Annotated in this window: 60 protein-coding genes and 1 pseudogene (1 of these 61 only partly in view); 34 read left to right on the top strand and 27 right to left on the bottom strand. The window is 64.6% G+C overall.

Annotated elements, in window-relative coordinates; genetic code table 11:
* The coding region (locus AWC27_RS02990; protein ID WP_139836735.1) for a PE family protein at positions 1-657 on the bottom strand (657 nt) is incomplete at its 3' end.
* Between the two features lie 204 nt (positions 658-861).
* Between AWC27_RS02990 and AWC27_RS02995 the strand changes: the two genes are divergently transcribed.
* Positions 862-1,356, top strand: a complete 495-nt coding sequence (locus AWC27_RS02995; protein ID WP_085669131.1) for a macro domain-containing protein — start codon at positions 862-864, stop codon at positions 1,354-1,356.
* Here the strand turns inward: AWC27_RS02995 and AWC27_RS03000 are convergent.
* Positions 1,353-1,658: an MTH1187 family thiamine-binding protein gene (locus AWC27_RS03000; protein ID WP_085669132.1), complete on the bottom strand. Its 306-nt coding sequence runs from the start codon at positions 1,656-1,658 to the stop codon at positions 1,353-1,355. The two genes, AWC27_RS02995 and AWC27_RS03000, sit on opposite strands and share 4 nt — an antisense overlap.
* A gap of 32 nt (positions 1,659-1,690) precedes the next feature.
* Between AWC27_RS03000 and dtd the strand changes: the two genes are divergently transcribed.
* Positions 1,691-2,122: a D-aminoacyl-tRNA deacylase gene (gene dtd, locus AWC27_RS03005; protein WP_085669133.1), complete on the top strand. Its 432-nt coding sequence runs from the start codon at positions 1,691-1,693 to the stop codon at positions 2,120-2,122.
* A gap of 21 nt (positions 2,123-2,143) precedes the next feature.
* Complete coding sequence (locus AWC27_RS03010) at positions 2,144-3,055, top strand: class I SAM-dependent methyltransferase (protein ID WP_085669227.1); 912 nt, start codon at positions 2,144-2,146, stop codon at positions 3,053-3,055.
* On the opposite strand, the gene AWC27_RS03015 is transcribed toward AWC27_RS03010, so the two are convergent.
* Positions 3,052-4,077: a zinc-binding dehydrogenase gene (locus tag AWC27_RS03015; protein WP_085669134.1), complete on the bottom strand. Its 1,026-nt coding sequence runs from the start codon at positions 4,075-4,077 to the stop codon at positions 3,052-3,054. The two genes, AWC27_RS03010 and AWC27_RS03015, sit on opposite strands and share 4 nt — an antisense overlap.
* Before the next feature lie 10 nt (positions 4,078-4,087).
* Positions 4,088-6,019 (bottom strand): flavin-containing monooxygenase, encoded by a 1,932-nt coding sequence (locus tag AWC27_RS03020; RefSeq protein WP_085669135.1) that lies wholly within the window; start codon positions 6,017-6,019, stop codon positions 4,088-4,090.
* Between the two features lie 127 nt (positions 6,020-6,146).
* Here AWC27_RS03020 and AWC27_RS03025 point away from each other — a divergent pair, with 127 nt between their 5' ends.
* Positions 6,147-6,917 carry a hypothetical protein gene (locus tag AWC27_RS03025; RefSeq protein WP_085669136.1) on the top strand — a complete coding sequence of 257 codons (771 nt, stop codon included), beginning with the start codon at positions 6,147-6,149 and terminating at the stop codon, positions 6,915-6,917.
* Positions 6,918-6,945: 28 nt separating this feature from the next.
* Here the strand turns inward: AWC27_RS03025 and AWC27_RS03030 are convergent, their stop codons facing one another.
* Positions 6,946-7,686 carry a glucose 1-dehydrogenase gene (locus tag AWC27_RS03030; protein ID WP_085669137.1) on the bottom strand — a complete coding sequence of 247 codons (741 nt, stop codon included), beginning with the start codon at positions 7,684-7,686 and terminating at the stop codon, positions 6,946-6,948.
* Positions 7,687-7,800: 114 nt separating this feature from the next.
* On the opposite strand from AWC27_RS03030, the gene AWC27_RS03035 reads away from it, so the two are divergent.
* Together AWC27_RS03035 and AWC27_RS03040 are read left to right on the top strand one after the other, a co-directional pair.
* Positions 7,801-8,256, top strand: coding sequence for a hypothetical protein (locus AWC27_RS03035; protein ID WP_085669138.1), 456 nt, complete (start codon positions 7,801-7,803; stop codon positions 8,254-8,256).
* Positions 8,257-8,397: 141 nt separating this feature from the next.
* Positions 8,398-9,528 carry a nitronate monooxygenase gene (locus AWC27_RS03040; RefSeq protein ID WP_085669139.1) on the top strand — a complete coding sequence of 377 codons (1,131 nt, stop codon included), beginning with the start codon at positions 8,398-8,400 and terminating at the stop codon, positions 9,526-9,528.
* A 21-nt stretch (positions 9,529-9,549) separates the two neighbouring features.
* Here the strand turns inward: AWC27_RS03040 and AWC27_RS03045 are convergent, their stop codons facing one another.
* From AWC27_RS03045 to AWC27_RS03055, 3 genes are all read right to left on the bottom strand, one after another.
* Positions 9,550-9,771, bottom strand: a complete 222-nt coding sequence (locus AWC27_RS03045) for an Rv1893 family protein (RefSeq protein WP_083116053.1) — start codon at positions 9,769-9,771, stop codon at positions 9,550-9,552.
* A gap of 75 nt (positions 9,772-9,846) precedes the next feature.
* Positions 9,847-10,140 carry a hypothetical protein gene (locus AWC27_RS03050; protein ID WP_085669140.1) on the bottom strand — a complete coding sequence of 98 codons (294 nt, stop codon included), beginning with the start codon at positions 10,138-10,140 and terminating at the stop codon, positions 9,847-9,849.
* Positions 10,137-10,544, bottom strand: a complete 408-nt coding sequence (locus AWC27_RS03055) for a hypothetical protein (RefSeq protein WP_085669141.1) — start codon at positions 10,542-10,544, stop codon at positions 10,137-10,139. Before AWC27_RS03055 ends, AWC27_RS03050 begins: the two co-directional genes overlap by 4 nt.
* A gap of 149 nt (positions 10,545-10,693) precedes the next feature.
* On the opposite strand from AWC27_RS03055, the gene AWC27_RS03060 reads away from it, so the two are divergent.
* From AWC27_RS03060 to AWC27_RS03075, 4 genes are all read left to right on the top strand, one after another.
* Positions 10,694-13,633 (top strand): AfsR/SARP family transcriptional regulator, encoded by a 2,940-nt coding sequence (locus tag AWC27_RS03060; protein ID WP_085669142.1) that lies wholly within the window; start codon positions 10,694-10,696, stop codon positions 13,631-13,633.
* Between the two features lie 142 nt (positions 13,634-13,775).
* Entirely contained in the window at positions 13,776-14,027 is a 252-nt protein-coding gene (locus AWC27_RS03065) for a hypothetical protein (RefSeq protein ID WP_085669143.1), read from the top strand.
* Positions 14,028-14,031: 4 nt separating this feature from the next.
* Positions 14,032-14,385: a hypothetical protein gene (locus tag AWC27_RS03070; RefSeq protein ID WP_085669144.1), complete on the top strand. Its 354-nt coding sequence runs from the start codon at positions 14,032-14,034 to the stop codon at positions 14,383-14,385.
* A gap of 146 nt (positions 14,386-14,531) precedes the next feature.
* Positions 14,532-15,233: a TetR/AcrR family transcriptional regulator gene (locus tag AWC27_RS03075; RefSeq protein ID WP_085669145.1), complete on the top strand. Its 702-nt coding sequence runs from the start codon at positions 14,532-14,534 to the stop codon at positions 15,231-15,233.
* Here the strand turns inward: AWC27_RS03075 and AWC27_RS31450 are convergent.
* Positions 15,230-15,385 (bottom strand): dihydrofolate reductase family protein, encoded by a 156-nt coding sequence (locus AWC27_RS31450; protein ID WP_211281547.1) that lies wholly within the window; start codon positions 15,383-15,385, stop codon positions 15,230-15,232. The genes AWC27_RS03075 and AWC27_RS31450 overlap by 4 nt on opposite strands.
* Before the next feature lie 79 nt (positions 15,386-15,464).
* Complete coding sequence (locus AWC27_RS31455) at positions 15,465-15,749, bottom strand: dihydrofolate reductase family protein (RefSeq protein ID WP_211281543.1); 285 nt, start codon at positions 15,747-15,749, stop codon at positions 15,465-15,467.
* A 259-nt stretch (positions 15,750-16,008) separates the two neighbouring features.
* Between AWC27_RS31455 and AWC27_RS03085 the strand changes: the two genes are divergently transcribed.
* From AWC27_RS03085 to AWC27_RS03100, 4 genes are read left to right on the top strand one after another with little or no spacing between them, the layout of a single operon-like run.
* Positions 16,009-17,295 carry a cytochrome P450 gene (locus AWC27_RS03085; protein WP_085669146.1) on the top strand — a complete coding sequence of 429 codons (1,287 nt, stop codon included), beginning with the start codon at positions 16,009-16,011 and terminating at the stop codon, positions 17,293-17,295.
* A gap of 7 nt (positions 17,296-17,302) precedes the next feature.
* Positions 17,303-18,316: an alcohol dehydrogenase gene (locus AWC27_RS03090; protein ID WP_085669147.1), complete on the top strand. Its 1,014-nt coding sequence runs from the start codon at positions 17,303-17,305 to the stop codon at positions 18,314-18,316.
* A 38-nt stretch (positions 18,317-18,354) separates the two neighbouring features.
* Positions 18,355-18,894 (top strand): YceI family protein, encoded by a 540-nt coding sequence (locus tag AWC27_RS03095; RefSeq protein WP_085669228.1) that lies wholly within the window; start codon positions 18,355-18,357, stop codon positions 18,892-18,894.
* 59 nt (positions 18,895-18,953) lie between these two features.
* On the top strand, positions 18,954-19,646 hold the full coding sequence (locus AWC27_RS03100) for a DUF4389 domain-containing protein (RefSeq protein ID WP_085669148.1): 693 nt from the start codon (positions 18,954-18,956) through the stop codon (positions 19,644-19,646).
* Positions 19,647-19,649: 3 nt separating this feature from the next.
* Here AWC27_RS03100 and AWC27_RS03105 read toward each other — a convergent pair whose 3' ends face one another.
* Entirely contained in the window at positions 19,650-20,765 is a 1,116-nt protein-coding gene (locus tag AWC27_RS03105; protein ID WP_085669229.1) for a DUF7159 family protein, read from the bottom strand.
* A 533-nt stretch (positions 20,766-21,298) separates the two neighbouring features.
* Here AWC27_RS03105 and ag85B point away from each other — a divergent pair.
* The gene (gene ag85B, locus AWC27_RS03110; protein WP_085669149.1) at positions 21,299-22,276 is read left to right on the top strand and encodes a diacylglycerol acyltransferase/mycolyltransferase Ag85B; all 978 of its coding nucleotides are present in this window, start codon (positions 21,299-21,301) and stop codon (positions 22,274-22,276) included.
* An 89-nt stretch (positions 22,277-22,365) separates the two neighbouring features.
* Here ag85B and AWC27_RS03115 read toward each other — a convergent pair whose 3' ends face one another.
* On the bottom strand, positions 22,366-22,956 hold the full coding sequence (locus AWC27_RS03115; RefSeq protein ID WP_211281544.1) for a hypothetical protein: 591 nt from the start codon (positions 22,954-22,956) through the stop codon (positions 22,366-22,368).
* 154 nt (positions 22,957-23,110) lie between these two features.
* Here AWC27_RS03115 and AWC27_RS03120 point away from each other — a divergent pair, with 154 nt between their 5' ends.
* Entirely contained in the window at positions 23,111-23,956 is an 846-nt protein-coding gene (locus AWC27_RS03120; RefSeq protein ID WP_085669150.1) for an alpha/beta fold hydrolase, read from the top strand.
* On the opposite strand, the gene AWC27_RS31460 is transcribed toward AWC27_RS03120, so the two are convergent.
* Complete coding sequence (locus AWC27_RS31460; RefSeq protein WP_085669151.1) at positions 23,937-24,437, bottom strand: hypothetical protein; 501 nt, start codon at positions 24,435-24,437, stop codon at positions 23,937-23,939. The genes AWC27_RS03120 and AWC27_RS31460 overlap by 20 nt on opposite strands.
* A gap of 318 nt (positions 24,438-24,755) precedes the next feature.
* On the opposite strand from AWC27_RS31460, the gene AWC27_RS03130 reads away from it, so the two are divergent.
* The 11 genes from AWC27_RS03130 to AWC27_RS03180 all read left to right on the top strand — a co-directional run bounded on the left by AWC27_RS03130 (position 24,756) and on the right by AWC27_RS03180 (position 35,046).
* Positions 24,756-25,184 carry a transglycosylase family protein gene (locus tag AWC27_RS03130; RefSeq protein WP_085669231.1) on the top strand — a complete coding sequence of 143 codons (429 nt, stop codon included), beginning with the start codon at positions 24,756-24,758 and terminating at the stop codon, positions 25,182-25,184.
* Positions 25,185-25,235: 51 nt separating this feature from the next.
* Positions 25,236-25,691 carry an SRPBCC family protein gene (locus AWC27_RS03135; protein WP_085669152.1) on the top strand — a complete coding sequence of 152 codons (456 nt, stop codon included), beginning with the start codon at positions 25,236-25,238 and terminating at the stop codon, positions 25,689-25,691.
* Between the two features lie 20 nt (positions 25,692-25,711).
* Positions 25,712-26,539 carry an SDR family oxidoreductase gene (locus tag AWC27_RS03140; protein WP_085669153.1) on the top strand — a complete coding sequence of 276 codons (828 nt, stop codon included), beginning with the start codon at positions 25,712-25,714 and terminating at the stop codon, positions 26,537-26,539.
* Between the two features lie 42 nt (positions 26,540-26,581).
* Positions 26,582-27,004, top strand: coding sequence for a lipoprotein LpqH (locus AWC27_RS03145; protein ID WP_085669154.1), 423 nt, complete (start codon positions 26,582-26,584; stop codon positions 27,002-27,004).
* A 40-nt stretch (positions 27,005-27,044) separates the two neighbouring features.
* Positions 27,045-28,361, top strand: coding sequence for a cytochrome P450 (locus AWC27_RS03150; RefSeq protein ID WP_085669232.1), 1,317 nt, complete (start codon positions 27,045-27,047; stop codon positions 28,359-28,361).
* A gap of 34 nt (positions 28,362-28,395) precedes the next feature.
* The gene (locus tag AWC27_RS03155; protein WP_085669155.1) at positions 28,396-29,427 is read left to right on the top strand and encodes an extracellular solute-binding protein; all 1,032 of its coding nucleotides are present in this window, start codon (positions 28,396-28,398) and stop codon (positions 29,425-29,427) included.
* 128 nt (positions 29,428-29,555) lie between these two features.
* Positions 29,556-30,635: a LuxE/PaaK family acyltransferase gene (locus AWC27_RS03160; protein ID WP_085669156.1), complete on the top strand. Its 1,080-nt coding sequence runs from the start codon at positions 29,556-29,558 to the stop codon at positions 30,633-30,635.
* Positions 30,628-32,061 carry an acyl-CoA reductase gene (locus AWC27_RS03165; RefSeq protein ID WP_169726699.1) on the top strand — a complete coding sequence of 478 codons (1,434 nt, stop codon included), beginning with the start codon at positions 30,628-30,630 and terminating at the stop codon, positions 32,059-32,061. The genes AWC27_RS03160 and AWC27_RS03165 overlap by 8 nt, the downstream gene beginning before the upstream one ends.
* A 12-nt stretch (positions 32,062-32,073) precedes the next feature.
* Positions 32,074-33,285, top strand: coding sequence for a LeuA family protein (locus AWC27_RS03170; protein WP_085669158.1), 1,212 nt, complete (start codon positions 32,074-32,076; stop codon positions 33,283-33,285).
* A 1-nt stretch (position 33,286) separates the two neighbouring features.
* Positions 33,287-34,534 (top strand): 3-isopropylmalate dehydratase large subunit, encoded by a 1,248-nt coding sequence (locus AWC27_RS03175; RefSeq protein ID WP_085669159.1) that lies wholly within the window; start codon positions 33,287-33,289, stop codon positions 34,532-34,534.
* Positions 34,531-35,046 carry a LeuD/DmdB family oxidoreductase small subunit gene (locus tag AWC27_RS03180; protein WP_211281545.1) on the top strand — a complete coding sequence of 172 codons (516 nt, stop codon included), beginning with the start codon at positions 34,531-34,533 and terminating at the stop codon, positions 35,044-35,046. Before AWC27_RS03175 ends, AWC27_RS03180 begins: the two co-directional genes overlap by 4 nt.
* On the opposite strand, the gene AWC27_RS03185 is transcribed toward AWC27_RS03180, so the two are convergent.
* From AWC27_RS03185 to AWC27_RS03195, 3 genes are all read right to left on the bottom strand, one after another.
* Complete coding sequence (locus tag AWC27_RS03185; RefSeq protein WP_085669160.1) at positions 35,043-36,029, bottom strand: aminotransferase class I/II-fold pyridoxal phosphate-dependent enzyme; 987 nt, start codon at positions 36,027-36,029, stop codon at positions 35,043-35,045. The genes AWC27_RS03180 and AWC27_RS03185 overlap by 4 nt on opposite strands.
* Positions 36,030-36,223: 194 nt before the next feature.
* Positions 36,224-38,140: a potassium transporter Kup gene (locus AWC27_RS03190; protein WP_425437467.1), complete on the bottom strand. Its 1,917-nt coding sequence runs from the start codon at positions 38,138-38,140 to the stop codon at positions 36,224-36,226.
* Between the two features lie 33 nt (positions 38,141-38,173).
* On the bottom strand, positions 38,174-39,097 hold the full coding sequence (locus AWC27_RS03195; RefSeq protein ID WP_085669234.1) for a dienelactone hydrolase family protein: 924 nt from the start codon (positions 39,095-39,097) through the stop codon (positions 38,174-38,176).
* Between the two features lie 65 nt (positions 39,098-39,162).
* Here AWC27_RS03195 and AWC27_RS03200 point away from each other — a divergent pair, with 65 nt between their 5' ends.
* Positions 39,163-39,621: a nuclear transport factor 2 family protein gene (locus AWC27_RS03200; protein ID WP_372516824.1), complete on the top strand. Its 459-nt coding sequence runs from the start codon at positions 39,163-39,165 to the stop codon at positions 39,619-39,621.
* Positions 39,622-39,832: 211 nt separating this feature from the next.
* Here AWC27_RS03200 and AWC27_RS03205 read toward each other — a convergent pair.
* Positions 39,833-40,383, bottom strand: a pseudogene (locus AWC27_RS03205) (IS21 family transposase); the annotation flags it as partial.
* A gap of 144 nt (positions 40,384-40,527) precedes the next feature.
* Between AWC27_RS03205 and AWC27_RS03210 the strand changes: the two are divergent.
* From AWC27_RS03210 to AWC27_RS03230, 4 genes are all read left to right on the top strand, one after another.
* Entirely contained in the window at positions 40,528-40,851 is a 324-nt protein-coding gene (locus AWC27_RS03210) for a WXG100 family type VII secretion target (RefSeq protein ID WP_264078718.1), read from the top strand.
* Between the two features lie 3 nt (positions 40,852-40,854).
* Positions 40,855-42,519, top strand: coding sequence for an alpha/beta hydrolase (locus tag AWC27_RS03215; RefSeq protein WP_085669162.1), 1,665 nt, complete (start codon positions 40,855-40,857; stop codon positions 42,517-42,519).
* A gap of 157 nt (positions 42,520-42,676) precedes the next feature.
* A complete protein-coding gene (locus tag AWC27_RS03220; protein WP_245846811.1) occupies positions 42,677-43,165 on the top strand; it encodes a hypothetical protein in 489 nt (162 codons plus the stop codon).
* A 530-nt stretch (positions 43,166-43,695) separates the two neighbouring features.
* Positions 43,696-45,075 carry a phenylacetate--CoA ligase family protein gene (locus AWC27_RS03230; protein WP_085669164.1) on the top strand — a complete coding sequence of 460 codons (1,380 nt, stop codon included), beginning with the start codon at positions 43,696-43,698 and terminating at the stop codon, positions 45,073-45,075.
* Here the strand turns inward: AWC27_RS03230 and AWC27_RS03235 are convergent.
* The 7 genes from AWC27_RS03235 to bfr all read right to left on the bottom strand — a co-directional run bounded on the left by AWC27_RS03235 (position 45,070) and on the right by bfr (position 52,018).
* A complete protein-coding gene (locus tag AWC27_RS03235; RefSeq protein ID WP_085669165.1) occupies positions 45,070-45,504 on the bottom strand; it encodes an SRPBCC family protein in 435 nt (144 codons plus the stop codon). The two genes, AWC27_RS03230 and AWC27_RS03235, sit on opposite strands and share 6 nt — an antisense overlap.
* The gene (locus tag AWC27_RS03240; RefSeq protein WP_085669166.1) at positions 45,504-46,337 is read right to left on the bottom strand and encodes a lysophospholipid acyltransferase family protein; all 834 of its coding nucleotides are present in this window, start codon (positions 46,335-46,337) and stop codon (positions 45,504-45,506) included. Before AWC27_RS03240 ends, AWC27_RS03235 begins: the two co-directional genes overlap by 1 nt.
* A 21-nt stretch (positions 46,338-46,358) precedes the next feature.
* Positions 46,359-47,480 (bottom strand): amidohydrolase family protein, encoded by a 1,122-nt coding sequence (locus AWC27_RS03245; RefSeq protein ID WP_085669167.1) that lies wholly within the window; start codon positions 47,478-47,480, stop codon positions 46,359-46,361.
* A gap of 3 nt (positions 47,481-47,483) precedes the next feature.
* Positions 47,484-48,836 carry a type I glutamate--ammonia ligase gene (locus AWC27_RS03250; RefSeq protein WP_085669168.1) on the bottom strand — a complete coding sequence of 451 codons (1,353 nt, stop codon included), beginning with the start codon at positions 48,834-48,836 and terminating at the stop codon, positions 47,484-47,486.
* Positions 48,837-48,850: 14 nt separating this feature from the next.
* A complete protein-coding gene (locus AWC27_RS03255) occupies positions 48,851-49,345 on the bottom strand; it encodes a carboxymuconolactone decarboxylase family protein (RefSeq protein WP_085669169.1) in 495 nt (164 codons plus the stop codon).
* Positions 49,346-49,375: 30 nt separating this feature from the next.
* Positions 49,376-51,454: an MDR family MFS transporter gene (locus AWC27_RS03260; RefSeq protein WP_085669170.1), complete on the bottom strand. Its 2,079-nt coding sequence runs from the start codon at positions 51,452-51,454 to the stop codon at positions 49,376-49,378.
* 84 nt (positions 51,455-51,538) lie between these two features.
* On the bottom strand, positions 51,539-52,018 hold the full coding sequence (gene bfr / locus AWC27_RS03265; RefSeq protein ID WP_083111420.1) for a bacterioferritin: 480 nt from the start codon (positions 52,016-52,018) through the stop codon (positions 51,539-51,541).
* Between the two features lie 288 nt (positions 52,019-52,306).
* Here bfr and AWC27_RS03270 point away from each other — a divergent pair, with 288 nt between their 5' ends.
* A complete protein-coding gene (locus tag AWC27_RS03270; protein ID WP_085669171.1) occupies positions 52,307-52,486 on the top strand; it encodes a (2Fe-2S)-binding protein in 180 nt (59 codons plus the stop codon).
* An 8-nt stretch (positions 52,487-52,494) separates the two neighbouring features.
* Here AWC27_RS03270 and AWC27_RS03275 read toward each other — a convergent pair whose 3' ends face one another.
* The 3 genes from AWC27_RS03275 to AWC27_RS03285 are packed head-to-tail and all read right to left on the bottom strand — an operon-like array spanning position 52,495 to position 54,442.
* A complete protein-coding gene (locus AWC27_RS03275; RefSeq protein WP_085669172.1) occupies positions 52,495-53,250 on the bottom strand; it encodes an enoyl-CoA hydratase/isomerase family protein in 756 nt (251 codons plus the stop codon).
* A gap of 21 nt (positions 53,251-53,271) precedes the next feature.
* Positions 53,272-53,715, bottom strand: coding sequence for a PPOX class F420-dependent oxidoreductase (locus tag AWC27_RS03280; RefSeq protein ID WP_085669173.1), 444 nt, complete (start codon positions 53,713-53,715; stop codon positions 53,272-53,274).
* A 10-nt stretch (positions 53,716-53,725) separates the two neighbouring features.
* Positions 53,726-54,442 carry an EthD domain-containing protein gene (locus AWC27_RS03285; RefSeq protein WP_085669174.1) on the bottom strand — a complete coding sequence of 239 codons (717 nt, stop codon included), beginning with the start codon at positions 54,440-54,442 and terminating at the stop codon, positions 53,726-53,728.
* A 48-nt stretch (positions 54,443-54,490) separates the two neighbouring features.
* On the opposite strand from AWC27_RS03285, the gene AWC27_RS03290 reads away from it, so the two are divergent.
* A protein-coding gene (locus tag AWC27_RS03290; protein ID WP_085669175.1) for an alpha-amylase family glycosyl hydrolase crosses the window boundary here: on the top strand, positions 54,491-55,680 show its 5' portion. Its footprint extends 58 nt past the window's final position; only the first 1,190 of its 1,248 coding nucleotides appear in the window; the start codon lies at positions 54,491-54,493; the stop codon falls past the right edge of the window.

The raw sequence follows: 55,680 nt of genomic DNA on the forward strand, positions 1-55,680 counted from the left end.
GCACGCATCTTTAACGCCGCGTCTACAGCCACCGCGATCTCGGGCAGCGCCGGCGCCGCCGGTGCCACCATTGCCAGCAGCTGAGGAGCTGCTCCCCGGGGTGCCGGCCCCGCCCGCTGTGCCGGTACCCCCGGCGCCTCCCGCACCGCCATTGCCCCACAGCCCGGCGTCACCGCCGCGGCCGCCGGCCATCCCGGCGGCGCCGGACCCGCCCGCGCCGCCGTTGCCCCACAGGATTCCGCCGGGTCCGCCAGGTGCCCCCGTCCCGGGTGCACCGTTCGTGCCGTCACCAATGAGCGGACGCCCCAACAACAGATTCGTGGGCGCGTTGATCACAGCCAGCACGTCATCGACGAGGGTCTGCAATGGGTTGACGCTGGCCGCCTCCGCGGCTGCGTACGCGCTTCCTGCCCCGTTCAAGGCCTGGGCGAACTGAGCGTGAAATGCCGCCGCCTGAGTGCTCAGGGCTTGGTACTGCTGGGCATGCCCGGAAAACAGTGCCGCGATCGCCGCCGACACCTCATCCTCGGCAGCAGCCAGCATCGCGGTGGTCGATCTGGCCGCGGCCGCATTGGCCGTGCTTAAGGACGACCCGATGCCGGCGACGTTCGCCGCCCCCGTCGTCAACATGTCCGTTGCCGCGATCACATACGACATGGTGGTCCTCCCAGCAGGCCGCCCGATGGCCCGTCGCTGAATATGAAGAAGGCAATAAGTATCACAATTCCGGCGCCAGTATTTCGGCTTTTGGTTAAAATTGCGCCGTGCACAATAAATGGCAATTAGCAAATTAGTTGAGCGCAATAAATAAATCTTTATCCGTCGCGCTCGGACCACGAAGCGTTGCGAGACAATGGGGCGATGACTGAGTTTGTGGTACTGCAGGCCGACGTGACCAAGCTCGAGGTGGACGCGATCAGCAACGCAGCCAATACCCAACTTCGCCATGGTGGCGGCGTCGCGGCGGCCATCTCCCGCGCCGGCGGCCCGCAAGTGCAGCGCGAATCGCAGGACAAGGCGCCCATCGGGCTCGGTGAGGCGGTGGAAACGACAGCCGGCGAAATGCCGGCGCGTTATGTAATCCACGCGGCGACAATGGAGCTGGGCGGCCCGCCTTCAGCGGAAATCATCACGCGGGCCACGAATTCCACATTGCGGAAAGCCGATGAACTCGGTTGCCGGTCGCTGGCTTTGGTGGCATTCGGCACCGGCGTCGGAGGGTTTCCGCTCGAGGACGCGGCGCGGCTCATGGCCGACGCGGTTCGGCAATACCCGTCGGCCTGTCTTGAACGCGTGGTGTTCGCCGTCCACGGCGACGATGCCGAGCGGGCGTTCACTGCCGCGCTGCAGGCCTAACCCGGCGACAAATAGCGTTCGACCGAAGCGACTTTCTGCGTCATCGCGTCGGTGGCACCACTTCGCCAGTCTGCCTTGATCACGGTGCTGACGCGGGGTGCGCGGGCGGCCACGGCTGCCACGGCGCGCTGCACGACGGCCATGACTTCTTCCCAGGTCTCGCCTTCGATCACGGTGAACATGGAATCGGTTTTATTGGGCAGACCGGAATCGCGGACCACCCGTACCGCTTCGGCAACGATCTCGCCGACACCCTCGCCCACACCCAGCGGGGTAACCGAAAACGCGACCAGCACAGACATTCGTCTACTGTCGCATGGCAGCATCGAGGCCCATGCGGGTTCTGGTGCAACGGGTCTCATCTGCAGCGGTATCGGTTGACGGTCGAGTGGTGGGCGCCATCCGGCCCGACGGACAGGGCCTGCTCGCATTCGTGGGCGTCACCCACAGCGATGGTCCGGACCAGGCGCAGCGACTAGCCGAAAAGCTCTGGAATCTGCGTATTCTCGCGCAGGAGAAGTCGGCGTCCGACGTCAATGCGCCGATATTGGTCGTCAGCCAGTTCACGCTGTACGCCGACACGGCCAAAGGCCGGCGACCGTCATGGAATGCCGCGGCCCCGGGTGCGGTCGCTGAGCCGTTGGTGGCGACGTTCGCGGATGCGCTGCGGCGTCTGGGCGCACACGTGGAGGCCGGCGTGTTCGGCGCGCATATGGAGGTCGAACTGGTCAACGACGGACCGGTGACGGTCATGCTGGAGCTCTGAGCGGCGGGTACGTTGACCATGATGACGACACCTGAATTCGGCTCGCTGCGCTCCGATGACGATCAGTGGGACATCGTCAGCAGCGTGGGCTACACGGCGCTGCTGGTGGCCGGCTGGCGCGCGTTGCACGCGCTGAGCCCGCGACCACTGGTTCGCGACGAATACGCGCAGCATTTCATCAACGCTTCGGCCGATCCCTATCTCACCGGTCAGCTGGCCAATCCGGGCACCTCGGCGGACGAGACCACGTTCCCGCGGCTCTACGGCGTGCAAACCCGCTTTTTCGATGACTTTTTCACCGTGGCAGGTGACGCCGGGGTGCGGCAGGCGGTGATCGTCGCGGCGGGTCTGGATTCCCGGGCGTACCGTCTGGAATGGTGCTCGGGGACAACGGTTTTCGAAGTCGACCTACCGAAGGTTCTTGAGTTCAAAGGCCGTGTGCTGCGCGAGCAAGGCGCCGAGCCGAAAGCCACCCGAATTGAGGTGGCAGCCGACCTGCGCACCGACTGGCAGGCGCCGTTGAAACAGTCCGGTTTTGATCCGCAGCAACCCAGCGCCTGGTCGGTGGAGGGCATATTGCCCTACCTCACCGACGACGCCCAGCACGCGCTGTTCACCCGCATCGACGAGCTATCTGCGCCCGGGAGCCGGCTTGCCATCGGAGCGCTGGGCTCGCGTCTGGACCACGAGCAGCTGACCGCGCTGGAAGCCAGCCACCCCGGCGTCGACATGTCGGGCAGCGTGAACTTTTCGGCTCTTACCTATGACAACAAAGCCGACCCTGCCGCTTGGCTGGGCGCGCACGGCTGGGCGGTCGAGCCGGTGCAGAACACGCTTGCGCTGCAAGCCGGCTATGGAATGACTCCGCCGGACATAGACGTGAAGCTCGACGGTTTCATGCGCTCGCAGTACATAACGGCAACCAAGCACTAGGGCTTCAGCAGGATCTTCACATCCTCGCCGGTCCGCGACCCCGCCGTCGCGTAACCCTTGGCCGCTTCGTCCAACGGCAGTGTCGTGGTGAAGATACCGTCGACGTCGAGCCGTCCCGCCTGCAGCAGCGGGATCAATTCCGGCCAGGTGCGCTGCACCGGCGCGGTGGTCAGACGCAGGGTGATGCTGCGAATCAGGCAGGACAGGGCGGGAAGCGGAAACGGCTGCAGGTCGTGTACCCCGACTACCGAGACGGTGCCACCGGGCCGCACCGCGCTAAGCGCGTCGGTCAGTGACGCGTCGGTCGCGACTGCATCGATGACCGAGTGGGCGCCTCGGCCGCCCGTCGCGGCCAGAATCGCCTCTGTGGCTGGTGGCTCGACGGGGGTGGCTCCCCATTCCGCCGCACGCTGCCGCCGACCCGCGACCCGGTCGACAGCGAAAACCGTTGCGGCGCCTCGCGCAAACGCGCTGCGCAGTGCGCACAGCCCGACCGCCCCCAAACCGAATATCGCCACCGTGCCGCCGAACGGAATGTCAGCCCGCTGGGCTGCGGCCCAGCCGGTGGCCAGGTTATCGGTCAGCAGCAGCGCCTGCTCGCCGGTGATGCCGTCGGGAATCTTGAGCAACTGGAAGTCGGCGGCGGGTACGGCGAGCAGGTCGGCCTGGGCGCCCCCTAAGATGCCGGAACCGAAGATCTGCAGACCGGAGTAACACATGACCGGATCGCGGGTCGCGCAGCCCGGGCAGGCGCCGCAGCCGGCCACCGACGACACCATCACCAGGTCCCCGACTTTCACGCTGCGCACCTGCGGTCCGGTCTCGACAACTGTGCCGATCGCTTCGTGGCCGAGCGCCACCGACTCGGCGAATGGATATTCGCCTTCGTAGAAATGCAGGTCGGATCCGCAGATGCCGGCCCCCGTGACGGCGATGATCGCTCCGTCGGGCCCGGTGAGCGCCGGATCCGGCCGGGTCACGACATGGATGCTGCCGGGCCCGTCGATGACTACCGTGCGCATGCTGGCGTGCTCACTTTCCTTGTCGCAGAACGAATTGGGACCAATCGGGCTCGCGCACCGCGGCCCAGTATTCGTCGAGGCGCCATGGGCTAACGGTATGGATCTCGCCGTCGGTGTTCTTGAAATAGGAATGTTTGACGGCTGGGTGGGACCACACCATCTTCTTGATTTCGGCTTGGGTCCGCCGATGCCACTCGGCGGCGGCGCCCGGCTTCGGTTCCAGCGAATGCAGATTCTGCTCGGCAAGCTGTTTCAGGCACTGGTCGATGTAGCGCATTTGCAGCTCGGACTGAAAAATCAGGCTGCCCCCGTGTGCCAGGTGCGTCCCGGGCCCGTAGATGAGGAACAGGTTCGGGAACTGTGGAACTGTGACGCCGAGGTAGGCGTAGGGGCGGTTACCCCACATGGTGTGTAGATCAATTCCGTTGCGGCCGAGTATCTTCAGCGGCCATAAGACATCGGTATGACGAAAGCCGGTAGCGTAGACGATAACGTCGGCGTCGTGCGTCATGCCGTCCTGGGTGACGATGCCATGGGGCGTGATCCGCTGAATCGGGGTGCGAATCAGCTCGACGTTCTCACGTTGCAGCGTTTGCAGCCAGCTGCCGTTGTCCTGCAGGGTGCGTTTGCCGGTGGCGGGATAGTCGGGCATCACCTTGGCCAGCAGATTGTCACTCTCGCCCACCTGGCTGGTGATCCACTGGGAGAACATCATTCGGGCTGCGGCGTTGATATCGCTGACGGCGTAGTCCTGGTCGGCGTAGTTGGGATCGCTGCGCGCCGCGTCGAGTCCCTTGTCGGAGCCCGGCCACAGCACCAGGAAGCGATACCACCGCGCGTAGAACGGGAGATGGCGCATCGCCCAGCGCATGCCGTCGCCGACTCGGTCGTGATACATCGCGTTGGGAAACATCCACTGTGCGGTGCGCTGGAACACGCTGAGGTGCTTGACAATTCCTGCGATGGCGGGCGCGATCTGGAAGCCGCTGGCGCCGGCGCCGATCAGCGCGACCCGCTTGCCGGTCAGGTCGACCGAATGGTCCCAGGCGGCGGAGTGAAACGCCGGTCCGGCGAAGGTGTCGGCGCCCTCGAAATCCGGTATGCAGGGCCGGTTTAACTGCCCCACCGCGGTGATGACGGCCCGCGCATGCAGCGTGCTGATCCGGCCGTCGGCCCCGCGAACCGACACGTTCCAGATGCCCGGGTGATCGTCCCATTCCGCCGACAACACCTCGGTGTTCCACCGCACGTGCTGCGCCAGCGCATGTTTGTTCATCACCTTGGTGAAGTAATCCCGCAACTCGGACTGCTCGGCGAAGAAGTGCGTCCAGTCGTTGTTGGGTTCGAAGCTGTAGCAATAGAAATGGTTCGCCACGTCCACACGGGCACCGGGATAGCTGTTCTCCCACCAGGTTCCGCCGGGGCCGGGGTTCTTTTCCACGATGGTGAACGGAATGTTGGCTTGGCTGAGCCGGATTCCGGCCAGGATCCCGGACTCACCACATCCGATGACGAGAACCGGCAGCCGTGCGGCGGGCTCCTTCGGCACGGGGGCAGGGCGGCGCGGATCGGCGCCCTCGAGGTCGATTTCTTCCAGCAGCAGCGGTACATAGTCGTCGGGAACATGCTCGCAGGCAGCCCAATCCATCATCTCCCGGACCAGCTCCGGCCGCAGCGGCGCTGGCTCCGGACAGCCGCGATCGCGATAGTCGCTGATCACCGGTAATGCCGCAGCGCGTGCGCGAGCCTTGTCGTCCTCGGACATGAAACCCTGAATTTCGTTGAGGAAGACGCCCATCTGCTTGAAGTCGCGGATGTAACGAGGGTCGCCGGTGATGTGCACCAGCGAGAGCAGCAGCGTCGGGATGCTCACGTCCTGCAGCGCGGCCGCAATCTCGGCGGTGGACGTGGTGAAGGGCAGGCCGGCGTAAAGGCTGCGCATCGAGCCGATCCTTTCGGGTGAACTACAATTACGCTACCCCCGGTGTCGTAATTGCGAGCAATACGCTACCCGCGGTGCCTTCGTCGATCAAGAGTCGGCTAACGGGTTGGCGTGGGACCATCTGCTCATGAACGAGGACGACCCCGAGCAGCGCATCGCGGAGTTGGAGCGCCAGTTGGCCAACCAGCGGCGCATCGCGGAGCTGGAGCGCCAGCTGGCCGAGGCGAGGGCGGCCGCCGGCGCGGACGAACCCGGGTACGGCGGCGACGAGGAGCACGCTCGGCGGTACGCGCAGTCGTTGCTGGACGGTTTGCGCACCGGCGGTTCGGCGGGGCCGCAGGGTCCGTCGGGGCCGGAAATGGATCAGATCCGGCAGGCATTGCAGCGCGCCGCAGCCGATGCGGGCATGTCGCAATCGAAGCTCAACGATGCGCTGCAACACGCGAACGTGACGATCAAAACGAGTCACTCGGTCGTCTACCCGGCAGACGGACCGGTCGATTTCGGCGGCCAGGCCGACTTCGCTCCGCAAGGCCCGCGAGGTAAGTCCAAGGGGGCCGATCGTATCGGGACGATCATCGGGGTGGTCGGCGGGCTGCTCGGCGTGTGCGTCGGCGGCGCGGCGGCGTTGACCGCGTTGTTCCCGTCCAGTGCGCTATGGATGAGCCCGATCGTCTGTCGCCGCCCATACGAGTTGGCGTACAACACCTCTCATTACAGCTACAAGCCTGGCCAGTCGGGAACCAGCGTGAGCTTCCAATGTGTCAGCGGCGCTGACGCCTACGACGTGAACAGCCTTGCAATCGGCGGAGTGCAATCGCTGCTCATCGCGCTAGTGGTCGGTATTGCTGTGGTCGCCGTCCGTATGATCCGGAGTCGCTTGCGCAACAACGCTTAAATCATTTGTAACACAAGCTATTTCAGCGCTATAGCGACTTGTGTGAGACGTCGGCGACCAGGCCGCCGTCCATCACGAACTCGGCCGCGGTCGCATACGAGGACTCGTCGCTGGCGAGAAACAGTACGAACATCGACACTTCCTGGGGCTCCCCCGGCCGTCCCAGCGGGATGTTGAGCAGATCCTGCGGGAGCTTCGCGGTCATCGGGGTGCGGATGAAGCCGGGGTGAATGGAATTGACGCGGATGTTGTTGGGCGCCAACTCCAGCGCCGCCGATTTCGTCAGCCCGCGAACCGCCCACTTGGAGGTCACATACCCGTGCACCCATGCGGCGCCCCGCAACCCCTCGATGGACGAGATGTTGATGATGGAACCGCCGCCGGCGGCGATCATCGGATCCACGACGGCCTGGATGCCCAATAGCGTGCCAGTGACGTTGACGTCCAGGATCTGCTGCCACTTGGCCAGGTCGAAAGTCTTGAGCGGACCGTAGTTCACGATCCCGGCGTTGTTGACCAGGACGTTGAGCGTGCCGAATTCCCGCACCGCCGCGGCTGCCGCTGCCGTCCACTGGTCGGGCTGCGTCACGTCGAGATGCACATAGCGCGCCGCGTCGCCCAACTCGTCGGCCAGCGACTGACCTTCGTGGTCAAGGATGTCGCCGATGACGACCTTGGCGCCTTCGGCGACCAGCAGCCGCGCGTGGGACTCCCCCATTCCCCGGGCGGCGCCGCTGATCAGTGCAACTTTCGTGTCCACTCGTCCCATGACCGGCCAGGCTACCGCAGGGCGCTAGAACCTGTTCTAATTAGCCGGTTCGGCCTCGGTACGTATCGGGCGGTTGCGCAGGTAACCTTTGCCCACCGGAGGTGAATACGCATCGTGGCTTCGCTCCTCACCGCATGCGGCGGGTTCCTGCTCGCGGTTTTGTGGATGGACCTGATTTTCGACGTGCAGGTACGCAAGCATGGTCCCGAACTGCCCGAACCCGTGCTGGCCTCCATTGCGGGCTACTACTACCGAGCCACGACCACGTCGCGCCCGATGAGCCGACTGATTGCGGTAGTCATGGTCATCCTGTTGGGCGCGTTAGGGATTCAGGCAGTAAACGGTTACGACCCGGCCTGGTTGCTGGTCACTTCGTCCGGTCTAGCGGGTCTCCCGGTCCTGCTGGCGCTCACGCACACCGTCCCCAGCGCGGTCCGGCTGGGAAATCGCACCGGCACCGCGCTCGAGCAAAGCCGCCTGGCGCGGTCTGTTTACCGGGATCACGTTTTCTGTGCGGGGTGCATGCTGGGATTCCTGGTTCTATGGACCACGCATACCCTGCTGTTTTGACCATTGGGCGCAAAACGATGATGGGTAGTAGTCGTCACGCGGCACACCTGGCTGGCCACGGCGGCGTCATCCGTACTAAACTAGAACACGTTTCAATTTGCGTAATTTCGTAGCATCGGTTTGAGCTTCCCAGGAGCAGGTATGCACACCGCCATATGCGACCAACTCGGTATCGAGTTTCCGATCTTCGCTTTCACCCATTGCCGCGATGTCGTCGTCGCTGTGAGCAAAGCCGGCGGCTTCGGCGTGCTCGGCGCCGTCGGCTTCACCCCGGAGCAGCTGGAAATCGAACTCAAGTGGATCGACGAGAACATCGGTGACCATTCGTACGGGGTCGACATCGTCATCCCGAACAAATACGAAGGCATGGACTCGCACCTGTCGGCTGAAGAGCTGACCAAGACGCTGCAGTCGATGGTGCCTCCGGAGCATCTCGAGTTCGCCCGCAAAATCCTTGCCGATCATGGCGTTCCGGTCGAAGACGCCGCCCACGACAGCCTCCAGCTCCTCGGCTGGACCGAGGCTACCGCCACCCCGCAGGTCGAGGTGGCACTGCAGCACCCGAAGGTGACGATGATCGCCAACGCGCTGGGTACCCCGCCGGCCGAGATGATCAAGCACATCCATGCCGAGGGGCGAAAAGTCGCCGCCCTGTGTGGCTCTCCGTCACAGGCCCGCAAGCATGCCGATGCGGGCGTGGACATCATCATCGCCCAGGGCGGCGAGGCTGGCGGGCACTGCGGCGAGGTCGGCTCCATCGTGCTATGGCCCCAGGTCGTCAAGGAGGTCGCCCCGGTACCGGTGCTGGCAGCCGGCGGTATCGGCAGTGGCCAGCAGATCGCCGCGGCGTTGGCGCTCGGTGCCCAGGGAGCGTGGACCGGTTCGCAGTGGCTGATGGTCGAGGAAGCTTCGAACACCCCAATTCAGCAAGCCGCGTACGTAAAGGCGAGCAGCCGTGACACCGTGCGTAGTCGCTCGTTCACCGGTAAGCCGGCCCGCATGCTGCGCAACGACTGGACGGAGGCCTGGGAGCAGCCCGACAACCCGAAGCCGCTGGGCATGCCGCTGCAGTACATGGTCTCCGGCATGGCGGTGCGCGCGACGAACAAATACCCGAACGAGACCGTCGACGTCGCCTTCAACCCAGTCGGTCAGGTGGTCGGTCAGTTCAGCAAGGTCGAGAAGACGTCTGCCGTGATCGAGCGCTGGGTGCAGGAGTACCTCGAGGCGACCACCCGGCTCGACGAACTCAACGCTGCCGCGGCCGTCTGATGCGGCCTTGGCCGGCCAGTCTCAGTCGAGGTCGTCGTCGTCCCCGCCGGTGAACACCTCTTTCACGCGGTCGACCGCATGGGTACCGATCTCGATGGAGTTTTGCACGATGCCGCTGGCGCCGCCCGCGATGTCGCCGCGGATGATGTCGCTGGCGTTTTCGACGATGTCCGACGCCTTTTCTACGGCGTTGGTCGCGATGTCACGGACCGCGTCGACCGCATCTTTAGGATTGAAGCCCATCGGAGTCTCCTATTCATTGGCGAACGCCTGTTACGACTGTAGACCGGACGAAGCCGTCCAACCGGAGCCACCGGGTCAGTAGTCGACCAGGGTTCGCCAGTAGTCTTCCTGTATTTCCGCACCAGACCGCAGTACTCGCGCCAGGCCCGCGGCCATGGCGATTCCGAGCAAGCCGAGCCAAAGTCCGGCCAGCCCGATGACCCACCACAAAACGGTGGTCACCGCCGGCCACGGCGAGAGGACGGCGAGCACGGGTGCGAAGAAGAAGCCGGCCCCGATGTACCACGCCGACCCGGCGCGGTCAGAAGCCAGCACGAAACGCAACCACCGCGGTACGGGTGATTGGGCAGGCTGGCGGTCGCGCGTCATGGCTCAGGCGGGAAGAATCCTGCCCCGGTGAACCAGCCCTCCTGCCACCCCTGAGCTCCCAGGCAGAGCATCGGCAGGCCGGCCGGAGATTGGGCCGCTGCTTGCGGCTTCGGGCAGGGTGCACCGATCTGCTGAACGCCGTACAAAGGGTAGGAGATTACCCAATAGCCGGTGTCGGCCGCCGGGAACTGGTTGGGCGGCGGGAAGTGGCAGGCCTCGGCCTGACCGCTGGGGCCACGCCCGAATATGAAGCGTTCGTAGTTGTCGCAGGGAGCGCCGAGTGAGGCGTCGTAATTCATCCCCGGTACATCCCCCGGCCATCGCCCGTTGTCGGCGCCGGCGACGGGCGCTACAGCGATTGCGGCCCCCGCGACCGCTGCGGCGGCGAGCATTTCGCGAATCATGTTCCACCCCTCTATGGCGCCGGCGAGTTTCACCAAAGCATAACGATTGTGGCATCGCCCACAAGGCCATTATCGTCTTTGCCGGATGCACGGGCTAGCCGTTGCCGGACATGCTGTCTTGCTGCGCATTCGCGGGAAGGGTGTACCCGATGACGGTCGAGTTTCGCCTACTCGGTGACGTCGAAGTACGTGTTGATGAGCGGCGGCTGGAGATCGGCCATGCGCGCCGCCGCTGTGTGTTGGTTGCGTTGCTGATCGATGTGAACCACCCCGTCTCGCCGGAGCAGTTGGTCGATCGGGTGTGGTCGGATCGACCGCCGCGGCGCGCGCGGAACTCGTTGGCGGGCTATGTGTCTCGGCTGCGAACCCTGCTTGCCGATGCCGGGGGTGTGGTGATTTCGCGGGGGCCGGCCGGATACATGCTCGGCACCCATGCGTTGTCGGTGGATTTGCATCGCTTCCGGCATCTGGCAGCTCAAGCGCGCACGACCGCGGATCCGGTGCAGGCGGCGGCGTTGTTCGAACGCGCGCTGGGCGAGTGGTCTGGTGAACCGTTTATGTTCCTGGACACCCCGTGGTTTAACGAAGTTCGCAGCGGCGTACAGGCCGAACGCTTCGCGGTGGAACTGGACCGCAACGATGCCGCCCTGCGCGCCGGACGCCATGCCGATTTGCTCGCGGACCTCATCGCGGGCCTGTCCGCGCACCCGCTCGACGAGCGGTTGGCCGCACAGTTGATGCTGGCCCAGTACCGCTGTGGCCGGCAGGCTGATGCGCTGGACACCTATCGTCAGACGCGGACGCGGCTGATCGAGCAACTCGGCGTCGAACCCGGCCAGCTGCTCAGCCAGGTTCATCAACGGATCCTCGCCGGCGAGGCCGACAGCGACCAGGCCGTGCGGCGCGGCGGACCCGCAGCCGATGCCGGGTCATCGCGTGCGCTCGCCGGCGACGGGCACAAGTTGGCAGTGCTGCGCCGAACCACGAGCTTCGTCGGCCATGAAGAGGAGTTGGCGCGCACCGTTGCCGCGTTGCGGGCGGGCCCGCTGGTGACGCTGACCGGTGTCGGTGGTGTGGGCAAGACACGGCTGGCCTTCGAGGTCGCGCGGCGTGAGCAGGATCGCTTCGCCGACGGCGTGTGGGTGTGCGAATTGGGGCCGGTCGAGCGCGGTGACGCCGTGGGACACACTGTGGCCGCTGCCTTTCGGGTGCAACAGCACCGCGGCCTGGATATCGAAGCGTCGGTGATCGAGTATCTGCGGTCCCGTGAGCTTTTGTTGGTGGTCGACAACTGCGAGCATGTGCTCGAGGCCGCCGCGGACTTGGTGGAGCGAATCGTGCAGCAGTGTCCGGGAGTTTTGGTGCTGGCGACCAGCAGACAGCCGCTCAGTGTCGAGGGTGAACACATGGTTGTCATCGAGCCGTTGCCGGTGCACGACGCGACGCGCCTGTTCGCCGATCGGGCCCAGGCCGGCCGGCCGGACTTCAATTTCGATGTGCAGCCCATCGATGCGGTGGCCGAGATTTGCCGGCGGGTCGATTGTCTGCCGTTAGGTGTGGAGTTGGCGGCCGCGCGGATGCGGGTGATGAGTGCCCCGGATGTGGTTCGTCGGCTGGATCGGTTGGGTTTTCTGCGGGGTGCGGTGCGCGGGGCGCCGGCCCGCCAGCAGAGCCTGGCCGCGACGATCGATTGGTCATATCGACTGTTGGCCGAACCCGAGCAGGCGTTGTTCGCCCGGCTTTCGGTGTTCGCGGGATCCTTTGACCTCGACGCGGCCCACGCGGTCTGCGGGCCTGACGGATCGCGCGAGGACGACACGCTCGACTTGCTTGCCGGTCTGGTCGACAAGTCGATGGTGGTGGTGCGCAATATCACCGACCGCACGCGCTATTCCGTCCTGGAAACGCTGCGTGCCTATGGTCGGGAACGCCTGCAGGAGCAAGGGATTGACAACCAATTGGCCAAGCGCCACGCGCTCTACTTCACCGAGCTCGCCGCGCAGACCGGGGCCGGTTTGCACACCGCACAGGAGCGGGACTGGGTCGAGCGCATGCTGCCCGACTACGACAACCTGCGGGTCGCGTTCGAGCGGGCTATGTCCGACAACGAACTCGAAATGGGTATGCGGCTGGTTGCGTCGGTTGCCGAGCTTGTCGGCCTGCGCATCGGTTTCGAGGTAGCGGAATGGGCCGAGCGCCTCATCGCTATGGCAGATCCTGCCCATCCTTTGTTCGTCGCCGTGGTGGGTACGGCTGCCCGCGGTGCGTGGAACGGTGGAAACCCGTCGCGCGCGCGTGCGTTGGTGGCTTTGGTCAACGGACGGATTCCTGACCGCGGGGCCGCGCGCATCGCCTACCCAGCCGACGTGCAGGCCGACATGGCCCTGTTCAGCGACGATCCGTATGCCGCTTGGGTGCACTGGGATAGCGAGGCGTTGCGCGCCCGCCGCGAGGGCGACCCAATCCGTTTGGTGCAGTCGGTTTCCGCGCTGGCCGTCGGTCAGGCTGCGCTGGGTAACCCGGATGCCGCCTTGACCGTCACCGAGGAGTCGGTGGCGATCGCTGACAGCACAGGCAACCCGACAGCGCAGTCGATGGCTTATTTCTCGCTTGGATACCTGCTGAAGAAGTCCGAACCCGAGCGCGCGATCTTCCTGTTCGACGAGGCAGCGCGATTAGCCGGGGATGTGCAGAATCGGTGGTGGTTCGGCATCGCGTTGATGGAAGGTGCCGCCACGCGTGCAGTGCACGGCGATCCCGCGGAAGCGGCGCGCATGTTCATCGACGTGCTCGACCATTGGGAGCGGGTCGGCGACTGGGTCGAGCAGTGGGTCACACTGCGTTACATCACCCGATTCCTGGCCAGACTCGGAGCCGAGGAAGATGCGCTGTTTCTGCACTGCATGGTCGTCACCGCCGGAAAGCGTCCGCCGCTGCGCACCGAGCAATTAGGTGGTCTCGTCGATCGTTTGGGCAGTGAGGTTTTCGTGACTTACCGCGAAACGAAGGTCGCAGCCGCGAAAACCGTCGCCCGGGCGCGTTCCTGCCTGCAACGGTATGCCGAACACCCGGCCGTGCCGGTGGTGTGACGCAGACTGGTCGTTCTGGTAAGCCGCTCGACCAGCGCATTCAACAATTGGTCAAGTAGTTGTGAACGCTCATCGCGCACAGTGGCCGGCGGATCAGTGAACGAGCTGAATGCGGCGTGTGGTTGTGAAGGAGCGTCGATCGATGAGTACCCACCTGTGCGATCCGGATTCGGTGATGGATGCCGCCGAAAGCCTTGTGGGACACGGTGGGATGGAGGCATTGACGCTTCGTGCGGTCACCACGGTCACCGGCGCATCGATGGCAGCGATCTACCAAATGTATGGCTGCCTCGAGTGTCTGATCGGGCAAGCCTGGCTGCGCGCAGCGCGGCGTTTTCTCGGACTGCTCAGCACTTTGGTGGGACGAGGCGCACGCTTGCGGCACTCCACTTGACGGGGTGTTCGCGGCGGCGGAAACCTCGCTCGTCTATCCGCGGCGATACCCGCGATCGGGAGCGCTGCTGTGGGCATTGAGTCGCCAAGAACTGCTCACTCTGGCATTACCTGACGAGATCGTCGACCAATTGCGCAGTGTGGACCACGAATTCGCGGAGTCCATCACGCGCCTTTCGCTCGACGTGTGGGACCGCAAAGACGATCGAGCGCTTCGCCTGATCTCGGCCTGCGTCATCGACCTTCCCGGGCGTATCCTCATCGGGCGTCGGCGCTACAGCGTGAGTGTGGTCCGCGAATATCTTCGTGCCGCGATCCGGGGAATCGTCGAGGCCGGCCCGCCACCGGTCGATCTGTGAGCTGCAAATGCGCGTCAACCTGCGCATTTCAGCATTATCCATGCTTTATGCATGCCTAGCCGGGCACAGTAACACGCGTCCATCAGTGACATGCAGAACTGTGCGATGCGGCGGCCCGCATCACCGGGAAGAAGGAGCGTCAACCTATGTTGAGTTCTCAGCGATGGGATCCCGACCCGGTTATCGACGTCGCGCTGGATGCCACTGAAAGTCTTGTCAGCCGTGCTGGACTCGACGCCTTGACTATTCGCGCGGTTGCCAGGCTCACCGGTTTCTGCACGGCCGAGATCTATCAAACGTACGGGTCGCGAGAAGGCCTGATCGGTCATGCGTGGCTGCGTGCCGCGCGACGTTTCGCCGGGTTGCTGACCTCGTTGATCGATCGGGCACATTCCGATGGCACACCGCTCGATGAGGTGCTGGCCGCAGCGGAGACCTCGCTTGTGTATCCCACGCGCTACCCGCAATCGGGTGCACTGCTGCTACTTATCAGCCGAGAAGAGTTGCTCGGCTTGGCGATACCTGACGCAATCACCGATCAGCTGCGCGAGGTGGACGAACAATTCACCGCGGCGGTCACGCGCCTAGCGCTGGGAATGTGGAACCGCACCGACGCTCACGCGCTTGACCTTATTTCGGTGTGCGTGATCGACCTTCCCAAGCGCATCCTCACCAGAGGTACCCGGTACAGCAACAGCCTTTTGCAGGCATACCTGTGTGCTGCTGTTCGGGGAGTGATGCAGGCCGGCCCACCCCCGATGGAGCCAGGTTTCTGCGCCGACCTGAACTGGTCGCCGCTGCACCGCGGCGAACCTGTCGCACTCGCCGGCTGCGTCAACACCGGCTAGGCAGCCGAACCGGCCGAACGGCCGACGGGCCGGTAGACACAGATGAGGACGCCGGTGCCGGTCGCAGTCGACGAAACCAGCTCGAGCGGGCGGGCGTGACCATCGGACGGGAACAGTCGCTTGCCGCCGCCCAGCAGGATCGGCTCGATCATCAGCCGGTATTCGTCGACAATGTCATGGGCGATCAGTTGTGCGGCCAGCTACGCGCTGCCCATCACTTGGATCGCCCCGCTATCTTGCTTGCCGTCTTGCGCCTTCAGCCGGGCCTATGGCACCGATCGCATCGTCGGCGGGCAGCAGGGTGGACCCCGGCCAGCTGAGGTCTTGGTCAGTCAGCGTCCGCGACGCCACGTACTTGGGGATTGTGTTCATCCGGTCGGCGAACGGGTCGCCGGCCCGGGTGGGCCAGGCCGCCGCCATCGTCTGCCAGGTGCGACGGCCGAACAGGAAGGCCTGCGTGCTGTCCAGTAGCTCGCTGATGACCGGTCCCATTCTCTCGGGCTCGAAGTAATGCATAGACCAGCCACCGTTGCCGAATCCGCCATCGGTGTCCTCTTCCGGTCCGCCCGGGGCCTGGAGCCCCGTCCAGACTCATGAAGTCGCTCACAACGATTCGCATCACCGATGCCCTTTCGGTAACCGGTGCTCTCCCGGTCTAGACCGCCGACGTGCCCAAAACTCATCGGTGTCGCCGCAATGCTTCCCAACTTCGGTGTAGCAATGGATTATTGGCACCAGAAAACCACGAGACATCGCCGTATCGAGGAGTAGGCCTGTGACCGCCGCAGAATCCAAGACCACGCCGACGCCCAATCTGCCTCCCGGGTTCGATTTCACCGACCCAGATATCTATGCCGAGCGGTTACCGGTGGAAGAGCTGGCCGAAATGCGGCGCACCGCACCGATCTGGTGGAACGAGCAGCCGATCGGCGTCGGCGGATTCGATGACGGCGGCTTTTGGGTGGTGTCCAAGCACAAGGACGTCAAAGAGATCTCGCTGCGCAGCGATGTCTTCTCGAGTCTGGAGAAGACGGCTTTGCCGCGCTACAAAGACGGCACGGTCGGCGAGCAGGTCGAGCGGGGCAAGTTCGTCCTGCTCAATATGGATGCCCCGCAGCACACCCACCTGCGCAAGATCATCTCCCGTGGCTTCACTCCGCGCGCCGTCGAACGTCTGCGCGAGGATCTCAACGAGCGCGCGCGGCGCATCGTCGAGATAGCCGCGGCCCAGGGAACGGGCGACTTCGTTGAACAGGTGTCGTGCGAATTGCCGCTGCAGGCCATCGCCGGGCTGCTGGGGGTACCGCAGGAGGACCGGATGAAGCTGTTCCACTGGTCCAACGAAATGGTGGGCGACCAGGATCCGGAGTTCGCCACCAACGACGCCATGACCGCTTCGGTCGAGCTGATCATGTATGCCATGCAGATGGCCGCGGATCGGGCTAAGAACCCCGGCGAGGACATCGTCACCAAACTGGTCCAGGCCGACATCGACGGGCACAAGCTTTCCGAGGACGAATTCGGCTTCTTCGTCATTCTGCTGGCCGTCGCCGGCAACGAGACGACGCGCAACTCCATCACTCAGGGCATGATGGCCTTCACCGAGTTCCCCGATCAGTGGGAGCTGTACAAGAAGGAGCGCCCGGCCACCACGGCCGACGAGATCGTCCGCTGGGCCACCCCGGTCACCTCGTTCCAGCGCACCGCGTTAGAGGACTACGAACTGTCCGGAGTACAGATCAAGAAGGGACAGCGAGTGGTGATGGTGTACCGCTCGGCCAATTTCGACGAGGACGTGTTCGATGACCCTTTCACCTTCAATATCCTGCGAAACCCCAACCCACACGTGGGATTTGGCGGTACCGGCGCTCACTACTGCATAGGCGCCAATCTGGCGCGGATGACGATCGACTTGATGTTCAACGCGATCGCCGACGCCATGCCCGATCTGGAATCGATTGGAAAACCCGAGCGGCTGCGCTCTGGCTGGCTCAATGGAATCAAACACTGGCAGGTGGACTACCACAGCAACGGGGGCGGCAATTGCCCTGTGGCGCACTAGGATAGCCGTGACCACGCACCGCGCTGCCCAAATCCAGTCACCGGGCGCATCGCTAAAGGTCGTTGACGCCGAAACCACTGCGCCCGGTCGCGACTGGGTTCGTGTATCGGTCTCGGCGTGTGGCGTATGCGGCACTGATCGGGCGTTCGTCAACGGCGGCTTTCCAGACATCCCGTGGCCCCTGACCTTGGGGCACGAAATCGCCGGCACCATAGCCGAACTCGGCGCCGGCGTCGTCGGCTTCGCCGTCGGTGACCGAGTGGCGATCGGTTGGTTCGGCGGACACTGCAACCAGTGCATCCCTTGCCGGCAGGGCGATTTCATCCATTGCGCAAACATGAGAGTGCCGAGCTGGCACTACCCCGGCGGATACTCGGAATCGGTGACGGTGCCGGCCAACGCGCTGGCACGGATACCGTCCGAGCTTTCCTTCGTCGAAGCCGCCCCGATGGGCTGTGCGGGGGTGACGACGTACAACGCGCTGCGCCACACCGCTGCGCGGCCCGGCGACCGGGTTGCGGTCCTGGGCGTCGGCGGTCTCGGGCACCTGGCGGTGCAATTCTCCCGCGCCATGGGGTTTGAGACCATTGCGATTGCGCGCGGTGCCGCCAAAGCCGAGGACGCACGCCAGCTCGGTGCCCATCACTACATCGACTCCACCAATGAGGATGTCGGAGCGGCCATGCAGGCACTCGGCGGAGCAGCCGTCGTACTGGCAACCGCCGGCAATTCACAAGCCATGGCAGAAACGGTGGGCGGGCTGGCGCCGCGCGGCGAACTCATCGTCGTGGGTGTCAGCGCCGAACCACTGCCGATCAGTCCGGCGCAACTGATCGGGCCGGGCCTCACAGTCACCGGCCACCCGTCCGGCACCGCCCGCGACGTCGAGGAAACCATGCATTTCGCGGTGTTGTCAGGCGTGCGGGCCTGGAGTCAGCAACGACCGCTGTCGGAGGCGGCCGAAGGGTACGCGGACATGGAGCAGGGACGGTCGCGCTACCGCACGGTTCTCACCGTGTGACCCGGACCGGGGTCGAATAAAGTCATTGCGTGGGCGACGTGTGGACCCTGGATTCGGCAGCCGGCGAGTTGCTCCTGCATACCGGTGTCGCGGGCCGGGCCGCGAGCATGGGCCATCGGCTCACGATCGCGATGACCCGATGGCGCGCCACGGTGAGGTGGGCGGACGGAGAACCAATCGCCGCAGAGCTTGCGGTCGAGGTGAATTCGCTGGAAGTGCTGCGCGGCGAGGGTGGCATCAAAGGCTTATCCGGGCCCGAGAAGGGCCTGGTTCGAGCAAACGCACTGAGGTCGCTCGACGCGGGCCGCTATCCCGATATCCGCTTCGTCGCTGCGGCCATCGACAAGACGGCCGACGGTTACCGGCTGAACGGAACGCTGCATATCCGTGCGGCCACGCGTGAGCACGTAATCGATTTGCGCACGGATGATCTCGGCGACTCCTGGCGGATGTCGGCGCAATCAACCGTCAAGCAGTCCGATTACGGTGTCAAGCCCTACTCGCTGATGATGGGGTCGCTTCGGGTTACCGACGACGTGGCCGTGTCCTTCACCGCGGTTCACGTCAAGGACGATTGATCCAATGATGTTGCGACGTAATCGAATAGCCGCAGGTAGCAGGTGAAGGAGCGCCGATAATGCAATCCGAGGTTTATCCGGTCCGGGTCCGCGGTGATCTCGATCCCGCGTTGTCGCGCTGGCAGTGGCTGGTCAAGTGGATTTTGGCGGTACCGCACTACATCGTGCTGATTTTCTTGCACATCGCGGCGGCGGTGATCACGGTGGTCGCATTTTTTGCGATCCTGTTCGCCGGCAAGTACCCGCGGGTGCTTTTCGAGTTCAATGTCGGAGTGCTCCGCTGGCGTTGGCGCGTCGGCTTTTACGCATTCTCGGCGCTGGGAACGGATCGATACCCGCCGTTCAGTCTGCGGCCGAAAGCCGATTATCCCGCCGACTTGACGGTTGACTATCCGCAGCGCCTGCATCGGGGCCTGGTGTTGATCAAGTGGTGGCTGCTGGCCCTTCCCCACTACCTGATCCTGGCCGTCTTCTTCTCCGGCGGATGGCGGGTTTTCATGGTGCACCGCCATGAGTGGGTAGGTTTGCGGCTGCCGTCATTGCTGGCGATGCTGCTGCTCGCGGCGGTAGTGGCCCTGCTATTCACCGGTCGCTATCCCCGCGGCCTGTACGACCTCGTGCTCGGGATCAACCGATGGGGTTTCCGGGTACGCGCCTACGCCGCGCTGCTGTGCGACGAGTATCCGCCGTTTCGGCTCGACATGGGAGCTCGTGAACCAGAGCCCACACCGGCAGCCCAAACCGCCCCCTGACGCCTACTCCGGCGGGCGGGTCCCGGTGTCCCCGTAGGTGCCGGGGATGTGCTCGAGCACTCTGGTCAAGATCAGGCCGTTGGTCGGATCCGTGCGCGGGGCCAGCCCGCTTGGCTGTTCATCCGGCGCGGATTCGGTGAGCTGTTCGCCGGCGGTCAGGCGGATGGGCTCCTGCTGTGCCGGGGTTGGGGCCGGTGTTGGTGCCGGGGCCTTGGTTGCCACCGCTTCTGCGATCGGTGGCGTGGGCTTGTGCATCGGGTGTTGCGCCATTGCGGTGTCTTTCACCGGAGTCAGCTGGAGGCCAACGGCCAGCGACACCGAGGCGACAAAGGTCACCGCGGCCGCCGCCAGCGTGGTCGCGGCCCCGGTATAGGACAACTGCCGGGATCGGTCGGCCGCGACGACGGGCTCGGCGGCGTCGGCCACCAGCTGCGCGTCGGTGAATTCGGTGCTCTGGGCCGCCGCCAGGGCCGCGCCCCGAGCGACCGTCACCTGCGCCATCGTCTGCGCGAAAACCGGCACCGGCAGCGCCCGTTCCAGCCGCCAGGAAAAGTCGCTGACGTCACGGTCGGAACCGACCACAACCACTCCGGAGGGGCGCCACGCGTTGCGATCGAACATCCCGGAAAGCCAGGACGTCAAACCGTTGAAACCGCCGCGCACATGCTTAACGGCCGTCTGGGTCTCCCCGTCGTGGGTATCGACCATGACCACCGTGGCCCACTCGTGCTCGAGAATGCACACCGCGGTCTGCTCATAGCCGATGACGGGTGCGATGGCCTGCGCCAAGGTCTCGACGGCATCAAGCATGCGAACCTGCACGACGTTGTCGAAACCAGCGTCGGTCAGCGCCTCCAGTAGCAGCGCCGCCTGCGCCGATGCTTCGTCGTTCCAGGTCACACCGATGACGCGTAGCCGATGGTTGTTCGCGGTGGCGATATCACTGGCCCGCATCACCTCCGCGGCTATCTGCTCGGCGGTGGTGACGGCGCGTACACCACGGCCGCCGTGCAGTTCCTGCTCGTGGTGGTCGAGTATGTTGCCGTCTGCGTCATGTCCTTCTGCAAGGACCCACCCAACAGTGGTCGGCGTGATTGATAGCCCAAGTACCGTATCCAAAATTTTTCGCACCTCAATCGGTCCCGGACCGCGACGTATCCGGTGCCCATGCATGAAGCACCACGGGACGGGGTGCGTTGTGCGTGAGCGCCGGAACGGGACGGGATAACCCGGGATGGCTTCGTCTCCATCGGCTTGCTTCGAGCGAGCCTACGCGGTCTGCGCAAGTTCGGCTGCCCCAGTATGCACAAACCCGGAGGGCCGCTGAGCGGGATCAACCGGGCGGCCGCGGTCGTCGATTTTGCTTAGTTACGTCCGTGTAAGACGCCGCTGGCGTCGCTTATATCCCGGTTCCAAATGCATAACGATGCATAACGCGTGCATAACACCGGCGTGTGCGCCGTTTATCGGCGCCGGGCGGGGGTTATAACGAATGCGGTTAACCGTCGCGGGCTCACATAACACAGTTGCTGGGCTCGCGGCGAAAACCGATATCGAACTGAAACGTGTTTGCGTCCCGATCGACATTCGGCCTATTCACGCGGTAAGTTCTGCCGGGAGCACGACCACATAAGGAACTAAGGGGCACAGGTATGACAGAGGTGAGCGGGAAGCTAAGGGCCTGGGGACGCCGATTTTTAGTCGGCGCGGCTGCGGCTGCAACCCTGCCGGGTCTGGTCGGACTCGCTGGCGGAGCGGCGACCGCGGGAGCATTCTCCCGGCCAGGTTTGCCGGTCGAGTACCTGCAGGTGCCGTCACCGTCAATGGGTCGCAGCATCAAGGTCCAGTTCCAAAGCGGCGGGGACAACTCCCCCGCGGTCTACCTGCTCGACGGCCTGCGCGCCCAGGACGACTACAACGGCTGGGACATCAACACCCCCGCGTTCGAGTGGTACTACCAGTCGGGCCTGTCGGTCATCATGCCGGTCGGCGGCCAATCCAGCTTCTACAGTGATTGGTACAGCCCGGCCTGCGGTAAGGCCGGCTGCCAGACCTACAAGTGGGAAACCTTCCTCACCAGCGAGCTGCCCCAGTGGCTGTCGGCGAACCGGAGCGTCAAGCCCACCGGCAGCGCCGCGGTCGGCATCTCGATGGCCGGCTCGTCGGCCCTGATTCTCGCCGTCTACCACCCGCAGCAGTTCATCTACGCCGGCTCGCTGTCGGCCCTGATGGACCCCTCGCAGGGAATGGGGCCCAGCCTCATCGGCCTCGCGATGGGTGACGCAGGCGGTTTCAAGGCCGCCGACATGTGGGGTCCCTCCAGCGACCCGGCCTGGGCGAGGAATGACCCGTCGCTGCACATCCCCGAGCTGGTCGCGAACAACACGCGGCTCTGGGTCTACTGCGGTAACGGCAGGCCCTCCGACCTGGGTGGCGCCAACCTGCCCGCCGAGTTCCTGGAGAACTTCGTCCGCAGCAGCAACCTGAAGTTCCAGGACGCCTACAACGCCGCGGGCGGTCACAACGCCGTCTTCAACTTCCAGTCCGACGGCACACACAGCTGGGAATACTGGGGTGCTCAGCTCAACGCTATGAAAGGCGACCTGCAGGGCGCGCTGGGCGCTCGCTGACGGCCTAACCCTCACTGCACTACCGCAACTGCGCTTGACGGGCCGATCGATGGGCCGTCAAGCGCAGTTGCGTATTTACAGTTGCGTATTTAGCGGGTACCGGTGAACTGGCTGGTGATGTCGATCCAGGCCGTCGGGTCCTTGCGATGATCATTGATGTTCCGGCACTGCCCGTAGACGCGCATTTCCCCCACTCTCGGTTCCTCGACACGGCGGTAGATGACTGCCGTGACGTCGTCCTTGACCACCGTCCTGCCGAACACGTGCTGGTTTGGTGGCGAACCTTCCGCCCAGCCGTGGCTGACCAGCTTGGCGGCCAGCTCGCCGAAGTAGGCGTCGGTGCGTGCATCGGCCGGCAGAGCGAAGGTCAGATGAACCGCGCCCTGGTAGGGCGGACCGTCCTGGTTCTTACACGACATGACCAGATAGCCCGCGGTCGTGGTCTGCAGTCCGGCGGCGGTGACGATTTGCCTGGCCGAGTCGACAACCTGCGCTTGGGTCTGTTCGTCGGAGACCGGATGGGCGGGATGCTCGAGGGCGCCGGCGGCCGACGAATGCAACGTGTCGGTCAGCAGCACCGCAATACCGAGCAGCAGTGAGGTTGCGAGAGCAGCGGCCAGCACCGGCCGTGCTCCCGGCCTGCGCAGCCAAGCCGCATTCCTGGCCTCATGCCGGCTCATCGCCCGTCTCATTCTGAAAGTGTTGTCGCAGAACAGTATTCGTTCCGCATCGATCAGCTGCCGGACCTGTCATCGAGCCCACCATTGACTTTCGTGCACACTGTACGTAACTTCCGTACTGTGAGTTTGTAAGTTCAGGCAAAGGATAGCTGAGATGGCACAGGTCGCGCTGAGGCACGCAACGATCAACTACCGGGTGTTAGGTCCGCAGGATTCCGCACATCCTCCGGTGCTGTTCGTCCACGGTATCCTCGCCGACGAACGCCTGTGGGAACGAGCGGCGGAAGGCCTTGCCCAGAAAGGGTTCCGCTGCATTCTGCCGACCTGGCCGCTGGGTTCGCACACCATTCCCGTCGAGGACGGCGCGGACCTTTCGCCGCGGCGAATCGCCGCGCTGATCCACGAATTCATGGTGGCGCTGGACCTCTCCGACGTGACCTTGGTCGGCAATGACACCGGCGGAGGGCTGTGCCAGCTCGTCATCGACGCATATCCCGACCGCATCGGTCGCTTGGTGCTCACCAACTGCGACGCATTCGACACCTTCCCGCCGTTTCCCTTCACCCTCCTCTTCGCCCTGCTGCGTGGTCCTAAATCCATCAAGGCATTGTTCTCGATGTTGGGATGGACGCCGATGCGGCACTCGGCGCTCGGCTACGGCCTGCTGCTCAGCAAGCCAGATGCGCAACTGACCGCCTCGTGGATTCAGCCCTGTCGGGCCGATGTGCGTATCCGCCGCAATCTTGCGACCCTCCTGCGACACGTCGCGGCCACCGATCTCACTGACACGGCAACGCGGTTTCCGCAATTCGGCAAGCCGGTCACGCTGGTCTGGGGAATGAGTGACCGCTGCTTCACCCCGTCACTTGCGCGACGGATGGCGGCGCTATTCCCGAACACCAGGATGGTCGAGGTCCCCGGGGCGAAAACGTTTGTCGCCCTGGATGATCCGGACGCCGTTATCGACGCGATCGCCACGGTCAACGCGAATAGCCGTTGACGCGGCTCCGGCCACCGTCATCGCCAGCGCCGCACCGGCTATCAACGCCGCCCCCAACAGCACCGGCAGTGCGTGTTTCAGCCCGCCGAGCGCGCCCGAAGCCGCCGCTGAGATCCCCGCCCATCGCTTCGGACGACCCCAACAGCCCATCAGGCAGCTCTGCGTCGACGCGGCCACGCGGTCCGAAAGCATGGTCACGATCGAGGGGTACGCGACGTTGCTGCTCATGCCCGCGACGCTCATGCCCGCGACCTACTGTTGGTACGGCGAGGCCGGCGTCACGCATTTTCGCCGTATTCACCGCCAGCGCGGCCGCCGCCAGCCGGCGCATTCCGAATCGCTGCGCCAGCCCCGGGTGGTTCAGCCCATTGCCGATGCAGAAGCCGATCCCGATGATCGACATCACCTCGCCCACCTGATCGAGGGACAAACCCGGTGTGACCACCGGTCGCATGTGCCGAGCCGCGGCGCTGGTCGGCATAACGAAATCCCGGTCAGTGCGCCACACCGCGAATGCTAAGAGTTTCTCTCAAATTGTGATTGATTGGAGTTTGCTGGCCTCCCCGACTCGCGCCTTCGGTCCGGGATGCCGGGCAGCGAAGCTCGTGCGAGTGTGCCCCTTCGGCGACCTGTAACAACAGGCCCGGGAAGGCATCGTCAGCTGCTGCTTCCGGGCTGTGCCGCCGGCCTGTTGCACCCAACCGAAAGGCGTTCGCGCCAATCTCGGAGAGGTGGATTTCCGATTTCTTAATTTTCTCTAATCGGTAACGCTTTGGCTAAGGCCGCCGAAATGCCGGTCATGACGAACATCGGCAAGCCCCTCATCAAGTCCGCTGCGGCGGTGGGTTTCCTCGCGGCCTCGATGTCGCTAGCTACTGGGTTTTCACCAGGCGTCGCCCACGCAGATCTGATGAACTGGGAGGCCGTCGCGCAGTGCGAGTCCGGCGGTAACTGGAGCGCTAACACGGGCAACGGAGCCTACGGCGGTCTGCAATTCAAGCAAGCCACGTGGGAGGACTACGGCGGGGTCGGAAACCCCGCAAATGCCTCTAAGCAGCAACAAATCGCCGTCGCCAACCGCGTCTTGGCCGGCCAGGGACCCGCTGCGTGGCCGAAGTGCGCCACCGCCGGCGGCCTGCCGCCCGTCCCAGTGGTGATGCCAAAGGAGATGCGGCCGCTGCAGCAGGCGGTGACTCAGATCATCGGGATATTTATGCCCAGTCAGTGAATATCGGCGCGTGGCCTGGTTTCGTTACAGTGAACATGTTTGGATCCCCCTATGGAGGGTTCAGTAACGGTTCATATGGCCGCGCCACCGGACACGATCTGGCAATTAATCGCCGATATTCGAAATACCGGACGGTTCTCACCGGAAACCTTCGAAGCCGAGTGGCTCGACGATGCGACCGGGCCCGAGCTGGGTGCCCGCTTCCGCGGGCACGTCCGGCGCAACGAGATCGGGCCCGTCTACTGGACCACCTGCGAAGTCACCGCATGCGAGCCCGGCCGCGAGTTTGGGTTTGCTGCACTGGTCGGCGATCGGCCGGTGAACAACTGGCACTACCAGTTGGCGCCGGCCGGCGACGGCACCGACGTGACCGAGTCGTTTCGGCTCGCGCCGTCGCCGTTGCTCAACGTCTACTGGGTGTTAGGAGGCTTCTTACGTAAACGCCGCAACATCAGAGACATGACTAAGACGCTGCAGCGCATCAAAGATGTGGTCGAAGCAGGCTGAGGGGCGGCTCGGCCAGATCGATGAAGACGATATTCATCACCGGTGCCAGCAGCGGGATGGGCCGTGAAGGCGCAAAACTGTTCCACGCCAAAGGCTGGCGGGTCGGCGCGGTGGACCGCGACGAGGAAGGGCTCGCGTCCCTGCGCGCGCAGCTAGGCCCTGGGGTGTGGACCCGCGTGGTCGACGTGACCGACAAGACCGGGTTCGATGCTGCTTTGGCTGACTTCTGCTCGGGTCACGCCGGTGGCGGCCTCGACATGATGTGGAACAACGCCGGCATCGGTGAGGGCGGCTGGTTCGAGGACGTGCCGTACGACGCCGCCATGCGCGTCGTAGAGGTGAACTTCAAAGCGGTGCTGACCGGTGCGTATGGCGCGCTGCCCTACCTGAAGAAGGCGCCGGGAAGTCTGATGTTCTCCACATCGTCGTCCTCGGGCACCTATGGAATGCCGCGCCTCGCGGTCTACTCGGCGACCAAGCACGCTGTCAAAGGGCTGACCGAGGCGCTGAGCATCGAGTGGCAGCGGCACGGGGTACGGGTCGCCGACGTGCTGCCCGGGCTGATCGACACCGCGATCCTGACCACGACGCCGGACCACTCGAACGGGGGTGCGGCCGCTACGGCTGAACAGATTCGCGCCGCCGCACCCAAAAAGGGCATGTTCCGCCTCATGCCCGCCGCCAGCGTCGCCGAGGCGGCGTGGCAGGCCTATCAGCACCCGACCCGGCTGCATTGGTATGTGCCGCAAGGCATTCGGTGGATCGACCGGCTCAAGGCGATCAGTCCGGAATTCGTTCGGAGTCGCATTGCCAAATCACTTCCCGCCATCGACCCGAAACGGCAGTAAAGTTTCGTGCACAATGCTCAGGCGCTAACTGGGAGGTGGCCCGTGCAGAATCGCTTCGTCACGGTGGCAGGAGCCGCATTGACGGTTGTCGCCGGCGTCGCGGGATGTGCGGACGCCCAGACGGTGCCCCGCAAAGCCGCCCGTCTGACCATCGACGGCGACACCCACACGACGCGACCCCCAGCATGCAGTCAGGACCAGTCCTACCGGACCATCGACATCCGTGACCGCGACGGCCAGGTGCAGGCGGTGGTCCTGATCAGCGGTGACCGGGTGATCCCGCAATGGGTGAAGATTCGCAACGTCGACGGGTTCAACGGCAGCTTTTGGGAAGGCGGGGTCGGCGACGCGCACGTCGATTTGGCCAATCGCACATACACGATCACCGGAAGCGCATACGGGATCAGCAGCAGCAACCCGAACAAGGTCGTGACGACCGACTTCAAGATCGTCGCCGAGTGCTGATAGCGCCGGACATATCCGGCCTGTCCCCGAGGGAGGTGTGGTGAGGGACAAACTGCATTGGTTTGCCATGCACGGGTTCATCCGAGGCGTCGCCGCCTTCGCGAGACGGCGAGGTGACATGCAGGCCAAGCTGTTCGCGGACCCCGCCGTCGCCGTAGATCCGGTGCCTTTTTACGACGAGGTGCGACGGCATGGGCGCTTGGTCGGGACACGCGTCAATTACCTGACCGCCGATTATCGGCTGGCGCATGACCTGTTGCGGTCGGACGATTTTCGCGTCATCTCCCTGGGCGAGAATCTGCCGGCGCCGATGCGCTGGCTCGAGCGTCGCACCCGCGACCATTTGCTCCACCCGCTACGGCCGCCTTCGCTGCTGGCGGTGGAGCCACCCGACCACACCCGCTACCGCAAGACCGTCTCGGCGGTCTTCACCTCGCGTGCAGTTGCCGCGCTACGCGATCGGGTCGAAGAGACCGCGATCAGCCTGCTGGATCGCCTCGCCGATCAGCCCGGCGTAGTCGACGTCGTCGGGCGCTATTGCTCCCAACTTCCCATCGCGGTCATCAGCGACATTTTAGGAGTGCCAGACCACGACCGGCGGCGCGTTCTGGAATTCGGTGAGCTGGGCGCACCGAGTCTGGACATCGGAGTGCCCTATTGGCAGTACCAGCGAGTGCAACGCGGCATCGCCGGCTTCCACTCCTGGCTCAAAGATCATCTAGCGCAACTGCGGCGGACCCCTGGTGACGACCTGATGAGCCAGTTGATCCGGACAGCCGAAAGTGGGAATCCAGAAACACATCTCGACGAGCTCGAACTTCAGGCGATCGCCGGACTGGTATTGGTCGCCGGCTTTGAAACCACAGTGAACCTGCTGGGCAACGGGATTCGCATGTTGCTCGATGCGCCTGAGGAACTGGACAAATTACGGCAGCGCCCCGAGCTGTGGCCCAACGCGGTGGAGGAGATTCTGCGGCTCGATTCGCCGGTCCAGATCAGTGGCCGGGTGGCCCGCAAGGATATCGAGATCGCAGGCACCTTGGTGAAACGTGGCGAATTGGTGGTGATCTACCTGGCCGCGGCCAACCGCGATCCGGCCATTTTCGCCGATCCGCACCGGTTCGATATCGAGAGGCCCAATGCCGGAAGGCATCTCGCGTTTTCCACCGGCCGGCATTTCTGCCTGGGAGCCGCTCTTGCCCGTTCCGAAGGCGAAGTTGGGCTCCGTACGTTCTTCGAGCGTTTCCCCGATGTGCGGGCCGCAGGCGCCGGCAGCCGCCGCGACACCCGGGTGCTGCGCGGCTGGTCAAGCCTGCCGGTGACACTGGGTACGGCCCGGTCTATGGTCACGTCATAAACCGGCTGACCCTGCGCCGCGATAAGGTGCGCGGGTGCCGGAATCCGAAGCGTCCGATCGTGAACTTGCGGTCATGTCGTGGGGCGGGCCGTGGGACAGCGCCCTTCGAAGCGCGGTGTCGGATCCTTTCGAAGCGGCAACCGGGATCGCGGTTCGGCACCAGAAATACGTAGGCCTCGCGGTGCCCGATCAGCTGGCCACGGCGGTGCGTGCCGGGGCGCGTCCACCGTGTGGCGTCGCGTGGACGAACGCGGTCGCCGCGATGCGCGCGGCCCACGACGGCTGGTGTGATCCGTTGTCGCCCGAGCAGGTACCCAATCTGATGAGCTTGCATCCGCGGGCCCAGCCCGATGGATTCGACGGGTGGCCATTGGCGATGGTCTATTCGGTGATCTACGTCCTGGTATTTCAGCGGGCCATCTTTGGCGGCCACGTGCCGGAGTCCTGGAACGTGCTGCTCGACCCGCGACACCGCGGCCGGATCGCGTTGTATCCGGACGGCAACGGCATCCACGCCGTGGCGCAAGTTCTCGGCGGCGGCGCGGTCGACGACATACCTGAGCACATGGAGCCGTGCTGGAATTTTCTGCGCGCCATGCGGCCGCAGGTTTCGGCAATGGATTACAGCGGACAACTCGCCGAGCATTTGCGTGCGGGCCACCTCGACCTGTGTTTTCGAGCTCTTCCCAATGCAATTGGATTCCAGCGCGCGGGTATCGACGTCGGTTGGGTTGCCCCGGCCGAAGGGGTGCCCGACACCATGGACTGCTTGTGGGTGCCGCGCGGGCTGTCGCCGGAAGTGGCCGAGTGGGCCCGCCGCTACATCGACTTCGCGCTGAGCCGGCCGGTGCAGGAGCATTGGTGCCGATTGCTGGGCGCGATACCCGCCCGGCCGGACGCGGCCGCGCCGCCGACGCTGGGCGCCGCCACCAGGACACCGCAGTGCCTCGATGACCGGCAGCACCTGCTGTATGTGCCAGATCGCATCAAGCTGGTCCACGCGGCCGGATGGCAGCAGAAATTCCGGTCGATTTTCAATGGGCCGAATTCGTCGGCGACCGCGTGAAAAAAGGGGTGGAACACTTGCTCCAACTTTGTTAAAGTCGTGTCGCCGACGTTGTCGGCCCAGGCATGGCGGGCTGGTGGGCAGCTCAAAATACTGTGAATTGCTGTACACCAGAAGGGGTTTCGGGGGTGTACCCGTACCATGGGCGATTCGTCGCACAATTAGTCGACGACATCGCGTGTCTGATCCTCGGTGAGGATATCGAGGTCGCCTCGATCCTCGATCGATCGTGCGCTTTGGCCGTGGCCAATTCCCCGCTGATCGCCGAGTATTGGCGCAGCACCGGGTTCGGCCACCCCATCCCGGATACCGCGTTCAAGCAATCAGCGCCATATTTGTTTCCAGATCAACCGCCGGTGCGGCATTTTCACACCAGTGGCACCTCCGGCGCCGCACGTGGCCGCGTCGGCTACTCGGCGTGCGGCATGGAATTGATGCGGATGTCCATCCTGGACAACGCCCGCCGGCACGTCATGGCCGGGCTATCACAGCCGGCCATCATCCGATTCGTTCCACCGGCTGCCAGCGCGCCGGCGATGGTTATGGCCTACGGGATGGAACTCATCGCCACCGAGCTTGGCGACCCGGAGTTGAGCGAGGTTGTCGTCGGTGCCCACGGGGTGGATTACGAGCGGCTGGAGACGGTGATCGAGCGGGTGTGCGATGCCGGCCAGCCGGCCGTGCTTATCGGCGGTTCGTCGGTATTCGCCAACGTATGCGAGCACTTCGCCACGCGCGCAAAGACTTTTGCGCTGCCAGCGGGTTCGCGGGTGGTCGATGCCGGCGGGTTCAAACGACAGTCCGCACCGCTGCACGTCGACGCCCTGCGGGCGAGCCTGACCGAGGTGTTCGGAATCCCGGCGGGCCGTTTCATGAATCTCTTCGGCATGACCGAGCTGGCCAGCCAGCTCTACGACCGCGGCGACGCCTCGATCGGCCCGCTGGGCGAACGGATCAAGGGCGGCCAGCCCTACGTTCAGCTTCGCGTCCGCGATGCCGAAACGATGAACCCCGTCGACGATGGCCTCGGACTGCTCGAAGTGATCGATCTGTGTGTACTGGACCGGCCACCGGCCCTGTTGACCGGGGACCTCGCGGTCGCGGCACCGGATGGGGCCGCGATCGTCGGCCGGGTGCAGCGCAACAGCACCCGTGGCTGTTCGGTGAGCCTCGATGCTCTCACTGCCCGCGAGGCCGCCCATGTCTGAGACGGCCACGCTTGCCACCTCATCGGTGATCTCGCATCTTCCGGCGTGGCTGGCCGCACCCGACATCGAACGCGTGCGTGTCCCCCACCACGAGCACGGGTATGACGTGGATCGTCCGCGGCTGAGCTCGTGGCCCGAGGTTGGGCGGCGACTTCGCGCGGCCACCGCGAATCTTCGGACCGTCAAGATCACCACGATCGTCGAGGCGATCGACGCGGTCGCCACCCAATGGTGTGATCGCCGGTGGCCCGTCCGCCGCGCCGCCCGGGATGCGGTCGTCGCGGCGACGGGACTTTCGGTCGAGACGGTCGAACGCAGCTTCGACGTCGAGCTGCGCAACTACCGGGCCGCGTCACTGTGGGCAGTGCTGCGGCGTGAGTTGGGCAATCCGCAAGTGCTGGATGACTTTTGCCTCGATGGCGATCTCGGCGGCCGGACGATGGCTGTGGGCCCGGGCCTGACTTGTCACGTCATGACCGGGAATGTGCCCGGTCTGCCGGCCCTGAGTGTGGTGCGCGCGTTGCTGGTGAAGTCGGCCTCGGTGGTCAAGGTCGCAAGTAGTGAACCTACGTTTGCCGCGCGTTTCGTCGAGACCCTCGCACGCGTGCAACCGCTATTCGGTGACGCGATCGTCGTCACCTACTGGGACCAGACGGAAACGGCCGTCCGAGATGCCGTGCTGGCCGAGGCCGACACCGTCATCGCCTACGGCGGTGACGAGTCGTGTGCGGCCATTCATGCCCGCATGCGACTCGATCAGCGGTTCATCGCGCACAACCATAAGTTCTCGGTGGGCCTACTGACCCGTGGATACCTGGCTACCAAGGGGATGGCTGAAACCGCCGAGCAAGTGGCGCGCGACGCTTCGATGTTCGATCAGCATGCGTGCATCGCGGCACAGGCCTATCTCGTCGAAGGCGGCATCGAGGCGGGCACGCTGTTCGCCGAGTCGGTGGCGCAGGCGATGCGGCGTTATGCCGCAACGTGTCCTCTGGGCCGCCCCGACCGCGCCGCGGTCGCGGCCCGCCGGATGCGCTGGGTGGATCGCCAATATTGGGCGGCGCAGTCTGCTCAGCGGCGCGTCTGGACGTCGGCGGACGGCCTGGTATCCATCGACGACGCGCTGGCCGACTCGGCCGGTGGCGATCGGACACTGCAGATCGTTGCAGTGCCCAGCGTGGACGGGATGCTCGACGCGCTGCGTCCGTACGGAAGCTACCTGCAGAATGTGGCCGTCGGGGCCGTCGACAGCGAAATGCGAACTCTCGCACCAGCTCTGGCTCGGCTCGGGGCCACCCGTTTGTGTGCACCAGGGCGCATGCCCGACCCGAGTTTGATCTGGAAGCACGACGGCCGCGCGTGTGTGGCCGAGCTCGTCGTCTGGTGCGACGCCGAGATGCATCCGTGGGCAAGCATCGAGTATTAGGAAGGCACTTCGATGACCGCAGACACAGACCGCGTCGAGATCATCGACTGCACGTTGCGTGACGGTGAGCAGGCGCCCGGTGTCGGCTTCTCGATCGCTGAAAAGGTCGAAATCGGACTGGCCCTCGGGGCGGCTGGGGTCGACATGCTCGACGCCGGATTCCCGGCCAGTGACGCGACCGAGATCGAGGCGCTGCAGGAGCTTCGCCATCGCGGCGTCACCGCGACGATCGGGGCAACCGCACGCCCGTTTGCCGGTGACATCGCCGCGGCGGAGCGAGCGCACGCCGACGAAGTGTTTCTGTTCATGCCGACCAGTGATGCGCGCATCGAAAAGACGCTGGGGATGGACCGGCCCGGTGCAGTCGACCTGCTGCGAAGTGGTGCCGAAGAGGTCGCCGGCCGCGGCATGGGACTCAACATCGTCTTCGAGGATGCGACACGCGCCGACCCGACCTTCTTGATCAAGGTGGGCGAACGGATCGCCGACGACGGCTTGACCGTGCGACGTATGATCCCGGCCGACAGTGTCGGCTGTGCGACACCGGAATCCATGACCAACCTGGTGCGGCTGCTTCGGGACGCGTTCGGGTCCACGATCGCGATCTGCCCCCACTGCCACAACGACTTTGGGCTGGCTACCGCCAACACCCTGGCCGCCGTCGCCGCCGGCGCCACCAGCCTGACGTGCACCGTCAATGGCTTAGGTGAGCGAGCCGGCAACGCCGATCTGGCCGAGGTTGCCGTCGGTCTGAGTTATCTGCACGGTCGCCGGCACGGGGTCAAGCTCACCGAGCTGCAGAACCTGGCCGAGCTCGTGGAACGCCACTCGGGCGTGCCCACCAGCTTCATCAAACCGGTCACCGGGCTCAATGTGTTCCGGCACGAATCCGGAGTACACGTCGATGCCATGCTCAAAAGCGAAGACAGCTATGAATACCTACCGTCCAGCGGAGTCGGCCGCTCGACGGAGTTCGTCTTGGGCAAGCATTCCGGCCGTGCGCTGGTGCGGGTGCTGCTGGACCAAGCCGGTCGCGACGTCGACGACAACACGGTGACCCAGTTGCTCGCCACGGTGAAGAGCCGTTACGCGCACGCGACGAAGGCCGCCCACCGGCAACTGTTCGAACTGCACCGGCGCTTCTACGCAGAACACCTTTCCGGGGTCAGTTCTGCCGAGCTGGTGCAGCTGCTGGGCACTTCCGGCCAACCGGCGACGCACTGACATGGGCCAGTCGATCAGCGACAAAGTTCTGCGCGCGCACGCCCTTGACTACGAGCCGTCGGCCGCCGTCCAGCAGGTTCGCGTCGACGCGCTACTCGGCCACGACGCCACCATCGGGCTGCTGATGGAGCGGTTCGAACAACGGGGACTTGAGATTTGGGATCCCACCCGGGTGATCTTCACCAACGACCACTTCTCTCCCCCGGCCACCGCCGACCGCGCCGACATTTCCCGACGATTCATCGACTTCTCGCGTCGCCACGGCGTCGGAAACCTATTGGTGGACAAGGGAATCTGCCATCAGTTGCTGGTTGAGAATCGGCTTTGCCAACCGGGCAGCCTGATCGTCGGCGCCGATAGCCACACCATCATGGCCGGCGGTGTGGGTGCCTGCGCCACCGGTATGGGCTCCACCGATATTCTGTTCGCACTTGCCACCGGCACTACCTGGATGCGAGCGCCGAACAGCATCAAAATCACCTTCCGCGGCGAACTTCCCCCTAGTTGCAATGGGCGAGATATTGTCCTGCACTTGCTGGCCGAGCTTGGCGAGCATGGGGGTCGGTATCGTGCCCTGGAATTTCACGACCACGCCGAACCGAAGCTGGCTCAGGACGAGCGATTCGCGATCGCCAACATGGCCGTCGAAATGGGTGCTAAATTCGGCACTTTCGTGCCCGACGAGGTGACAATGGAATACCTGGAGCAGCGCGACGGTGCGCCGCCGAGCACGGTAACGCGTCCCGATGGCGACGCCGAGTACGAGCGGGAGATCGAGGTTGATCTCACCAGTTTGCGTCCAATGGTGGCCAAGCCGTGGTCGCCGGCGAACGTCATCCCCGTCGACTCGTTAGAGCGCACGCCGGTCACCATGGCCTTCCTCGGGTCGTGCAGTAGCGGCCGGCTTTCCGACATCAAGGTGGCCGCCGAGGTACTGCGCGACCGCCAGATCAACGACCGGGTGCGGTTCGTCGTCATTCCCGCCTCGGTCGATGTGTTCAAGCAGGCGCTGAAGCTGGGGTACGTCGAAACGCTGACCGAAGCCGGCGCCTTGTTCAACCAATCCAGCTGTGGTCCCTGCGGCGGAATCGACAAGGGCGTGCTCGGGGCGCAGGACGTGTGCGTCTCGACGTCGAACCGCAACTTCCGGGGTCGGATGGGGCATTGGGACAGTCGCACTTACCTGGCCAGCCCGCGAACGGTCGCGCTGGCGGCGCTGCACGGTTACGTGGGAGGACCGATCGCATGAGCCAATTGAACCCGGTGCGCGGACACGCATGGGCTTTCGGCGACGACGTCAACACCGACGTCATCCACCCGCCGTCGTTCTTCAGCCTGGACCGCGAGGTCGTCAAGCGGGGACTTTTCCATGAGTTCGATCCCGAGCTGCAGCCGGCAATTATGCCGGGAGACATGATCATTGGCGGGCGCAACTTCGGCTGCGGGTCGAGCCGTGAAACTTCGATACAAAGCCTGCTACTCAATCGAATAGCCGCGATCGTGGCGGTCGATTTCGCCCGCATCTTCTACCGCAGTGCCACCAATAATGCGCTGCCCTGCGTGACCTTCGCCGACCCGGACGACCGGCATCGCATCAGAGCCGGCCAGCGTATCGAACTGGACTTCGCCACGTGGACGCTGCACACCGATGCCGACGATCACATCGCGCTGGAACCACCGGGTGCCTTCGTGCAGCGGATCTGGCAGGCCGGAGGTCTACTGGAAATGCTGGACAAACCGGAAAAAATCCGCAGCGGCTAGCGTATCCGTAATGCGCGCAGTACCGCTCGCATGGCGGGTCGATCGCCGATCGCCAGTCGGGCAGCGCCATCCCGGTACGCCTTGACGCCGATGTTGGCGCGGGACAGGATTTCTGCCACGCCGGCACACGGCAGGTAAAGGAAGTTCGCGTGGCTTCGCGGCACCGGAATCCCGCTTTCCACCAATGCGTTTCGAAGATCGTCGCGCTCTTTGACGATCGTCCTGACCCGCGCGGCCAACTCGCTCTCGGCGCGGTAGGACGCCTGCACTGCGGCTTCGGCAACTACCCCCAGGGCGAACGGCACCTGCCGGGCGCGAACTCGGCCCGCTAGCTCTGCGGCGCCAAACGCATAACCGATTCTGAGGCCGGCAAGCCCGTACGCCTTCGAAAAAGTGCGCAGCACTAAGACGTTGGGATATTTGGATACGATGGCGCGAGCGTCGATCGCATCCTGGCCCTCCAGAAACTCCACGTACGCCTCGTCCAAAATGACGGTGACATGCCGGGAAACGCGGCTCAGGAAGTCCTCGAGTTCAGCGGATTCGACGATCGTTCCGGTTGGGTTGTGCGGCCGGCATACGACGATCACGCCGGTCTGACTGGTTTGCGCGGCCGCCATGGCCGCGAGGTCCTGACGGCCCAACGTATCCAGCGGTACGGTAACCGGCGTAGTTCCCAGGATGCGGCTTATGATCGCGTAACCATCGAATGTTGGTGTCGCGTATATCATTTCGTCACCGCGCCGGGTCACCGAATCGATGATCTGCATGGCCACACCGGTGGCCCCGGCCCCGACTATGACCTGATCCTGGTGCACATCAATGTGACTGGCGATGATCTGGGCGAGCCGCTGCGGTAAGAATTCCGGGTATCGATTCGCGCGCGCCATGGCTTCATCGATGGCGCTGCGCACCGATGGCAAAGGCGGAAACGGGTTCTCGCTGAGACCAAGCTCGTAGCGGCAGGAATCGGCCACCGCCACACTTGTGTTAGATGTTGTCACTGTCCCCGAATCCGCTTGTCGTGGTGCTCGTGGGTGACAGTGTACCCAGATGGGCAGCCAAAAAGGAGCGTATGCTCCGAATTTTTATCAGCTTTTAAGCGGCCTTTTGTGGGCTTAGCGCTAGTGCGAAAATCCGCTGGCGTCACTGCAACTGGTAGCGGCGCCCGCTGGCGTCAGACTTCGATACGCGCACCGATGATCACGGTACGGTCCAGTGGCAGCCCAAAGTATTCGGCCGCGTCGGCGGTGCTGTACGAGGTCGCAATGAACAGGCGCTTGCGCCATGGCGCCATGGTTGGTGCCGTTCCTTTGATCAGCTCGAGCTTCGACAGGAAGTAGGAAGCTTCGTCGACGGCGATCGGGCCCTCGGTTTGGGCCGGATCGAGCTGCCGAAGCGCAGCACAGACATTCGGCGTTTCCATGTATCCGAAGTGTGCGGTCACGTGGACGATGCCGTCCTTGGCGTAGCCGAGCGCGTCAACTTGGGTCCGCCCGGACTCGGGCACTCGGGGCACCGGAAGCGTATCGATCGCCATGATCACCACCTGCTCGTGCAGCACCCGATTGTGTTCGACGTTGGCGCGCATGGCCAGCGGCGCGGTCTGTTTGCCCCGGTTGAGGAAAATTGCCGTTCCGGGAACACGCGTCACCGGCGGCTTGCCCGCGGCGAGGCCGTCGACGAACTCGCGTAGTGGCCCTTCGGCCTCTTCCCTTGCGTGGGTGACAATTTCGCGTCCGCGTTGCCAGGTGGTCATGACGGTGAAGGCGATTACGGCGATCAGCAGCGGCAGCCAGGCCCCGTGCACCAGTTTGGTCAGGTTGGCCGCCAGGAACATCACGTCGACCAACAGCAGAGCCCCGCCGCCTGTCACGACCAGCCACAGCGGTGTTCCCCACCGGGTACGGGCGATGTAGAGGAACAGCAGCGTGGTGATCGTGATCGTTCCGGTGACCGCCATTCCGAACGCGAAAGCCAGTGCAGCCGAACTGCGGAACGCAAACACCAGAGTGAGCACCGAGATGAGCAATAGACCGTTGATCCACGGCACATAGATTTGGCCGATTGTCGACTCCGACGTGTGGGCTATCCGCAGTCTCGGCAGATAACCAAGTTGAGCGGCCTGTGAAGCCACCGAGAATGCACCGGTGATCACGGCCTGCGAGGCGATCACCGTCGCGGCCGTGGCCAATAGCACCATCGGCAACCGTGCCCAATCCGGAATGAGCAAAAAGAAGGGCGCGCTGACGGCTCCGGTGTTACCGAGCAGCAGTGCGCCCTGGCCGAGGTAGTTGAGGGCACATCCCGGCAACACCAGTAACAGCCAACCCGACGTTATCGCGCGCCGGCCGAAGTGCCCCATGTCGGCATACAGCGCCTCGGCGCCGGTCACCGAAAGCACAACTGCGGCAAGCGAGAAGAACGCGAAGTGGAAATGCCCGACCATGAACTTCGCCGCGTACACCGGTGAGAGCGCCTTGAGGATCTCTGGATGATCGGCGATTCCTGCCACTCCGCACGCACCGATCGCGGCAAACCAAGCGATCATCACCGGCCCGAAGAGGCGCCCGACGGCGCCGGTCCCGTGCCGTTGCACGGCGAACAGCGCGATGATGATCACCGCGGTGATCGGCACGATCCAGGTATTGAGTTGCGGCTCGATGACCTTGACGCCTTCGACCGCCGACAGCACCGAGATCGCGGGGGTGATCATGCTGTCGCCGAAGAACAGCGCCGCGCCAAACAGGCCCAAGGCGCTCAGGGCCATGACCGCACGGCGCGTGGGCCAACGGCCCAGCAGCGTGATGAGCGCCATGATGCCGCCCTCGCCGTGGTTGTCGGCTCGCATCACCAGGCTGACGTAGGTCAGCGTCACGATCAGCATCACCGACCAGAAGATCAACGACACGACGCCGTACACGTTGTCGGTGCTGATGGGCACCGGGTGCGGGTCATCGGGGTTGAAGACGGTTTGGATCGTGTAGATGGGGCTGGTGCCGATGTCGCCGAACACCACACCGAGTGCACCTACCACCACGGCGGTTGCCTTGACCGGGCTTGCTTTGACCGTGCCGAGCCGTTGCCGCAACACAGGTTCGGGATTTGTTTGCACGATTGATCGTACTCAGCCCAGGTACCGGCCGAACCATTCCAATAGCCGCTGCCAGGCGTCGGCCGCCGCGACTGGGTTGTAGCGCGGACCGGTGTCGTTGAAGAATGCGTGGTCGGCGTCGGGTTCGACGACCAGTTCGTTGACCAGTTTGGCGCGCTCGAGTGCTGCTTTGGCCGCCGATTGAGAGCCGGTCACGCGATTGTCGAGGGCGCCATAGATTGCCAGCACGGCAGCCTTGGCCCCGGCGAAGTCAGCGTTGTCCGGGAGCGGTCCATAGAACGGGACGGCGGCGGAGACTCCCAGTGCGCCCGCGGCCAGCAGCTGCCAGACCAATCCCCCGCCGAAACAGAAGCCGACCACGCCGACCTTCTGTCCGGGAGCCCGCAGCTTCAGTTGGGCCACAGCGGAATTGAGGTCGTGGACGAACTGCTCGGGCGAAATGGTGCCCAGTGCAGCGGTTGCTTCGGCGGGGTCGGCAAAGGCGCCGGTTCCGCCCTTTCCCGACAACAGGTCAACGGCCATCGCTGAATACCCGGCCCCGGCCAGTCGACCGGCGACCGACCGCACCCAGTCGTTCAATCCCTTGTTCTCATGGATGACCAGCACAGCGCCTTTGGAGTTCGCGGCCTGCGCCCACGCGGCCTGAAGCTGGCCCTGGGGGCCGGGCCAGGTAATGGGCGAGGTGGGTAGCGCACCGGCCATGCCGGGTGGTTGGGCTGAGGTGGGGGCACCGGCCGAACTTGTCGCACCGGACGTGGGGCCGGCGGGAGCTTGATCTGGTTGTTGCGGCTTGGAGCAGGCCGCGATCAGTGCGCTCGCGGCTGCCGCACTTACGCCGAGCAAGGCCAGCCGTCGCATGGCTTGGCGTCTGGTCAGCAAGCCGTCGACGTGGTCGGTCGCGATCTCTTCGGCGAGGTAGTGCTGTAGCGAGGTCACGTTGGCGAGTATGCGCGCGAAAGCTGTGGTTGACACCCCACTGTCAACCGAGTTAATTGGCCGTTATGACAGATGTTTCTATGATCTCGGCCCAAGGTGTCGTAGTGGGTATGTGGCAAGCCCTTTCGCGGCGGGACTGGGATGCGGTCAAGACGTTCTTGTCGGAGGACTGTCTCTACGTCGACATGCCGATGCCGGCGGTATCGGCCCGGGGCCCGGAGAACATCGTCAAGCGCCTCAAGATCGGGTTGGAGCCGCTGGCGGGCTACGAGAATCATGACGGCACGTTGCTGGCCGACGGTTCTGATGTCATGTACGAGCACTCCGAGACCTGGACGTTCCCCTCCGGGGAAAGCGGGGTGCTGCGGTTCGTCACCGTCCACCGGGTTGTCGACGGGAAAATCGCTGTCTGGAAAGACTATTGGGACATGAACACCCTGGTCAGCTTCGCCCCGCCCAGTCACTTCGAGAACCTGGCGAGCGGTGACAGTAGCTGGGTTTTTGACGCCACCGGCCTCGTCTGAGCGGTCCCACCGCGGGCCGATCTCGGGCCGGTAGTCGCCGGCGACAACGCTCTATATCACACCATTGATGTGACCAACAGTTTGCCGGATCTGGCCGCACTCCTCCCCTCCTGGCATGGCCGACGAGGGGAAGATTCCCGGGGACGAGCCGGTGCGGATGCCGATGTCCAAGCTGGCGCAAGGTCACCAACGCACTAACCGACGACAGCCCAAGCCAGTCGGTCAGCTGAGTGTCGAAATCGGCCGGTGAGCTAGACGTCCGACCCGGCAGAATCGAGGTTCCCAGATTCCCGTTGGCCCGCTCCACGAGCCCCTTGGTTTCACGATCATACGGCCGGGCCTGAACCTGGCGGGTGCCCAGCACGCCGCAGAACCCGGCTGCACCGTCAGCCAGCCGGTCGCGCTGGCCGATACCGGACTCGTTGTCCCACAACATTGTTCGTGGGACTGCGCCGATGCCGCCGGATAGCAGCTGCCCCATCCCGGCCAGCAGATCCCGGTGACTCACGAGGGGATCATCAACGCGGCGATGAACCGCGTATATGCGGCGACCATCACCGAGACCGGAAACGAGCGCAATAGCCCGCCGTGGTCGGGCACCACCTGCCCGGGGAACCACAGATCGCACTGGAACTGCTCACCGCGCCGATGGACCAGCCGGTCACACGGATCGGCCCGCGCCTACTGCGGCCTGATCTTGGACACGTTCTCGCTGAACCACGAACGCTCTCCCGTCCAGCCGACCCGGTCGGCGATAGCCGACGGGATGTACTGCACGCCGAGCACGGTGCTGATCGACCGGTTACTGGACGAGCGGCAGTAACCGCCCTCCGCGGCAATCCTTCAGTGAATCTTGCACGGAGATAAGTGGTAGTAGTGTTGTCACCCGCCAGGAAGGGGATGAGAGTGCTTGACGTTGACTTGGAGCAGTTGATGTCCTCGGGACGGCACGCGAGCGGGCAAGCCGAGGATTTGGCGACCGCGTTTCTGTCCGCCGACAATCGCGTCGAGGCAGCCCAATACGGATGGGCCGGCGCATCTGCGATGGTGCTCATCGCCAGGATGGCCCGCTGGCTAACAGCATCGCAGGCCTTGATTGGCAAGGTCGCAGATCACGGATTCGCGCTACAAGATGCGGCCGCACAGTACGCGGCCGCCGAGGCGCAACGCGCACAAGCGCTCGCAGACGTCGCTGCCGCTGCCGATAGCCGGGCTTCGCTAAGGCACTGAGGCATGACCCTATCGGTGGCCGACATCGATCGGTGGAACGCGGAGGCAGTGCGCGAGGTATTTCACGCGGCCACCGCCCGATCGCAGGCCGCTACTGGGGCTTGTCGCGAATTATCGTCGCTGTCGATATTCACGACCTGGCAGGGCGCAGCCCATGATGCCGCCGCGCACCAAAACGCGACGATTCGCCAAGACCTTGACGACCACGGCAATGAGGCGCTGGCAGTGGCACGGGCAGCGGGCAAAGCCGCCGACGACATCGACAAGGTCAAAGCCGACCTGGCGAAGTTGCGGGCAGATGTCACCGCCGCGGAGATGGAAATTGACCCCCTGAGCAACCAAGTGCTGGCCATTCCCAGGGCGCGATATAGCGCTGCGGACTGGGCCAAGATACAAGAAGAGCGCGCGGCACTGCAGGCGCGTTTGACTGCGATTGTGGCCGAAGCCAACGCCGTGGATCAGGAGTTGGCTACCGCGATCAATATGGCCGATGGCGACGCGCCTATTCCCCCAGGGCCCCATGACAATCGGCCAGACATTCAGCAGGCGTTGTCAAAGCCATTGCCGGAGGACCCCAACCAATTCACCGATCTGTGGAACAAGCTCACCCCGGAAGAAAAGGACTGGTTATACAGCCAAGACCACAACATCGGTAATCACCCCGGCATGCCGTGGGACCCGCCCGACCATTTAGGCAAGGACCACTACAACCGGCTACATCTGCCAGAACTTCAGCAACAGGCACAAGCTAACGTCGACAGTCTGCAGCAACGCGTCGACGCGCTGGCACGCCAGATCTATATGGGCGACCACAGCGCAGCGACGACCAACGAATTCAATTCCCTTGCGCCCCAACTGCTGGCGGCCCGGCATAGCCTTGACGGCTATAAGGCAGTGCAGGCCGACTTGAACCGCAAGGATGGTGTACCCCGGTATCTTGGCCTTATTGACGACAAAGGTCACGCCGCGGTCGCGATCGGGAACCCCGACTACGCTACGCGGAATGCGATCTTGGTGCCCGGCACCGGCCAAGACCTCGCTGCCTTCGAGGGCAGCGATTCGAAATCATTGGCCATGTACAGAGCCGCACTGCGGGCCGATCCCACTCTCAGGCCCGGCGACGTGGCGGTAACGACGTGGATGGGCTATGACCGTCCGATGGACCTCTTCCAAGCGGCATGGCCCGATCGTGCTCAGGCGGGCGGAGCCGCTTTGGATGCGTTTGAAGCCGGGCAGCGCGCCTCCCACGTCGGAGCCCCATCCATCGACACGGTGGTCGGACACAGCTATGGCTCAACCCTGGTCGGCGGGGCCGCATCAGGTGGGAATCATCTGGACGCCAACAACGTCATCGCGGTCGGCAGCCCCGGCATGCTTGTCCATCACGCGGGCGACCTCAACCTCGATCCGGGTGCCAACGTTTATTCAATGAGGGCACGCAACGACATCATTGAGTTGGTCACCGACATGACGCTGGGCCACGATCCCGCGGCCGCCGACTTCGGTGCGACACGCTTGTTTGCAGCATCAGGCCCCAGCAGCGACCCGCTCGGGCTATCCCCAAGCGTCGCAGCGCACAGCAGCTACTGGGACTACGACAACCCGGCACTACGGAACATGGGCGCCGTCATCGCCGGCGTTCCGCCTCCCCAGCCCATCCCCAAATGATGGAGGACGTTAGGCACCAATGAACGAAGTCAGTCAGCGACCCGCGGTGCGTATTCTCTGCGCTCTCGTGTTGGTCATGTTCGTCGGTGCCTGCAGTCACGAACGCCCGCTCGGGCCCCCAACGCCGACTGGCGCTACCCCCCTTGGAGGACCGCCCATGGAATCAGCACCACCACCGCCACCGGGATGGAAGCTGCAACCCGTCATCCCCAAAAGCCAACAGCAGGCCCAAGATACGGTAATCGGCTACCTCAAGAAGACCCTGCAGGCGCTCCCCCCAGGAACCACCCTTGACGCCACCCGCTACGGCGGCGGCGCCAAAACCACCCCATGCAAAGACGTCGTCAGCGGCACACCACCGATAGAGTTCTCCACGGTCGGCGACCTCAAGCCTCCACCCGGCACCGATTTCGCCGCCCTCGTTGCCAAAGCCGGTGAAACCTGGAAGAGCTGGGGCTGGCAGGTCTACGAACGAGACGGCTTCTACAAGCCCAACCGCTTTGGTTACGCCCCTGACGGATACAGCCTGAGCATCGAATCAACGTCCCGGCCGGACTACCCTCCCACCCTCGGGGGAGTCTCACCCTGCTTTCCGCCTGATCTGCCCGATGACCGCAGCGCGTTCCCGATGATCCTCAGCGGGTGACGGGAGGATCGACTTCACGTCCACTCATTTTAACCGGGCCTAACCGGGGTATTGATCTACGGTATGGGATGGCATTCCACGTAAATGGCTGTGCCTGCGGACATTCCACTGAAAATCCTGATGTTGCGGTGCCTTTGCCGTCCCATGCCCACTCGCTCACTGCTGGTGTGTACACCCTCAAGTCTGGCAAGTCCGCCCGCCAGTGGCTGGCAAGCACGCAAGGTGCAGCACGTAATCTCAAACACAAACGCCCAGGGCATGGATCTGCCGAACCAATGCGCCAGCTCGAGCTCCTGGTCGCTCCCGACTATCCCCCTAGCCTTCAAGGCATTTCGCCGTGCTTTCGGCCCGATCTGCCTGATGAACGCAGCCGCTTCCCGATGATCCCCGGCGGGTGACGGGAGGACAGACTTCACATCCCTCACCGAGAAACACAACACCCCGCAAATTTTGAACGGGATGGCGTACGTCGTCTCGGTGAAGCCTGGTTAGGCCCAGCAAAACGGTTACGTGTCAAACTCGTAGCCGTGATGCCAAGGGCGGCGTACGAGCGAATGCGGGCAGCGCATCTCGATGCGGTCGGGGCCGCTCTCGAAGGTCACCTGACCCGACTGGATTGGTCGCGCCAACAGATCGAGGACTACCAAAACCACCGCCTGCGGGCCTTTCTCAGCTATGCCATGCAGCGGTCGCCATTTCACGCCCGGCGGCTGCGCGGCCTCGACCCCGCCGGCGCGTCGATCGCCGATCTTGCCTCGCTGCCGATGATGACCAAGCAGGACGCCCAGCAGCAGTGGGATGCCATCGTCACCTGTGTCGATCTCGACCGCGCCGGTGCCGAGCGCGTTCTTGCGCAGCAGCAAGGGTTTTCGTACACCGACAGCGATCAACAGGTGTTCAGCTCGGGTGGCTCCAGCGGGGTGCGCGGTGTCTATGTGTGGGATTGGAGCTTCTACATTTCGGCGGCGTGTCTAGCCTGGCGGATGCAGGCGCGCGACGAGCGCCGCAGTCCCGGGTCCGGCCCGGCACGGTTGGCCGTGCTGTCGGCCGGTGTGCCGCCGCACGCCAGCACGCCCTTGTTCGACGTGCCGACCGCGCCGAACATGCAGACCGTGGTGATCGGTGCGGGTGCACCGTTCGGCGAGGTGCTCGCCGCGGTGTCGGCCGCCCGGCCGACTCATTTGGTGGGCTATCCGACGGTGATCGGTCGGCTGGCCCGCGCGCAGTTGGCCGGGCAGCTTCGCATCAACCCGGTGCGGGTGAGCACCAACTCCGAGCCGCTGCTGGACGAGGACCGCACCGCAATAACCGAGGCGTGGCAGCCGGTCATCCACAACCTATGGGGCTCAACGGAAATCGGCGTGCAGGCCGTCGGCTGCGGGTATGGCCAGGGACTGCACGTGTGCGAGGACGAGGTCGTCCTCGAACGCGTCGACGACAACGGCAGACCGGTCGGCCCCGGTGAGCCGGCTGCGCGGACGCTGGCCACCGGACTCGCCAATCGCACATTTCCGTTTATCCGGTATGACCTCGGCGACCAGGTCTTGCCGCTGGAGGGCAACTGCGCCTGCGGCAGTTCCTTCGCCCGGATCGCCGATATCGGCGGGCGCCGCGACGACGACTTCGGGTACGGGGAAACGACGGTGCCCGCCATCGCCTTTCGTCACGTGCTGGGTACCGATCCGCGGATTTCGGAGTACCAGGTCACCCAGACCGCGACCGGAGCCGATATCCAGGTCGTCGGCAGCCCAGGAGTGCAGGCGCTGACCGCGTCGCTGATCGCCGCGCTGCGCCGCTATGGGTTGGCGAATCCGACGATCAATATCCAAGTGGCCGACAGCCTGCAGCGGCACCAGGCCAGCGGAAAGTTGCGGCGCTTCGTGCCGCTAAAGGGGGTGAAGCAGTCATGATTCGGCAAGTCGCTTAAGGCATTTCAAGGTGCCGGCCAGGGTACGACCCACCTGACGAACCGCTATCCGATCGGCGATGTATCCGAATATTCCGCCCGGCGCCTGATACGACAGCCGGAAGGTGACCTTCGTCCGGCCGTCGGCGGCGTCGCGCAATCTGATCCGACCGCGCAGCGTGACACCGGTGATGCCGACCCAGGCCAGGTCCCGGCCCTCGTCGAACTCCACCACCTCGATCAGGCCGCCGACGGGAACCGAACCGATTTTCCAGTGCACGGTGTATCGGGCGCCAACGCCGGTGGCCTGGTCGTTTGCGCTCTCCCAGCGTTCCAGGTTGGTCATGAACGACGGATAGCAATCCGGGGCGCTGACAATTTTCCACACCGCGTCGCGGTCGGCGTTGATCACGCAACGGCGTTCGACGCGCATCAGCCGATCACCGGGAATCGCCGTTCGGCGGCCAGACGGTCGACGCCGCCCTGCAGACTTTCCATCACCTTGTCGTGCACGGCCTGGTCATCCCCGTCGACCTCGATGGGGTCCTGGACTTCGATCACGATCTTGGTGGGCAGTGGTATGTGGCCGGCCAGGTCGCTGATGTTGAGACCCCACGGCAGGGCCAGTGAGATCGGAATGCTCTTGAGCCGCAGCAGCTTGTCGGCCATCAGCAGCTTGGCCAGCCATTGGCCGCGGTTGAGGAACAGTGCGCTCTCCTGGCCGCCGACGCTGGCCACCGGCACGATCGGCACGCCGGCGTCGCGGGCCAGGCGCACGTATCCCATGCGCCCGCCGAAGTCGACCTGGTGGCGCTCCCAGGACGGGCGGAACACTTCGTAGTCGCCACCGGGATAGACCAGCAGCGCCGCCCCGGAATCCAGTGCCAGCCGGGCGTTTTCGTGGTTGGCCGCGACGGTGCCGAACTTGCGCAGCCAGCCCAGCGGCGGTGCCGACACCACCAAATTGTGGGCCAATTGGTAGAACGGCCGCTCGACGCCGAAGTACGAACAGAACGCCAGGGTGAACACGAACGTATCGGGGGGCACGTTGCCGCCGCTATGGTTGCCGACCAGCAGTACCGGTCCCTCGGCCGGAATTCGGTCCATCCCCCGCACATCGGCCCGGAAATACAACGACGCCAGCAGCCACGTGCCCGGCAGCTGATCGCGGATGTAGTCGGGATCCCGCTGGTCGAGGTCGGCCTTGGGTACCCGCGACACGACCTGCGTCCGCGCCCAGTTCAAGGCATCGCCGAGGGCTCCCATAACCGCCTATATACCCCGGTGTCACCCGGGGCCAAACGCGTAAATGCGGGCGGCGTTGTCGTGGGCGAGCAAATCGACCACCCGAATGGCATCGCCTTCGCTCCAGTCGCCGCTAGCGACGAACTCGCCTAGGACGCGGTGAATTCCGTTGCGCCACAGGGTTGCACCGAGATAGTGCAGTTCTGCCGGGCCGAACCCGTCCGAGGAGTACACGATCTTGCGGAACGGCGCGAGCTCGAGCAGCCTGGCCAAAAACGCCGGTGCCCGCGCCCCCAGGTGGTTTACGCTCAACCCGCAGTCGACGTAGACGTTGTTGAGCGCCTGGGCAAGGTAGCCGGCTTCCCGCTCGTAGGGATAGCAGTGCAGTAACACGATCGGGGTTTCCCCTGATTGCCGCAGGAAGTCCAGCAGCAACAGCGGGTTGGTCCGGTGCAGATCGCAGTCCCGGTCGCCGAACCCGACATGCAATTGCAGTGGCTTGCCGAGCCGCAGCGCCTGATGTAACCCGAAGCGCAACAGCACCCGGTCGCTTAGTCGGGTGCCGCCTTCGTCGCGCCACCGCCGGGCCGCCGCGGCGACCTGTGCCGCCGGCGGTTCGGTCAGATCGCCGTCGAAACCGCCTCGGTAGGCCAGGATCGACTTGGTACCGACCGCGGTGATCATGCGCCGGTGCAAGATTTCATCGAATGCCGAGGCGTAGTCGCCCGGTGCCTGCGCGGCCTGCTCGGCGACCTGCTCCAGCCGAACCACCTCCGCGGTTTGGCCTCCGGACAGGTCGCTCAGCGTCGCAAGATCGGTTGTGTCCTCGTCGATTCCGGTATCGAACAGCCACCGGGACACACCGGCGGCACGGAGAAACAGCGCGGCCAGCTCGGTCTCGCTGAATTGACAGCGGCGTTCCCAATAGTCTTGCGGCTGCGCGTGTCTGGGCAACTTCAGAATCTGGCTGCAATGGTTGCGCACTGCGAAGCCCAGCTGGGAGTCGAATCCGGAATCGAACGCCGCAAGCGCCTCGGTGTTGGCCTCGTTGAGCGCGTTCTCGAAGCGCCGCTGGTCCCCCGCCGTCAGCCAGCATCCGTGGACGTGCTGATCAATGAGCGCCACTTCGCCGATGTGTTGGGCCAGCGCCGACGAGTCAGACACCCGTTAAAGGCTCCAGGCCATCCGGAACTGGTCGGTCAAGTGGTCGGGACCGAATTCGTTGTAGCGGTCATGCTCTAGCCGGCGGACCGCGACGACCATGTCGACAACTGGGTCACCGAGTATGTCGCGCAACAGCTTTGAATTACCAAGGGTGGAAATTGCCTTGATTTGCGACTCCGACAGACACACGATGCCGGCTCTGGCTAGGTCCATCTCGGAAAGCTGCCCCGGATCTTTCGTCGTTTCCGGTGGCAACACCGCTTTGGTCTTGATTCCGTCGAGAGCGAGCCCAAGGATGGTGGCCGACGCATAGTACGGGTTTGCCGACGGGTCGATCACCTTGACTTCCACGTTTGCGCCATGCGGATTTGCCGGGCCGGCCGGGATGAAACGCACTGCGGCTTCCCGGTTTTCGATGCCCCAGCACACATAGGCCCCGGCCCAATTGCCGGGCTGCATGCGCAAACCTGACACGACGGATCCGCACAAGACGCCCTGCGCTTCCGGAAGTCCCCTGAGCAATCCCGCCACCGCCTGCGTACCGGCCGTTGTCATGCCAGCTGGACCGGTGCCACCGGAGAACAGCGGGCCGTCCGAGGTGGTCAATGAAATATGTTGGTGGGCACCGGATCCGACATCGCCGGCGAACGGCGCCGGTGACAGGCTGACGCGTAGTCCGTGACGGCGCGCCGCGCGACCGACGATGAGCCGGGTCAGGACCAATTGGTCGGCTGCGGCCAGCGGTGCCGCCGGAGCCAACGAGAGCTCGAATTGGTTGGCACCGTACTCGGGGTGAAACTGCTCGATCGCAACGCCGGCGGTCGCGGCCGAGGTAATCACATCGCGGATGAATGCCTCATGCTCGAGCACACCGGCTAGGCCGTACTGTGCCCACATCGTCGACGGCAGCCTGCTCCCGTCGGGACCGACCAGCACAAATTCGACTTCGTGGCCGACCATTGCTTCCATCCCGGCCTCGGCGAGCACGGCCTCGACGCGGCCCAGGGTGCCGCGGCCGCACATGGCAACCGGGGTGCCGTCTTGTTGGAAGAACGCGGCAGGCGCCCATGCCAGACCGTCGCCGATGATGCGCAGCGCCGACAGATCGATCCGCACGCGCTGATCCCCGATCACCCCGATTTCCTCGGTGAAAGCGATACCGGTCTGATCGATGGCAAACGCGTGCCACGAGGGACTGGCCCCCAGACCGGGATCGGCGAACGTGTTCGTCCGGCGAATCGGCACGGCTTTTGCGTGCGTGAGCCCGGCGGGGTTCATGACGGTTCCGATTACGGTGTCGACGCCCGCAGCCTCTAATTGGGCGATCGCCGCAGCGGCAAGAGGTGTGGCAGTCATGGCCTCGCTGGTGCCTACGCGCGGCTGGGCAACGTCAGCTTGCAGGTCTGGCCGATGTCAAGGGTGCGCAACACCCGGCCCATGCCCACCCACAGGGCGCAGGACAGCGCCAGATCCGCGAGCAACTCCTCGGAAAACACTGCGCTGCACCGGCTCCAGAAGTCTTCGTCGTCACGCAGCGCGGTGTGCTCGGTGGCGAACCGGTACGCGAATTCGGCTGCCAGCCGCTCCTGTTCGCTGTAGCCCGGCCAGGTGCGCCACTGCGTGGCGTGCTCGTACAGCTCTTCGTCGACACCGGCGGCGGGTCCGTCAGCGTCGCGGGTGTTGGCGCAAACGATGCATTCGTTGGCGTCGGCGATCACCGCCCGCGCCAGCTCGCGGGTGCGCAGTGGCAGCCGATTCTTGGTGTAGACCATCTGACTGAAGTTGGCGATCGCACCGCCGAGGTCCGGGGATTTCATGACCCAGCCGTAGACGTCGTCGTCAGCGAATGTTCCGATTCGGCTCATGGCGTGATGGTACGCCCCGGCAAGACACCGCTAGCTGTGCTGGCCTACGGCCGCTCGCGGCACCGTCAATGTGGAAGTTTCGTCGTGCCAATCACGTTGAGTCAGCACGCGATATGCGACGCGCTGTAGGGCGGCTTCGACCTCGTGGCGGTCCGGCCGGCCCGCGAAACTCGCCGAGCGGGACAACTTGTCGACGATCCATCCCAGCAACAGCGAGTACACATAGTTGACCTGTTGAACCCCGGCCGGGGTAAGCCACATTTCGTCGCCGTCACGCACCGCGTAGCCGCCGGCAACCAACCGGGCAAAGGTGGGTTCGAGGACTTCGAACGGTACCCGCAGGTGGTCGCCGATATCGGTGAGCCGGGCCGTGCCGAAGAACTGTCCGTAGCGGTTGATGCGCAGCAGCCCCCACAGGCCGGCGACGTCGAGCTGACAATCGGGCCGCAGGGCGATGCTGCGCAGGCGCACACCCGGGTCGCCACGCAACATACGCATGATGGCGTTCTCCAGCAGCCGCTCCGGTGTGTCGGTGCTCGGCATGCCGAACCCGTCGCCGAGGTCGACCGCGCTGTTGTGAATGTCGCGCAGCGGCACCTCGCGCAGGAACAGCGCCAGCACGAACCCGACCAAGGCGACCGGTGCCGCCCACAGAAATACCTGGGTCAGCGACTCGGAGTAGGCCTGCACGATCGGCGCCGCCACGGCCGCGGGCTGGTCGTGCAGTGCGCCCGGGGAGCTGACCGCGTCCGGGGGTGCACCGCTGGCCGCCAGCGCACGCCCCAATCTCTCGTCGAGGAAGTTGCCGAACAGCGAACCGAAGATCGCTGCGCCGAAGGAACTGCCGATCGTGCGGAAGAACGTCACACCCGAAGTCGCGACACCGAGGTCTTCGAAACTCGACGTGTTCTGCACGATGAGAACCAGGACCTGCATGGACAGGCCGATACCGGCGCCCAGGATGAACAGGTACAGCGATTGCAGCAGCGCCGAAGTGGACACGTCCATGCGAGACATCAACAGAAACGCGATGCCCATCAAGGCGGTGCCGGCCACCGGGAAGATCTTGTACCGGCCGGTGCGGCCGACCAGGGAACCACTGCCGGTCGACGTTATCAGCATGCCCACCACCATCGGAAGCGTGCGCAGCCCCGACGTGGTGGCCGAGACGCCGTCCACGTACTGCATATAGGTCGGCAGGAAGGTCATCGCGCCCAGCATCGCGAAGCCCACCACGAAGGAAAGCGCACAGCAGACCGTGAATACCGGACCACCGAACAGCCGGATGGGCAAAATCGGTTCGGCCGCAAGGTTTTCCACCCACACGAATACGCACAGCGCTGCCGCCGCGGCGACGAAGAGCACGATGATCGTCGCCGATCCCCACGGGTACAGGGTGCCGCCCCAGCTGGTGGCCAGGGTCAGCCCGGTCGCGCCGAGACCGATGAACACGATGCCCGCATAGTCGATCACCGGCTTGCTGGACGCCGTCACCGCCGGAATCGCGGCGGTCGCCACGAAAATCACCAGCACCGAGACCGGGAGGTTGATCCAGAACGCCCAGCGCCAGGTCAGGTAGTCGGTGAAGTAGCCGCCCAGCAGCGGGCCGACGACGGTGGTGACGCCGAACACCGCACCCAGAAGCCCTTGATAGCGGCCCCGCTCCCGCAGCGGGACGACCTCGCCGATCAGCGCGCTGGCCGTCACCGTGATCCCGCCGCCACCGATGCCTTGCAGCGCCCGGGCGCCAACCAGCATGGCCATCGACTGGGCCAGCCCGCACAGCACCGACCCGACGACGAAGAATACGATCGCTGCCTGGAACATCCGCTTGCGTCCGAACAGATCGCCGAGTTTGCCGACGAGCGCGGTGACAATCGTTGACGCCAGTAGGTAGCTGGTGACGACCCACGACTGGCGGCCGGCGTCGCCGAGGTCGGCGACGATGGTCGGCAGGGCGGTGGCGACGATTGTCTGGTCCAGCGCCGCGAGCAGCATGCCGAGCAGGATTGCGACGAAGATGAAGTTACGCCGTTGCGGGCTGATCCGGGCGCTGGGCGCCAATTCCGCGGAGGTAGCCGGAGCGACCGCTGGTCCCGGGCGTGTCATTGCTGCCTTCCCATCGGCGTCCGCTGCTATCGGGTGCCTAGGGTTACCCCGTCCAGCAGATTTTTAACTGCCGGCGGCCGGGCGTCAGCTCGGCGGACGCGAGACGCATTGCGCCGAGTACAGCTCCTCGCCCAGCTTGTCCATCAGCTCCAGCTGGGTCTCCAGGTAGTCGACGTGTGACTCCTCGTCGGCCACGATCTTCTCCAGCAGGATTGCACTGGTGCTGTCCTGCTTCTCGCGGCACATGATGATTCCGGGCTTGAGACGCTCCAGCACCTCGTATTCGATCGCCAGGTCGGCCTCGAACTGCTCGCGCAGTGTCTGGCCGATGCGTAACGAGAAGATGCGCTGGTAGTTGGGCAGGCCGTCGAGCAACAAGATGCGGTCGGTGATCGCTTCGGCGTGCCGCATTTCGTCGAAGGACTCGGCGCGGGTGTGCTCGGCCAGCTCGGTGAAGCCCCAGTTGTCCTGCATCTTGGAATGCAGGAAATATTGGTTGATTGCGGTGAGCTCGCTGGTCAGTTGTTCGTTGAGTAGGCGCAAAACGTCCGGATCACCTTGCATGAGCACTCCTACGATGTGAAGGCTGGCACGTTAAACCGCAGCAGGTGGGCTGGGCTGGAGCACACCATGCTGGGCTGTAGCGGCACCCTTTGGGTGCCGGTCTCAATCTAGTGCAGCGATTGGGTGTCAGCGCGAGTTTGTTGGACGCTGCGGCGCGTCACGCTGAGGTGAAGGTCAGGCCCCAGCTCGTTAACTTAGGTTAGACTCCGCTAACCAACTTAGGTTAGACTCCACTAATATGCGGCCTGTGAATGTGGCGATGCGCGAGCCTGTGGTGGGGATCCACTGATGTACGTGTGCTTGTGCGTTGGCGCTACCAACCAGACCGTGTGCGATGTCGTGGCGCGGGGGGCGTCGACCTCTAAGGAAATCGCCGCCGCCTGCGGGGCTGGTGGTGACTGTGGGCGCTGCCGTCGCACCCTGCGGGCCATCCTGGCTTCTCAGCTCGAACCCGCCCCAGCGCATTAGATCGCCGGTTAACGGCGCCGTTCGCTGAATTCCGCCAACGCCGCAGCATTGGCCTGCGCGCCCATCAACTCTGCGAAATGAGCGTTCTCTCGCGCGGTCGCGGCGGCGATCTCCGGACGGATGGGCTCGACCATCGTGTGCTTGACCGCCATCAGGCTCGAAATCGGCCGGGCGGCAAGGATTTCGGCGTGCCGGCGAGCCTCAGGCAGTAGCACGTCAGGATCACATACCCGCCACACCAGACCCATCCGCAACGCCTCCTGGGCATCGACCCATTCCGAGGACATCAGCAACCAGGCCGCGTTCTGACGCCCCACCAGCTGCGGGAGCAGATACGAAGATGCCGCTTCGGGTGCCACGCCCAAGCTGGTGAACGGGCATTTCAGCCGCGCGGTCGACGACATGAACGCCAGATCGGCGTAGCCGAGGATGGTGGCTCCTATGCCCACGCCGACACCGTTCACCGCGCAGATGAGCGGTTTGGGGAAACCGCTCAGCGCGTCGATGAGCCCGGGAAAGCCATGTTTGCCCGGGGTGAAGTCAGGGTCGGTGATGCGTGCCTGCATTTCGGCCAGATCGGTGCCGGCACTGAAGCCGCGGCCGGTCCCGGTGAGAAGTACCACGGCGACCTCCGGATCGCCGGCGGCATCCAACAGCGCCTCGGCGGTGGCATCGTAGAGGGCTTCGTTGAAGGCGTTCAACGCCTCGGGCCGGTTAAGGGTGAGGGTGCGTACGCGGTTCTCGTCATCGATAAGCAGCGTCACGGCTGCAGCCTAACCCGCTTGTCATCCGTTGCTGTAGACGCGGGTTGGCGTGATCAGCACGACCGCACGCCGCTCGGCGGCCATCACCCGGTCGTACTCGTCCCAGTTGTCGTGCGTACCGCCCGCCGCGGTGAAAACCTCACGCAGCAGCAGCCGTAACTGGTCGCCGTCGGCCAGCCAGGACTGTTCGTCGTCGGGGCCGACCAGCTCGGCGCGCCCTTCGGCCGTCGCCCATTGCCAGCCGTTGCGGAAAGTGACGGCCAGTTGTGGGCGTGCCCGCAAATTGGCGAGCTTGACCTTGCCGTAGGTGGTGAAACCGAGGACCGGCTGCCCCCCGGCCGGGTGCGGCAGGAGACCGACATTGACCAGCGACGCCTGCACGGTGCCGTCGGCACGAACGGTGGACACCACCGCCAGGCCACTTTCGCCCGCGGCCAGCGCCACGGCGTCATCAAGTGTTGTCATGTCTGAGTCCTCATCGGGGGTCCTCGCTCGGCTGAAAAGGTGTCTTGAACACGTAACGGCTGGTTGGGACGGTGTCGATGTTTTGATTGGCACCGAATGCAGTTGTGCTGGCGACCATCCGGCCGAGCCGGTGCTGCAGGTCGTCGTCGTCGGCGGCACCGAAGAAGGCTTTGAGATCGGTGATCGCTTCCGCCGGGAACAACTCTTCGACGATGCCCGCGATTCCCGGCGCGTCCGCGGTGAGCGCCCGCACCACCCAGTTCTGGGTGTAGCCGAACGTCGATTGCGTCTCGATGGCCACTGGGGTGTGATCACGCTGCCACCGGTCCAGCCAGGTCGGCTGGTCCAGGTCCGCGGGTCGGCGCAGTAACGCGATATTGGCTAAACCTGTTGTGCGAGAACCGTATTCGAGAGCTGGGCCGGGCAGCGGGACGGACTCGGTAACCAGGTAGGCGGCGAACTGCTCGCATTCGGCGGCGAGCAGATCCAGCGCTGCCGTCATCTGCTTGCCATAGCATTGCTGGGTCCACAGGCTCACCACCGCGGCCACCGGCGGATCCAGTGTTGTCAACGTCATCAGGGAGTGGCGCACCGCGGCGTCTCGAACATTGACCGACAGGCCTGGGACGCCGAGCTCCAGCAGGGCCTGGGCGACCGGTCCCCGCTGGCGGGCGCACCACTGGTCGTCCGGGTCGGCACGGCGCAACACTGCGATTACCTTTTCCATAGGGGCTCCATAAGGCATGAACTTACATTCACCGGAGGTGCGCGGCGGTTGAGTCGATCATGGGTAGCGCACGTCATCTGGTGGCAGGTCTATCCCCTCGGCTTCGTCGGGGCCTTTCCCGCCGACCAGCCGTCCGGTCCCGGCGAGCACCGGCTCCGGCGACTCGTCGACTGGTTGGACCACGCCATCGCGTTGGGTGCTTCAGGGATTGCGCTGGGGCCGATCTTCGCCTCGCGCACACACGGTTACGACACCACCGACCACTACCGCATCGATCCGCGGCTCGGTGACGACGCCGATTTCGACGATCTCATTGACCAGGCGCACCGCCGCGGGCTGCGAGTTCTGCTCGACGGCGTGTTCAATCACGTCGGCGTGGAGTTTGGGGGTCCGGCCCACTGGTTCAGCGGCGAATCATTCGAAGGCCACTCCGAGCTGCGTACCCTCAACCATGACAATCCGGAGGTTGTCGACTACGTCGTCGACGTCATGGCGCACTGGCTGCAGCGCGGTGCCGATGGCTGGCGGCTGGACGCGGCTTACATTGTGCCGCAACGATTCTGGTCTGACGTGTTGCCCAGCGTGCGCGAGCGGCATCCGGATGCATGGTTTGTCGGCGAGCTCATCCACGGTGACTACGCGGCCGTGGTCGACGCGGCCGGGTTCGACTCGGCCACCCAGTACGAGCTGTGGAAGGCGATCTGGAGCAGCCTCAACGACGGCAACTTCTTCGAGCTGGACTGGGCGCTACAACGCCACAACGAGTTCCTGGGCAGCTTTGCGCCGCTGACCTTCATCGGCAACCACGACGTCACCCGGATCGCGAGCCGGCTGCAGCGGCCCGAGCATCTGGCCCACGCGCTGGTGCTGCTGCTGACGGTCGGCGGCGTGCCCAGTATCTACGCCGGCGACGAGTTCGGCTTACGTGGTGTCAAAGAAGAGCGGTACGGCGGCGACGATGCCGTGCGTCCCGAGTTCGCCTCTCCCCCAGTGCAATTGGATGAAAACGGCGCACAGGTGTGGGCGTTGCACCAGTATCTGATCGGGCTGCGTCGCCGTCACCCCTGGTTGCATGGAGCATCGACCGCCGCGGTGCTGCTGGAAAATCGGCACTACGTTTATCGATCCAGTTGCGGCGATGACGCGCTGCTGGTGGCGCTCAACATCGACGATGCGCCGCTGCGGGTCGACACGGCGCGCGTGCAGGTGGTGGCGGGATCGTCGGCCCCGCCGCAGGA

It is taken from the genome of Mycobacterium szulgai, assembly GCF_002116635.1.
Taxonomy (GTDB): Bacteria; Actinomycetota; Actinomycetes; order Mycobacteriales; family Mycobacteriaceae; genus Mycobacterium; species Mycobacterium szulgai.

Excerpts from the sequence above, each read along its gene's own strand:
- ag85B (WP_085669149.1), top strand. The coding sequence starts at position 21,299 with ATGACAGAGGTGAGCGGGAAGCTAAGGGCCTGGGGACGCCGATTTTTA.
- AWC27_RS03235 (WP_085669165.1), bottom strand. The coding sequence starts at position 45,504 with ATGCGCGTCGAACGCCGTTGCGTGATCAACGCCGACCGCGACGCGGTG.
- AWC27_RS03025 (WP_085669136.1), top strand. The coding sequence starts at position 6,147 with ATGAACGAGGACGACCCCGAGCAGCGCATCGCGGAGTTGGAGCGCCAG.
- AWC27_RS03065 (WP_085669143.1), top strand. The coding sequence starts at position 13,776 with ATGAGTACCCACCTGTGCGATCCGGATTCGGTGATGGATGCCGCCGAA.
- AWC27_RS03075 (WP_085669145.1), top strand. The coding sequence starts at position 14,532 with ATGTTGAGTTCTCAGCGATGGGATCCCGACCCGGTTATCGACGTCGCG.
- AWC27_RS03175 (WP_085669159.1), top strand. The coding sequence starts at position 33,287 with ATGGGCCAGTCGATCAGCGACAAAGTTCTGCGCGCGCACGCCCTTGAC.
- AWC27_RS03020 (WP_085669135.1), bottom strand. The coding sequence starts at position 6,019 with ATGCGCAGCCTTTACGCCGGCCTGCCCTTCACCACGTCCACCGCCGAG.
- AWC27_RS03040 (WP_085669139.1), top strand. The coding sequence starts at position 8,398 with ATGCACACCGCCATATGCGACCAACTCGGTATCGAGTTTCCGATCTTC.
- AWC27_RS03230 (WP_085669164.1), top strand. The coding sequence starts at position 43,696 with ATGCCAAGGGCGGCGTACGAGCGAATGCGGGCAGCGCATCTCGATGCG.
- AWC27_RS03255 (WP_085669169.1), bottom strand. The coding sequence starts at position 49,345 with ATGAGCCGAATCGGAACATTCGCTGACGACGACGTCTACGGCTGGGTC.
- AWC27_RS03270 (WP_085669171.1), top strand. The coding sequence starts at position 52,307 with ATGTACGTGTGCTTGTGCGTTGGCGCTACCAACCAGACCGTGTGCGAT.
- AWC27_RS03010 (WP_085669227.1), top strand. The coding sequence starts at position 2,144 with ATGACGACACCTGAATTCGGCTCGCTGCGCTCCGATGACGATCAGTGG.
- AWC27_RS03200 (WP_372516824.1), top strand. The coding sequence starts at position 39,163 with ATGACAGATGTTTCTATGATCTCGGCCCAAGGTGTCGTAGTGGGTATG.
- bfr (WP_083111420.1), bottom strand. The coding sequence starts at position 52,018 with ATGCAAGGTGATCCGGACGTTTTGCGCCTACTCAACGAACAACTGACC.
- AWC27_RS03140 (WP_085669153.1), top strand. The coding sequence starts at position 25,712 with ATGAAGACGATATTCATCACCGGTGCCAGCAGCGGGATGGGCCGTGAA.
- AWC27_RS03015 (WP_085669134.1), bottom strand. The coding sequence starts at position 4,077 with ATGCGCACGGTAGTCATCGACGGGCCCGGCAGCATCCATGTCGTGACC.
- AWC27_RS03180 (WP_211281545.1), top strand. The coding sequence starts at position 34,531 with ATGAGCCAATTGAACCCGGTGCGCGGACACGCATGGGCTTTCGGCGAC.
- AWC27_RS03220 (WP_245846811.1), top strand. The coding sequence starts at position 42,677 with ATGGAATCAGCACCACCACCGCCACCGGGATGGAAGCTGCAACCCGTC.
- AWC27_RS03240 (WP_085669166.1), bottom strand. The coding sequence starts at position 46,337 with ATGGGAGCCCTCGGCGATGCCTTGAACTGGGCGCGGACGCAGGTCGTG.
- AWC27_RS03165 (WP_169726699.1), top strand. The coding sequence starts at position 30,628 with ATGTCTGAGACGGCCACGCTTGCCACCTCATCGGTGATCTCGCATCTT.
- AWC27_RS03030 (WP_085669137.1), bottom strand. The coding sequence starts at position 7,686 with ATGGGACGAGTGGACACGAAAGTTGCACTGATCAGCGGCGCCGCCCGG.
- AWC27_RS03115 (WP_211281544.1), bottom strand. The coding sequence starts at position 22,956 with ATGAGCCGGCATGAGGCCAGGAATGCGGCTTGGCTGCGCAGGCCGGGA.
- AWC27_RS03130 (WP_085669231.1), top strand. The coding sequence starts at position 24,756 with ATGACGAACATCGGCAAGCCCCTCATCAAGTCCGCTGCGGCGGTGGGT.
- AWC27_RS03050 (WP_085669140.1), bottom strand. The coding sequence starts at position 10,140 with ATGACGCGCGACCGCCAGCCTGCCCAATCACCCGTACCGCGGTGGTTG.
- AWC27_RS31455 (WP_211281543.1), bottom strand. The coding sequence starts at position 15,749 with ATGCATTACTTCGAGCCCGAGAGAATGGGACCGGTCATCAGCGAGCTA.
- AWC27_RS03285 (WP_085669174.1), bottom strand. The coding sequence starts at position 54,442 with ATGGAAAAGGTAATCGCAGTGTTGCGCCGTGCCGACCCGGACGACCAG.
- AWC27_RS03055 (WP_085669141.1), bottom strand. The coding sequence starts at position 10,544 with ATGATTCGCGAAATGCTCGCCGCCGCAGCGGTCGCGGGGGCCGCAATC.
- AWC27_RS03120 (WP_085669150.1), top strand. The coding sequence starts at position 23,111 with ATGGCACAGGTCGCGCTGAGGCACGCAACGATCAACTACCGGGTGTTA.
- AWC27_RS03170 (WP_085669158.1), top strand. The coding sequence starts at position 32,074 with ATGACCGCAGACACAGACCGCGTCGAGATCATCGACTGCACGTTGCGT.
- AWC27_RS03135 (WP_085669152.1), top strand. The coding sequence starts at position 25,236 with ATGGAGGGTTCAGTAACGGTTCATATGGCCGCGCCACCGGACACGATC.
- AWC27_RS03215 (WP_085669162.1), top strand. The coding sequence starts at position 40,855 with ATGACCCTATCGGTGGCCGACATCGATCGGTGGAACGCGGAGGCAGTG.
- AWC27_RS03260 (WP_085669170.1), bottom strand. The coding sequence starts at position 51,454 with ATGACACGCCCGGGACCAGCGGTCGCTCCGGCTACCTCCGCGGAATTG.
- AWC27_RS03280 (WP_085669173.1), bottom strand. The coding sequence starts at position 53,715 with ATGACAACACTTGATGACGCCGTGGCGCTGGCCGCGGGCGAAAGTGGC.
- AWC27_RS03060 (WP_085669142.1), top strand. The coding sequence starts at position 10,694 with ATGACGGTCGAGTTTCGCCTACTCGGTGACGTCGAAGTACGTGTTGAT.
- dtd (WP_085669133.1), top strand. The coding sequence starts at position 1,691 with ATGCGGGTTCTGGTGCAACGGGTCTCATCTGCAGCGGTATCGGTTGAC.
- AWC27_RS03250 (WP_085669168.1), bottom strand. The coding sequence starts at position 48,836 with ATGACTGCCACACCTCTTGCCGCTGCGGCGATCGCCCAATTAGAGGCT.
- AWC27_RS03000 (WP_085669132.1), bottom strand. The coding sequence starts at position 1,658 with ATGTCTGTGCTGGTCGCGTTTTCGGTTACCCCGCTGGGTGTGGGCGAG.
- AWC27_RS31450 (WP_211281547.1), bottom strand. The coding sequence starts at position 15,385 with ATGATCGAGCCGATCCTGCTGGGCGGCGGCAAGCGACTGTTCCCGTCC.
- AWC27_RS03045 (WP_083116053.1), bottom strand. The coding sequence starts at position 9,771 with ATGGGCTTCAATCCTAAAGATGCGGTCGACGCGGTCCGTGACATCGCG.
- AWC27_RS02995 (WP_085669131.1), top strand. The coding sequence starts at position 862 with ATGACTGAGTTTGTGGTACTGCAGGCCGACGTGACCAAGCTCGAGGTG.
- AWC27_RS31460 (WP_085669151.1), bottom strand. The coding sequence starts at position 24,437 with ATGCCGACCAGCGCCGCGGCTCGGCACATGCGACCGGTGGTCACACCG.
- AWC27_RS03100 (WP_085669148.1), top strand. The coding sequence starts at position 18,954 with ATGCAATCCGAGGTTTATCCGGTCCGGGTCCGCGGTGATCTCGATCCC.